The following is a 57671-nucleotide window of genomic DNA, read 5'->3' as shown; positions in this document are numbered from 1 at the left end:
CGAGACTACGCCGTGGAGACCTGCCAAAGTTCCTTGTTGTGAGCCTCGGAAGAAATTCATTTACTACTTTTCTTGATAAAAAACTTGGAATGTCTGGACTGGTTAGAGGAAGAGAGAGACCAGAGAGGCGGCAGTCAATTCCCCACCCCCTCCTGCGGACACCCCTCCGCAGGAGGGGACGATTACCGAGAAAGTTTTGAGTTAATGATAGCGCAGTTCAAATAGAATTTTAATTCAACTACTGTGAGATTGCCGCGCTTCCTTCCAGAAGTTAGCAAAGACGGTGTAAAGATCAGCTGGCGCGGATTTACAAACCGTGCCGGGACCCGAGTTCGGAACCTCGTAATTCTAACTTCTAAAATTTAACTTCTTATTTACTTGCAAACAACCTTACATCCTCCTCGCTTACTTCCTGTCCGCCGAGGATGATCAAACGTTCCACGACATTTCGCAGTTCCCGTATGTTTCCTGTCCAGTTGTATTCCTTGAGTAAATTCAAAGCACCTTCGGTAAAGGTCTTTTTAGGTACTCCCTGTTCTTCCGAAATCTTATCAGCAAAGAAATTCACCAGTAACGGAATATCCTCTTTTCTTTCGTTTAGCCCTGGAACCTGTATAAGGATTACGGCCAACCTGTGATAAAGGTCCTCCCGAAATTTATTCTCCTCGATTTCTTTTTTAAGATCTTTATTTGTTGCGGCAATTACACGTACATTGACTTTAATATCTTTATCACTTCCAACCCTTGAGATCTTGCTCTCCTGCAGTGCCCGCAGCACCTTGGCCTGAGCTGAGAGGCTCATATCCCCAACCTCATCAAGAAAAATAGTACCCCCATTGGCAGCTTCAAATTTCCCCGCCCTATCTTTGTTGGCCGAGGTAAAGGCTCCTTTTACATGCCCAAAAAGTTCACTTTCTATTAATTCTGAAGGGATTGCTGCACAGTTTACCTCGATCATAGGCCCGGCAGAACGGTCACTTTTTTGGTGCAACCAATGTGCTACCAGCTCTTTTCCGGTTCCGTTAGGACCTGTTATAAGCACCCTTGCATCTGTAGGCGCAACTTTTTCAATTATGTCTTTGATCTTTGTAATCGCTTCAGATTCCCCGATCATTTCGAAGTTCTTACCCACCTTTTTCTTAAGTCGGGTGTTTTCAACCATTAGTTCCTTGCGGTCGAGGGCGTTTCGAACAGTATTCAAAAGCCTGTTGAGATCTGGGGGTTTGGAGATATAATCAAAAGCCCCCATGCGCATAGTGTTTACTGCTGTATCGAGGTCGCCGTGGCCGGAGATCATCACGATCGGAATTTCCGGCTTGATCTTCTTTACTGCCTCCAGCACCTCTACTCCATCCATCTTCGGCATTTTGATATCGCACAGAATAAGATCGTATTCCTGATCCTTAATTTTTTCGATTCCCTCAAGTCCGTCGGCAGCTTCCTCCACCTCATAAGAAGAATTTTCTTCGGTAAGGATCTTAATAAGTACCCTTCTAATGGCTGCTTCGTCTTCGATCAACAGTATTTTTGGCATGCTTTTTAATTTTAAATTTTACCCCGCTTCGGCCATAAAAAATATTTTTTTTAGTTCCGAAACCTGATGTCATTCATAAATGTATGGCCGGTATACAGGTAATATACTAAGATTTTTAATTGTTTGACCGGTTGGCCTTGTAAAGTAACACAACCTCTTTTGGGAACCCTCTCAAAAAAATCTTAATATTTGAGCCACTTGTACAGATCCTTGTATCCAGGTTTTTTCCCATACATAAGGATCCCGACTCTGTAAATCTTAGCTGCTATCCATACCACTCCCGCTATAGTAAGAATGAGTATCCCAATTGAAAGCGCCAGCTCCCACCACGCCACTCCAAAAGGAATCCTCATGAGCATGACTATGGGTGATGTAAGTGGCACCATGGAGAACACGGTGGAAACCACCCCATGCGGATTTTCGATCACCGCAAAAAAGCCAACGTAGATGCCAAGCATAAGCGGAAGTATAACCGGAAGCATGAATTGCTGCGTATCGGTCTCATTATCAACAGCTGCGCCAATAGCCGCATAAATAGCGCTGTAAAGAAAGTATCCTCCAATAAAATAGATCAGGAAGCTCACAAGCAATAACAGCATAGGTAGTTTTGCTATATCAATTACGAGCTGCTGGAGTTCATTGTCGGATATCTGCTCCATCGCCTGCTGCTGTGGGCCATGGACCTCTCCTATATCAACACCGGCAATAATGGACACCAGGCTTAACATTACTCCTCCCAGGATCACCCAGATTATAAACTGGGTAATTCCGGCAAGGGAAGTGCCCAGTATTTTTCCAAGCATAAGATGAATGGGTTTTACCGAAGAAATTATGATCTCAATGATCCTGTTCGTTTTTTCCTCGATCACACTCCGCATCACCATATTTCCGTAGATGATTATGAACATCATCAAAAGGTAACCGGCTGCCCCGCCAAAGATCATCTTTACATAAGTAGACATCTTCGAGGTTTTTTCTCCCGAAAAGTTCTGGATCCCTATATCCACCTTTGTTTGGGAAGCTTCAATTAAATTCACGTCTATGCCACGGGCCAGCAGCTGCTGATTGGTAAGTTTGTCCCCTATTGTCTTCTCCACCTGAGAAAGAAACCCAAAAGCAGGGGCTTCCTTGGCGAAAAATTGAATATTAGGAATTGTATTGTTCTGAAATTTCGGAATGTACAGCAGCCCAAAATATTCCTGCTCTTTAACAATTGCCTTGGCTGCTTCAAGATCAATACTGGAAAGATCAATAAACCTGACATCTTCAGAATCATTAAAATCTCCTACGAACTGTTTGCTTTCATCATTGATGGCTACAACGCGCTGTTCGTTAGAATTTAGATTGACGAGATAAGCGATGAGCACGATCATCCCCACCAGGATGAGAGGGCTCAAAAATGTCATTACAACAAAGGCTTTATTTTTCACCCTTGCCAGGTATTCCCTCTTAATTATAAGCTTCAGGTTACGCATTGGTGGTCACGGTTTTAATGAAAATATCATTTACAGATGGGATCACCTCCACGAAATGGTTCACCTCTGCCCGGGAGGTTAGAAAAGTAAGCAGATCATTGGGAGAGGATTTTTCTCCTATCTGTATCTGTAGTTTCAGGTCGTCATTAATGCTCTTAAATTCGGTATCGGAAATACGGAATCTCTCCTCCAGTTCCTTCCGAAGACCTTCAGGATTCGCAGCCATCAATCCCACTTCATAGGTATTGGATTTGTAACGGCGTTTTATTTCATTCACTTCTCCATCGAGCAATTTGTTTCCGCGGTGGATCAAAGCCATATAATCACACATTTCTTCCACACTTTCCATACGGTGGGTAGAAAAAAGTATTGTCGCCCCTTCCTTCCGAAGTTGCAGGATCTCATCCTTGATAAGATTAGCATTGACCGGATCAAAACCGCTAAAAGGCTCATCAAAGATCAATAATTTAGGGCGGTGCAAAACGGTTACCACAAATTGCACTTTTTGAGCCATTCCCTTTGAAAGCTCCTGGATCTTTTTTCCCCACCAGTCCTCTATTTGCAGGCGCTCAAACCAGTATTTAAGCCTTTCTTTGGCTTCAGCTTTGGACAATCCTTTTAATTGTGCCAAATACAAAGCCTGCTCCCCTACTTTCATAGATTTATAAAGCCCCCGCTCTTCTGGCAGGTAACCTATATGCCTTATATCATCGGGTTGCAGAGCATGACCATCTAGCATTATTCCTCCTTTGTCGGGTAGGGTTATTTGGTTAATGATCCTTAAAAAGGTAGTTTTCCCGGCTCCATTAGGTCCCAAAAGACCAAAAATACTACCTCTTGGGATCTCCAGAGAGACATCATTAAGTGCAGTAAATTCACCAAATTGTTTTGAAACATTTTCTGCTACCAGGAGGTGATCCATAAAGGTTGTTTGTATAAAGATATAGTTTTAAAAAAAGCCATGACGGCATTGGGAAGAATTTAAGAATCCTGCAGGCTGTCAAAACCTTATTCCCTTAAAAGCAAAACCCACCCTTAATTACTTAAGGATGGGAAAAAAATTGCTATGAAAAAGAAAAATTTACCACTAACATGAATTAGTGATGCTCAAATATATGCAAAAATTTTTAACAAATAAAAATTATGTAAACATATCTTTAACTTTTTCAAAAAATGATTTATCCGATTTTTCCGGTTTCGGCTGGAAGTGTTCATCACTTGCCATACGCTCGAAGAAATCACGTTGTTCCCTGTTCAAAGTTTTTGGCGTCCATACATTTACGTGCACCAAAAGATCTCCCCTTCCGTAGCCATTAATGTTTGGAATACCTTTGCCACGAAGGCGCAAGATCTTACCAGACTGTACTCCTTCATCAATCTTTATACGCACCTTGCCGGATACGGTATCTATCTCTCTCGAGGTTCCTAATACAGCTTCAGAAAGGCTAATGTAAAGGTCATAGTGCAGGTTGTCTCCTTCCCGTTGCAGGACCGGATGTTCTTTTTCCTCTATAGCGACCAGCAGGTCCCCCGGAACTCCGTTACCGGGCGCTTCATTTCCTTTACCAGAAACTTTAAGCTGCATTCCTTCAACTACTCCCGCAGGAATTTTAATTGAAACGGTCTCCTCGTTCACTACTAGACCTTGTGCATCGGCATCGGCAGGACGTTGATCGATCATTTGTCCGCTTCCACCACAGGTGGTACATGGAGTGGCAGTTTGCATGCGTCCCAGTATGGTATTGGTCACCCTGGTCACCTGTCCTGTACCATTACAGGTTGAACAGGTTTTATAGGTCGTTCCCGGCGCCTGCACTTTGCGCTTAACTTTTATTTTCTTCTCTGTTCCATTGGCTATTTCTTCCAGGGTAAGAGCTACACGAATTCTCAGGTTACTACCTTTAACCCTGCGCTGGCCGCCGCCTCCAAAGCCGCCGCCAAAGCCCGAAAATCCTCCGCCGCCGCCAAAGGCACCGCCAAAAATATCTCCAAACTGGCTAAAAATATCATCCATGTTCATTCCGCCACCGCCGCCAAAGCCGCCATTCTCGAAAGCCTGGTGACCAAAACGGTCATATCTCGCCCGCTTGTCTTCATTGCTTAGAACTTCGTAAGCCTCGGCAGCCTTTTTAAACAGCTCTTCTGCCTTGGTGTCTCCCGGGTTCTTATCGGGGTGATATTCTATGGCCTTCTTGCGGTACGCCTTTTTGATTTCGGCTGTGGTCGCATTCTTGCTAATCCCTAATATTTCGTAATAATCCTGTTTCATGATATCTTTAAAATTCTCAAATTAAAAGTTACTTGCCGGTCACCACCTTTGGATAACGTATGATGCGGTCACCAAGTTTATAACCTCTCTCCACTACGTCAACAACCTTGCCTTTTAATTTGTCTTTTGGTGCAGGGATCTGTGTAATTGCTTCATGGATCTCGGGATCAAAGGTATCTCCTTCTTTTACCGTCATCTGCTCCAATCCCTTTGAACGCAATGTTTCCCTGAATTTATTGCTAATGAGCTCAACACCTTTCAACAATTCCTTGTCTTTAGCTTTATTGATCTCATTAATGGCGCGATCAAAATCATCAAGCACAGGCAACATTGCCACAATGACGTCCTGGCTGGCAGTTTTGAACATTTCTATTCGCTCCTTGCTGGTACGGCGTTTGTAATTTTCAAACTCGGCGAATAATCGCAGGAACTTATCCTTTTCCTTCTCCAGGTCGGCTTTAAGTTGCTCTTTTTCTGAAGTAGTCCCTTCCTGCGCAGTGTCCCCTTCGTTGTTCTCCTTACTTTCGGCTTCTTCTATTGCGTCATCAAGTATTTCCTCTACCTGATCTTTTATACTTTCTTCTTCTGAGTTATTCTCGTAGTTATGTTCTTTATCGCTCATGTGATACAAATTTTATTCTGTGAGACAGTTGGCAAAAGTACTGCCAAGAAAACTGAAATGCCAAAATGTCACGGGAAACTTTTAGTATTCTATTGGGAAAAAGTGAATGTTAAAATTTTAATTTTGCCAGCTTAATTAAACTTCAACAACAATGAAAAAAAGAGTATTAAATTTTGTACTGGTAGCAGGAATTACCTTTGGAAGCGTTGCCTGCAAAAACGATAAAGAAAATAAAGTTGAACCGGGAGAGGCCCAACAAGCTGCAGTTGCCGGTGAAGAGGCTATGACCTATGAGATTGATACAACTCAATCTACCATTGAATGGAGAGGAACCAAGCCTACTGGGGAACACCAGGGAACCATCAACATACAGGATGGAACTTTAATGGCTACGACGGAAGAGATCACCAGTGGCCGTGTTGTAATAGATATGAATTCTATTAACGTGACAGACGAAGGAATAGCCCCGGATGATAAAACAAGTCTGGAAAATCACCTTAAAGGAACTGTTGAAGGTAAAGAAACAGACTTCTTTAATGTAAACAAATTTCCAACTGCCACTTTCGAGATCACAGGAGTGACCGAAGAGAATGGACAGAAAATGTTACAGGGAAATCTTACTCTTAAAGAAGAGACTAAAAATATCCAGTTCCCGGTAAATTCAAATCTTGATGGAGAAACTATCACTCTTGAAAGTGAAACTTTCACTATTGACAGGACAGACTGGGGTGTGAATTATGGATCTAAATCTGTATTTGATAACCTGGGAGATAAATTCATTAGTGATGAAATGGAATTGACCATTAACGTTACCGCTAGAAGAGCTGAATAATTCTTCTCATCAAAAATGACAAAAACCCGGCTCTTTTTCAGCCGGGTTTTTTGTTCAATAAATCCTGGATTGCAGGTCTTAGGTTGACAAAATGAAAATCAAAACCTTCATCCTGAATTTTTCCGCTGCTCACCAATTGACTTCCCAGCACTACACTGGACATTTCTCCCATTGCAGCTTTCAATGCCAGCCCGGGAACTTTTGGAAGCCAGAGTTTTTTATCAAGCGCATATGCGACTTCTTTTGTGAGCTCCTCATTGGTTGCAGGATTGGGTGCTACGCCATTATAAATTCCGGTAAGCCCATTCGAAATAATATAAAGAAAGATCCGTGCGAGATCCCGAACATGTATCCAGGATTGCCATTGCTTCCCTGAGCCCAGAGATGCTCCCAAATTAAATTTGACCGGTTTCATGATCTGCGGCAATGCTCCGCCATCTGCCGAGAGTACGATCCCAATGCGTACTTTTGCAACCCGAAGCTTTAGATCTTCAAATTTGTCGGCGGCAGCTTCCCATTTTTCAGAGACTTCTCCCAGGAAATCATCTGCAATCAGATTATCATCTTCCTCATACATCTTACTCCTGGAGCTGGGATAGATCCCTATAGCACTGGCCGAGATCAATTGTCCTACCTCATGACTATTTTCCTTTAAAGTTTTGTACAGGAGATTTAAAGATTCTATCCGGCTATTAAGAATCTTTTTCTTGTTCGAATCTGTCCAGGGTTGAAAAACACTGGCACCTGCCAGGTTAATAATAGCGCCAACCCCTTCCAGACATTTCACATCAATCTCTCCCGAAGAAGGATTCCAGTAATACCCGCGGTAAGTTTCGCTTTTTTCAATCTTGCCTTTACTTGTGGTGAGGAAATTTACATTTATTCCCTGTGCATGACATTGCCGTGTAATTTCAGAACCTACTAGGCCGGTGGCTCCGGTGATGAGAATACGCATTTTTCTTTTTAATTTAATGGATATAAACGGGAGTACGAGCCGGTTTATCAAAGGTTTAACAAGGTCAAACTTTTGTCGCCCGCAGCATTTCCCGTTTTCCCGGTGGCCCGGGTAATCTCTCCACGACAAAGCCTGCAGCCTGCATCGCCCGTCTCACATCACCTTTGGCTGAATAGGTTACCAGAACTCCATTTTCCTTTAAAGTCCTGTACATATTTCTAAAGACTTCTTCGCTCCATAGTTCCGGTTGTACCCGGGGACCAAATGCATCAAAAAATATGAGGTCGAATTCTTCACTTTCTGAAATCTCACTAAAAAATTTCTTCTCCTTCTGAAGGCTGAACAATGGCGAAATATCATTCCATTTCTCCCAGTCGGTCCCATGTAATTTTTGAAAAACTTCTGAAGCATTATTTTCTGAAACAACTTCAGCATAATCCAAAGCCGAAAGTTCTTCCGCAGAAACCGGATAAGCTTCCACGCCGGTATAGTTCACTTTCACCTCATTCCTTTCAGCTTCAAAAAAGGTAAGAAGGGCATTTAGACCCGTACCAAATCCAATCTCAAGAATTGACAGCTGAGTAGGTTTATTTTTTTCAAGAAAATGATAAAATCCTGTTTTGATAAAAACATGCAACGCCTCCTGTAATGCACCATGTTTAGAATGATAGTGCTCATTCCACTCGGGAATAAAAATAGTGGCAGAACCGTCCCCGGTTTTGATAATTTCTCGTTTCAAAAGCTATTTTTTGATCTTCACGCCATCGGCCAGAAAGGAAAGGGTAACAGCTGGCGAAATAATGGAGCTGACCTCCTCTTCCGATTTTCCTGCATCCTGGGCATAATGCTTTTGATCTTCCACAGACATTTCGGTCACATATGCCTTACCTTCCAGAGTAACCTCCTTGTTTTCAATATCTTTAGGCACAAAAAAAGCATAGTCTTTAAATTTCACCATCACTTCGTTTCCGCCTTCCAGAGCGACTTTCATCCAGCAACCTTTGTTCTTACAAACAGAAGCAACCTCCCCTCTAAAAGTAACGTTTAAAGTGTCCCCCGGCTTCAGGTTTTGATAGCGCTCCTGCATGTGATGAGCAGAAAGAATATTAGAAACTTCAACTTCCTCTCCCACAGAAAAATAAGCGTCATTTTTACCCGAATTTATTTCCTGAGAAAAACCCGAAAAAGTTATCATTATGGAAGCAATCAGCAGTATAAACCTAATATTTTTCATTATGTTCCTGTTAAAGGTTTAAAAAAATCAAATTAAGATAAAATTAGTTAAATCCCACCTTTAGAAGCTGTATTAATTTAGGTAAATTTGCAACAAATATAAAAGCATGAAAAATTTACCTCTCGCAATCGATGTAGTTGAAGCAAAAACCTCAAAGATCGATTCGGTTGATTTTGACAATTTAGTATTCGGTAATGTCTTCACAGATCATATGATGGAATGTGATTATATCGATGGGCAATGGCAAAATCCTGTTATAAAACCTTATGGTCCCATTCAGTTAGATCCTTCAGCAAAAGTTTTCCATTACGGGCAGGCTATTTTTGAAGGTATGAAAGCTTTTAAAGATGACGAGGACCAGGTGTGGCTTTTTCGTCCTATGGCGAATATCGAGCGCTTTAATAAATCTTCGAAAAGACTTGCAATACCCGAATTTCCCGAAGATCTATTTCTAGAAGGTCTTGAAACACTTATCGACCTTGATCGTGACTGGGTGAAAAAAGGCTTTGGAACTTCACTTTACATACGTCCTTTTGTGATTGCTACAGAGACAGGAGTCTCGGCATCGCCTTCAAAAAAGTATAAATTCATGATCATTTGTTCTCCTGCCAAGGCTTATTACAGCGGCGAAGTGCGGGTGTTCTTTGCAGATAAGTTTAGTCGTGCTGCCGATGGTGGTGTGGGATATGCAAAAGCTGCCGGTAACTACGGTGCCCAATTCTATCCAACCAATCTGGCCAAGGAAGAAGGTTACCAGCAAATCGTCTGGACAGATGCCAATTCACATGAGTACCTGGAAGAAGCAGGAACCATGAATATCTTCTTTAGAGTTGGAGACAAACTTCTTACAGCCCCAACCAGCGACCGTATTCTGGACGGAGTAACACGTAAAAGCGTCCTTACCCTTGCCGAAGAATTTGGAATTGAAGCTGAAGTAAGGCGAATCAAAGTTTCCGAAATTGTTGAAGCTGCCGAAAAAGGAGAACTAAAAGAGATCTTTGGTTCGGGTACTGCTGCGACTATCAACCCCGTAAAAGGTTTTGGAAACAAAGGCAAAAAATACGAACTGCCACAACTTGAAGATTCCTACGCTTCCTTTTTCAAGAAGAAGTTAATGGAAATTCAATACAACAAAGCCGAAGATAAATTTGGCTGGAGATATCTTGTAAAAAAGAACTAATCAAATACCACCGGAATTCGAAGCATCCTGTCATGCTCCGGTTTTCCTGAAGCATTGGCGCGGCTAAAGATCAAATAGCCGCGCTTTTCTTTTGTATCAAATTCAAGCTGTCCCCGGAATGGCACCCAGTCTTTGGTCATCCACTCCCCTTGTGCTTCTATATATTTTTCTGCGAGTACTTTCCCACTTTCGGTTACCAGCCTCACAGGTGCAGTAGCCTCAAAGAACCAATAGCCTTTTGCCTCGCCTTTAATTTCCAGGGGAGAACTTACAGTTGCATTTTCCTGCGGCATTTCAACTTTTATAAGATCTCCTGTATCTTCACGTTCCCGGTTAGGATCTGTAAAATAAAAACTCTCTAAAATAGCATTTAGGGCGGCCTTTTTTTCTGCTGAAACATCCCCGTAAAACTTCATGGCATCGCCTTCCATGGGGTTGCATTGATCCATTGGGATCTCTTCACCCGTATTACTGCTGAAGCATTCAGCCCTAAAATCATCTACCTGGTAGAAAATGTAAATTCCGCCATACTCATTCCAGCCCGGTGGCGGGGAATGAAAGCTAAGGCCTGCTGCCCATGGCTGTCCGTTCTCCATCAAATAGACATAGGAATTCCGGCGATCAACATTAAAAGACAAAGGCAGATCTCCCTCCCAATCTTCAAGTGATTCTCGCGGGCCACCGGGACCATCAACTCCAAATCCTTTTGGTAAAACGGTGATATATGCCATGGAAGCATCATTGTGGATACCAAAAGGAGGCTGCTTCTCAATGCTGCTGTCGTAGAAATTTACAACAGGTGCTTCGCCGGGAAGTTCTCCTTCAAAAACCTCAAACCCCAGCGGAATTTCTGCTGAAAAATGCCATTTTTCAGAAGTGTATTCTGTCGTGCTTTCAACAGGCTTTGGCGCTGGCATGGCAGGTTCCTGGTCCTGCTGTTCCTTCTCTCCTGAATTTCGACAGGAAATAATAATTAAACCGAGTAGTAGAAAAATTAGTGCTCTCATACTAACAAGGTAGTAAAAATGAGCAACAAGAGTCAAGAGGTTGCGAGTTACGGGTTCTGCGTCAAGATTGTTGCAGGTTCCCGGGTTGCGGGTTGCCAGTTGCGTATTCTTTTGTCATCTCGACAGAGTAGTTAATTTCGCCAAAGAAAGTGCAACGAGAGATCTCCTTCAGTTCACATATAATTTGATGAAAATTAAAAGATCCCTCGCTCCGCAGAAGCTCCCCTAACAATGAACAATTTGCTTTTCAATCCTGGTGCTCGAATCCTAGAACTTAAGAATCTTTTGAAGGTCCGGCTGTGAGTAATCCGGGCCTTTTAGCACTTTCCCATCTTCGCGATAAACCGGTTTCCCGTCTTTGCCCAGTTTGCTCATATTGCTGCGCTGAATCTCTTCAAAGACTTCAGATATTTTATGTTGTAGCCCATGTTCCACTATGGTTCCACATAAAATGTAGAGCATATCTCCCAGCGCATCTGCCACCTCAACCAGGTCTCCGTTCTTTGCAGCCTCAAGGTATTCCTCATTCTCCTCTTTCATCAACTCATATCTTAAATGCACTTTTTCAGCCGCAAGAGCTGCCGTGGGCTGCTGTTGAATTCCCAGACCAAATGCTTTATGAAACTCCTGTACGGCGGCTAAGGCTTTTTCCATTCTAATACTTTAAATTCGCATAAATTTATAAAACTTAGGGCCCAATGGAAATGTTTAGCACAGGACAAATAATTTTTGCCGCATTATTTTTCGTGGCTTTTGTCGTAGTGATCTTCTTCAGCTATCGCAAGGACCTCAAACTCCACCGCAAGTACTATAAAGGAACACTCTACATCCTTTTTGGATTTATTGCTTTTATAGCGCTGTTATTCCTTCTAAAAACTTATTTAAAAGGATAGGCTTCAGCAAAAAAAAGCCGCCACTCTTTTCAGAATGGCGGCTTATAAATCTTCTTAATTAATTCTAGTTCTCCAGCGGAAGTACATCAAATTTCTCTGAGTAGTCCATCATTTGCTCCTCAAAAGATGTTGGTTGTACCACTTTAATTGCAGTGATCTCACCGTTAGCATCTGTTTCGGGCACAAGAACAGGGTTTACGAATCCGCTGTAAGGTGCAGATTTGAATTGTTTGTTTCTCTCAAGCACTTCCCTGTGAATATCCTGATCAACTTTAACTCCGTAGTTCTCTACAAGGTCTTTGGCTGCCTGGTAATCACCTTCAGATTTAATTCTCTGGGTCTCTTTAAGTAGATCCCCGAAAAGCCCACGCAAAGCAGCATAATCTGTAATATTAAAATAAGTTTTTCCGTCTCTGGTCACTTTTTCAATAATACCTTTTTCCTGGCCTTTTTCAAACACCCAGGCGCTAACCCACTGGCGGTTTCTCATGTGAGCTTCTTCAATGTTAGCTCCCGGTTCAAGTCTTATAAGCTGCGTCATCAAACCATTTCTGATATAACCGTCATAAGCTGCCTTACCCATTTTTTCATAATCGTCCACCAAACCAAGCTCTTCCAGTTTAGGATCCATCAAATAGTAAAGCCCCACAAGATCGGCACGGCCTTCTTCTAAAGTAGAAGCATAACTTTTCAAAGTTTCCTTTGTCTCTCCTACTCCAGGGTTAAGTTGACCAGAAGCGTGTCCCACAACTTCGTGAAGTGCGGTGTGAAGTTTATCGGCAAGTTCCCCATACTCTTCTTCAAGAGCTACTTCTTCCTCATCATGTGCAAATTCCTGAAGCCTTCCGGTACTACCCGCATTGTTATATGCTTCAATAATATTCCCCAGAGATACAGATTTACTTCCGTGCTCTTTTCTAATCCAGTTGGAGTTTGGCAGGTTCACACCAATCGGCGTAGCCGGTGAGGCATCTCCTGCTTCTCCTGCAACAATCACAGTTTTATAGGTTACTCCTACAACAGAATCTTTTTTGTGTTCCTCCATCAAAGGTGCATTGTCTTCAAACCACTGCACGTTTTCCTCCAGTACCTGCATCTTCTTGCTCATATCAAAATCCTTGATCTGCACGATAGTTTCGTAAGATCCTGTGTAACCCAGAGGGTCATTATAAACCTCAATAAAGCTGTTGATGTAATCAATGTTTCCATCGGTTGCCTCTACCCATGCAATATTGTAATCATCCCATGTCTCAAGGTCACCGGTCTTATAATAGTCAATTAAAATTCCAAGCGCATCTGCCTGTTGCTTATTTTCGGCAACACCTTGTGCCTTTTCAAGCCAGAATACAATCTTATCGATCGCCGGGCCATACATTCCACCGCTTTTGTAAACTTTTTCAACCAACTGTCCATTTTCTTTTACCAGCTTGGAGTTAATACCAAAAGCAAGAGGCCTGTTGGGGTTTGGAGATTTTTTATTAGCATAAAACCGCTCCACATCCTGTGCGGTAACGCCTTCCCCATAGAAATTCACTGCAGATCCTTCCACAAGACCTTTAGACTCATCCAGGTTTACTTTTTTGGCATCCACATCGTTAAAGATCACCTCGTAAGCTTCCCCGGTAAGCTCTGTTCCGGTTTCAGCCAATAATGTATCGAAATATTCTTTACTGAAAGCAGGCTTCAATTTATCCATAGAATAATGATGGTGGATACCGTTTGCAAACCATACTCGTTTTAAGTAAGTCTCAAAATTCTTCCAGTCTTCGGTAGTCTTGTCACCTTCATAAGTGGTGTAGATATTCTCAAGGGCTTCGCGAATCTTTAAATTGTGTTTGTAGTTTTGGTCCCAGATGATATCTCTACCGCTAAGACCGGCTTGTGTTAGGTAATATACAAGCTTCTGCTCTTTAAGACTAAGATCTTCCCAGCCTGGAATCTGGTACCTGAGTACTTTAATATCGGCAAATTCATCTACCTGATAATCAAAATCGTTAGTTTGTGCAACTTCTCCCACTTCTGCCGGATTCTCCCCTATGGAGTCGGCGCAGGAAATAAGGATCATTGACGCCAACAATGGCATCAAAAAGAATTTAATTTTCATTTTCTTAAAATTAATGGTGTATTAAATTAATTTGGGTGAGATCTTCCGCAGAAAAAATAACAGCAGGTCCTGGCGGGAGGGCTTCACCATTTGCTAACAAATGTAAGAATTAACAACTTCAAATTATTTATATTAGCCTAATTAATACAACAAACCTGCCAAGCAAGATGAAGATCCTTAAATACCTCCTGTTTTTACTGCTAATTGTTATCATTGCAGGATCTATTTATATAGCCACCAAAGATGGCACCTATAAAATCGAAAGTTCTAAAGTCATTAATGCACCTGCTCCCCTGCTCTTTAGGGAAGTGGCCGATCTTTCCAATTGGAAAACCTGGAATGCGTGGAGTAAAATAGAAGGAATGGACATGGACTTGACGGGGGAACCTACAGGTGCAAATGCAGCCATAAGCTGGCATGCAGATCAAATAAGGGACGGCAGGATCGTCACTACAGCTGTTATTCCATATTCCAGGCTGCAACAGGCCCTTACCATGCAAACCATAATTGGAGAAGCTGAAGGCGAAATCACCTGGACTTTTACCCCCGAAGATGGTGGTACCAGGGTAAATTGGACCCTGGAGGGCGAACAAAGTTTTAAAGAGAAGCTAGCCTTTACCATACAGGACCAGGATCTAGGCGAAGTTTTCTTACCCATTTTTGAGGAAAGCCTTACCAATCTCGAGCAAAACGTGATACAGAAAATGGAAGCATATTCTATTAACGTAGATGGTGTGACCGAACATGGAGGCGGTTATTATATGTATACTACAACAGCCTCCAGGCTGGGAGAAGTGAATATGCGTGCGGCAGACATGATCAAACAGGTTAGGCTTTATATGAAACAGAACAACATTTCCATAAGCGGCCAACCTCTTATTATTTATAATCAACGGGATGATCGCAACGGCACTACCATTTTTTCTACCGGAGTACCAACACCCAGCCAGGTGATTACGCCGGCTGGCAGCGAGGTTCTTAACGGGTATCTTGAACCTCAAAAAGTGGTTAAGACAACTTTAAACGGACATCATAAAAATGCTGCGGAAGCATGGGAAAGCACCTATAGATATATAGAAGAGAACGGGCTTATTGTAGATCCTAACGGGCAACCTTTTGAACTTCTTATTACAGATCCTGCCGAAATCGATAATCCCGCTCTTTGGGTAACCGAAATTTACATTCCGGTAGAATGATGAAACAGGTTTTACTTGTTTTTATAGGTGGTGGTCTTGGCAGTGCCTTGCGTTTCCTCATCTCGAAGAACCTCAATCAGGTTTCTTCGATTCCCCTGGGAACACTGCTGGTGAATTTCTCCGGAAGTTTATTGATAGGCTTAATTTTAGGATTAGGCCTAAAACAGGAAATGCTTTCTCCCAACACTACTTTACTCCTCGCTACCGGATTTTGCGGGGGATTCACTACTTTTTCGGCTTTCAGCTTTGAAAATCAGGCGCTGTTGAAAGCAGGAGATTATGTCAACTTCGGGATCTACTCGGCCGGAAGTATTTTTTTGGGGATCGCTGCAGTTCTTATAGGAATGTGGCTTTCAAGAATTTTTTAAATTGGAAATTTATTTGGCTCCTAAAAATGCCACACAAGCACAAACTTATTTCACCTGCTGTGCAAAACCTGCCCGGCAAAAGTCAGAAAAATAAGGAGCTTCAAAAATGTCATTTTTGAGCTCCCTCTGAGGCATCGTAAAATTTTGATTTTCCAAGGTGATTTTCAATTATCTGGTTATATTCCGGCGTTAATCTCAAACCCAGCGTTCCTTCTATATTATAGAGATTTGCCATGTCCTTGTAACCGTGCTTGAGCATTTCTTCAAGATAAAAATAGGCCGTTTGAAAATCATTGTCTTGCGCACTTAAAGAAATAATTTTTCGGTAGGCATCAAAGGCCTGGGGATCAAAGATTGTTTGGATCATATTTGCCACCAGCTTGCTCTCCAGAGGAGTACGCCTCTCTTCCATGTCCTGTCGCTTGAGCCGTACATATTCACTAATAAAATCCTGAAGTCTCTTCGCCATTTTGCTTTCAGCATTACTCTTTTGCGCCAAAGAGTCCAGTTGATTTTTTTGGTAATTCCACCAGCCCAGGTTTTCAAAATTAGCTGTGCGAATATCCTCTTCCAAATAATAGATGAAATCGTCTATAAGCCTTGTCTCCTTTTGTGTGACGGCAGTTTGTTCCCGTTTCTGCTGGGAATAGTTACGGGAACGGGAAAGTTGGTTCTGTTTATTTCTTATTTCGGCTGTGCTTATAAATCCTTCATATTTTTCTTCCATGATCTCCAGAAGCGCATTGGCATTCATAAGTTGATTTAGACTCATCAATTTATTTGACCGGGCAAGATCCTGCCGGTATAACTGTTCCACCAATTGTGGATCTACAGGACGAAATTTTTTCCGCATGGCTTCCAGGGTAAGTGATCCAACTGCACTGTTGATTATTTCGGGTTGGGGCCAGTCTTCATCTCCCGAATAGGTATAGATCTGGGTAGGAAACCTGAGGCGGGAAAGGGTATTAGCGGTATTCTGCATTCCCGAGGTGGAGAATTGTTCATCTCCAACGATCCCGATAAAGGCAAAATTCTTTTTATCATCTAACAAGTTGAAGTTAACCCAGTGATCTCCCACTGCGATTACGCCAAGAATATTATCAAAGATAAGCGGCACAGTACTCGCCACCCTTCCCCCGGTCATCGATCCCACACTGGAGATTTGGGTGGAATCAATAGGGAGAATTCCTGCCACGTGTTGTATTAGCCTTGCAGATGTAAGGACATTTTGTTCCAGATCTTTTTGACGACTAATATTATTAGAAGCGACTATTATATAACCCTGCTCCTCGGCAGTGGACTGGAAAAGATGGGCAGCAGCCTTCCCACGTCCTTCTCCGTCAAGAACGAAAAGCACCGGCCAGAGTTTTCCATTTTGATATGTTGTGGGAAGATATAAGGCATAGCTTTCATCCAGAGTGTCTGACACTTTCAGGTCATCCACCACTATTCCCTTTTTAACTACTAACTCCTGCGCAGAAAGCTGAAGACCCAGGAATAAAAAAAAGATTATTTTTTTCATGGAATTAAGTTAGTGAATTTTCTAAAATCCAATGTAGAATTTCGATTTAGGGTATAAAAAAAGCCTTACATAAATGTAAGGCTCAGGAATATAAATATCAAAAATTGAGACTAAGCTTGTCTCACGTTTACTGCATTTACACCTTTTCTACCTTCTTCAAGGTCGAAAGTTACTTCGTCATCCTGTCTGATCTCATCAACAAGACCATTAGCATGTACGAAATACTCATCATTTGATTCTTCGTCTTTAATAAATCCGTAACCTTTTGATTCGTTAAAGAACTTAACTGTACCTTTATTCATTATATAAAATTAAATTGAATGCAAATATACAATTAAAGGATGGATAACCAACTAAAAGTCAATTTATTATTTTCTTATTCCATAAAGGCAATGTGAATCCCCTGTATCAACATATTAACTCCAATAATGGCAATAATTAATCCCATTATTTTCTCCACTACCACGATCTTATTTGCTCCTATGTACCTCACCAAATATTCACTTGAAAGAAAAGCAAGGTGGTTGAGCCACATTACCAGTGCAAACATGACCAATATAATTCCCAGCTGTAGATAAGTAGCCGTAGTGGTAAAGTTCATGGCGGTTACTATGGTTCCGGGACCGGCAAGAATAGGAATACCCAGTGGTGAAATGGAAATCTCTTCATTAAAGTTCACTTCCTTCTGGTTATCAATACTTGAAACCTGCGCCCTTATCATTTCAAAGCCTACAAAGAAAACAAGGATTCCTCCTGTGATCTTAAAGGCAGGGATGGTCAATCCAAAAAAATCAAAAATATACTTCCCCAGAATAATAAAACCTGAAACAATAATAAAGGCTGTAAAAGTGGCTTTTTTGGAGATATTTTTCCTGGTAGGGCGATCGGCTTGCCGGGTGAGGCTTAAAAATATAGGCACGTTCCCAACCGGGTTATTGATCGCAATAAACCCCGTAAAAACTGCAATGGCAAATACCCAGATCCCTTCCATTTATTTTTTTTGCTTCTACTAATTATAAGGGGTAAAAGTATTTAAAATAAACAACCTGTAAAAGTGCACCGGATCCTTTCTATAAAGCCTGAGCTTTCAGCTAAGTTTTGAGACTTCTTTAACGAAGGTGAAGGCGCAATTTTTGTACATTTTGGCCTCAGGAACTACTGGATCAATGAAGACTTATAACGAAAAAAGAGATTTCAGCAAAACCAAAGAACCCAGGGATGTTCCCTCGGGTAAGAAGAATGAAAAACCCATTTTCGTAATACAGAAGCACGACGCAACAAACCTTCATTACGATTTTCGGCTGGAGATCGACAACACCCTCAAATCCTGGTCTGTTCCTAAAGGCCCAAGCACAGATCCTTCAGTAAAAAGGATGGCTATCCCCACAGAAGATCACCCTTTGAGCTATGCCGATTTTGAGGGGGTTATTCCGCAGGGCGAGTATGGCGGGGGTACGGTAATGATTTGGGATACCGGCACCATTGAGAGCAATAAAAAAGATGAAGACGGCAATATAATTTCCCTAGAAGATAGCTTTAAAGCAGGAAGTGTAGAAGTAACCCTGCATGGCAAAAAACTCACCGGCGGCTATAACCTTGTGGAAATGAAAGGAGGAAAAATGAAAGGTAACTGGCTGCTCATGAAGCAAGACGACGGGGAAGCCGATGCCCGCCGCAATCCTGTAAGCACTCAGGCAAAAAGTGTAGTTTCAGGAAGGACCTTGAAGCAAATTGAAAAGGAAGAATCTTGAAAAAGAATAATAAATGCAGATAGCCGGAGTTGAGATCTCACATCCCGAAAAAGTACTTTTCCCAGAGAAAGAGATCACTAAAGGTGATATGATTTCCTATTATGAGAGGATCGCGCCGTTGATGTTACCATTTCTCAAAGACCGGCCGCTCACCTTGCACCGTTTTCCGGGTGGAATTACCGAAAGTGGTTTTTATCAAAAAAACGCTTCAGATTATTTCCCCTCTTTTATTAAAACAATTAAAATAGAAACAGAGGAAGGAACAAATACCCAGGTTTTATGCAATGACAGGAAAAGTCTTGTTTATCTGGCAAACCAGGGAACCGTGGCTTTTCACATATGGCTAAGCAAAAAAGATAAGTTGCGCCAGCCGGACAGGGTGGTGTTCGATCTTGATCCATCTGACGATGATTTTGAAAAGATAAAAGAAGGAGCGAAAATTATGAGGTTTCTCCTGAAGAGCAAAGAAATTGATCCTTCTCTTATGACCAGCGGAAAAAGCGGCTTACATTTATATTATAATATAAGACGGGGGAAAGACTTTGATAAGGTTAAGGCACTAACCCGAGATATTGCTGAAGAAGCAGAGAAAAAAGAACCCGGATTATTCACGACCCAATTAAGAAAAGACAAGCGCGAAGGAAAGATTTTCGTTGATTACCTGCGGAATTCTTATGCTCAAACTGCAGTTTGTCCTTATTCATTAAGGGCTACCGAAGAGGCAGGAGTTGCCACTCCAATTGAATGGGAAGAACTCTCAAGGATCAAAAGCGCATCTCAATATCATATTGAAAATATATTTAGAAGGACAGCACAGTTAAACCGAAATAATGAAGAATAAAATGAAAGAAATCACCCCCGAAGAGGCTAAACAAGCACTTAATGAACAGGCAGAAAAAGTTGAGCGAAAAGACCTGGAAAAAGTATTGGCCAAAGAGCAAAAAATTGAAGACAAATTTCGAAATAATGATTCCATGAGTGGGTATCTGGCTAAGGCAAAAAGTATGTTTGGGCTTATTCGCGACTACTGGAACGGCAATTACAGGCAGGTGCCCTGGAAGACAATAGCTGCTGTGGCAGGAGCCTTACTTTATGTGCTCATGCCATTTGATCTTATTCCCGATTTTATTCCCGTGGCCGGCTTTTTAGATGATGCAGGCGTTATTGCTGCCTGCCTTACACTGGTAAGCGATGATCTGGTAGATTATGAGAAGTGGAAACTCCACCAGGATAATGTAGTCAACAACAACGAAGAGGACTCACTTATATAACTCCTGTAAATGAATAAGAACAAACTGGAGCGCATGCCTTTATACCAAAAGGCCATGGAGATCCTGGAGATCGTTGTACGAATTAAACAACTGGTTCCCGAAGATAACGAATTCACCACCGCGGTTGCCCATAACATGTATGCCGATGCCCTACAACTTGCACCTAAAATAGCGGGAGCAGAAGGCGTTGACCTCTACGACATAAAAATGGAAAATGCCGCAATAATCCGGAAGTGTGCCCGCGAGATCTATGTAGGCTGCAACGGGTTCATCATGGAAGGATTTAAAGAAGTGGAATACCTGGAAATGTTACGGGCAGAAGTCGAGGAATTTCGGGTGCTTTTTGCCGAATGGGTACAAACCTTTGATCAATGGAACTACATCATTGACCGCTGGGGATTATTTAATCCGCCCGGGGTTAATTATGATGATGTCGATCCCGATGACAATATTCCATTTGATAATCCTTTTGATGAGGAAGATTAAACCGGAAATCTCGGATTAAATAAAGATTTAGATATAAAGTGCTTCGGAAAAAGGAGTCTCAAAATGCCATTTTTGAGACTCCTTCCTGTTTTTGGCTCTTGGATAACCGCATTTAAACCCTGCTAAACGGGAATATAAAAACCTCACAAGTTTTGAACACTTGTGAGGTTTAAAGGTGAAACCCTTTCAGGGGTTTAAAACCCTGAAAGGGTTAATGATTTAGTCATCGCTATCCGTCATCGGGATAAGCGATTCGCACGGCTTTCACAAAACAATGAAAATTCTGTTTTAAATAGATCCCGATATCGCTACCGCTCATCCGGATAAGCAGCCTGCACCTTTTTCTCTGCCCTTCGCTTGAGAAAAAGGGCGATCTGCTTTTACCACACAAACGAAATTCCGGTTTAAAGAGATCCGATATCGCTACCGCTCATCGGGATAAGCGATTCGCACGGCTTTCACAACACAAACGAAATTCCGTTTTAAATAGATCCCGATCTCGCTACCGCTCATCGGGATAAGCAGCCTGCACCTTTTTCTCTGCCCTTCGGTTGAGAAAAAGGGCGACCTGCTTACATATTTCTTCTATACTGTCCTCCTACTTCAAACAAAGCTGTAGTGATCTGGCCAAGGGAGCAAACTTTGGTCGCTTCCATAAGGACTTCAAAAATGTTTTCATTTTGAATAGCTGCCTGTTTCACCTTTTCCAGCGTTTCATGCTCCAGTTCTTTTTTGGCTTCATGAAGGTCCTTCAAAGTATTTATCTGTGCCTGTTTCTCCTCTTCTGTGGCCCTTATAACTTCGCCGGGAGTCACTGTTGGGGATCCTGTAGAACTAAGGAATGTGTTTACCCCGATTATGGGAAATTCCCCGTTGTGCTTCAGAGTTTCATAATAAAGACTTTCTTCCTGGATCTTACTGCGTTGATACATGGTTTCCATGGCTCCCAAGACACCCCCTCTTTCGGTAATTCGGTCGAATTCCAAAAGAACGGCTTCTTCCACAAGATCTGTGAGTTCTTCAATAATAAAGGCACCCTGAATTGGGTTTTCATTCTTGGTCAATCCTAATTCCTTATTGATGATCAACTGTATGGCCATAGCCCTTCTTACTGAAGCTTCTGTTGGCGTAGTGATGGCCTCATCATAAGCATTTGTATGCAATGAATTACAATTGTCATAGATCGCATAAAGTGCCTGAAGTGTTGTCCTGATATCGTTAAAGTCGATCTCCTGCGCATGAAGGGATCTTCCTGAAGTCTGGATGTGGTACTTCAGCATTTGCGCCCTTGGGTTCGCTCCGTATTTATGCTTTAAGGCTTTAGCCCAGATCTTCCTGGCAACTCTTCCAATAACCGCATATTCCGGATCAATTCCATTAGAAAAGAAGAAAGAAAGGTTAGGTCCGAATTTATTGATGTCCATTCCCCTGCTCAGGTAATATTCTACATATGTGAATCCATTAGCAAGGGTGAGAGCGAGCTGGGTAACAGGATTAGCTCCGGCTTCGGCAATGTGATAGCCAGAAATGGAAACCGAATAAAAATTCCGCACATTCTCCTCGATAAAATATTCCTGCACGTCTCCCATTAACCTCAATGCAAATTCTGTAGAAAAAATACAGGTGTTTTGTGCCTGATCTTCCTTAAGAATATCCGCCTGCACAGTTCCCCGAACCTGACTTAAAGTCCTCTTTTTAATATCGGCATAAACATCTGCAGGCAAAACCTGGTCTCCGGTCACACCAAGCAACATTAATCCGAGGCCGTCATTTCCTTCCGGCAGTTCACCTCTGTATTTTGGCTGCCCCATTCCTTTTTCGGAATAGAGTTTATCGATCTTCTTCTGCACCTCTTTTTCCAGGCCGTTCTCTTTGATGTATTTCTCACATTGCTGGTCGATAGCAGCATTCATGAAAAATCCGAGCAGCATTGGAGCAGGACCGTTAATGGTCATACTCACCGAAGTCATAGGATCTGCAAGATCAAACCCCGAATATAATTTTTTGGCATCGTCAAGACAGCAAATAGAAACTCCTGCGTTCCCAATCTTTCCGTAGATATCTGGTCGGTGGTCGGGGTCATTTCCATATAAGGTCACCGAATCGAATGCCGTGGAAAGCCTTTTTGCCGGTAAGCCCATACTTACGTAATGGAAACGACGGTTGGTTCTCTCCGGAGAGCCTTCTCCCGCGAACATTCTTGTTGGATCTTCTCCCTGCCTTTTAAAAGGATAAAGTCCCGCAGTATACGGGAATTCTCCCGGCACATTTTCCTGAAGGCACCAGCGCAAAATGTCTCCCCATGCTTCATATTTTGGAAGTGCTACTTTAGGGATCTGTGTATGTGAAAGAGATTCGGTGTGGGTTTCGATTTTTATTTCCTTATCACGAACCTTAAAGCTGTAGACAGGCTGCTTGTATTTATTGACTTTTTCGTCCCACCCGGTAATTACTTCCCAGTTATATGGATCGAGGTCCATTTTTACTTTATCGAATTCTTTCTTTAAAAGTTCGGTAAGTTCTTTATTTTCTGAAGTTGTGGCATTATTAAGATCATCTTCATCAAGTCCATACTGGTTCAATCCCAGCTTTACTCCCGTAACAGATTCTATTGTTTTAAAAATGCCGTAAAGTTTTTGAGCCACCTCGGCCTGGGAAGCTGCTTTCTCGTCATAAGAGCGATTATTTTCAGAAATTTCTGAAAGATACCTCGTTCTGTTTGGCGGGATCACAAAAATCTTTTCGCTCATCTCTTTTGAGATGTTGAATGTAGAGTTGAAATGACCTCCTGCTTTTTCATCGATCATATCCATGATCTGTTTATAGAGGGTATTCATCCCCGGATCATTGAATTGGGAAGCAATAGTTCCAAAAACAGGAAGGTTATCCACATTCTCGTGCCATAATCCATGATTGCGTTGATATTGTTTCTTCACGTCCCGAAGGGCGTCCAATGCCCCACGCTTGTCAAATTTGTTGATCGCAACCAGATCGGCAAAGTCCAGCATGTCAATTTTTTCCAGCTGAGTGGCAGCACCAAATTCAGGGGTCATTACATAAAGTGAAACATCAGAATGTTCCAGGATTTCGGTATCCGATTGCCCAATTCCTGAAGTTTCCAATACAATAAGATCATAATTCGCGGCTTTTAATACCTCAATAGCTTCAGCAACATATTTTGATAAAGCAAGGTTTGACTGGCGGGTTGCCAAAGATCTCATATAAACCCGTGAGTTATTAATGGAATTCATCCTGATGCGATCTCCTAAAAGGGCACCTCCGGTCTTCCTTTTTGAAGGGTCAACAGAAATAATTCCAATGGTCTTTTCCGGAAAATCCATCAAATAACGACGAACAAGCTCGTCAACCAGGGATGATTTTCCAGCACCACCTGTTCCGGTGATTCCAAGGACCGGAATATCTCTTTCTTTATTTTCTGAATGTATTTTCTCAAGGGTGTCTTTTGCTATTTCAGGAAAGTTTTCTGCAGCCGAAATTACCCTGGCAATTGCACCCGCAGTTTTGTTTTCCAGCTCCTTTATCTCTCCGTTAAGGCTATCACCCAGCGGATAATCTGCTTGCTTTACAAGATCGTTGATCATTCCCTGCAGACCTAGTTCGCGACCGTCATCGGGAGAATAGATCCTTGTAATGCCGTAATCTTCAAGTTCCCTGATCTCCTCGGGCAGGATCACTCCGCCGCCGCCGCCGAAGATCTTGATGTGTTCTGCACCTTTTTCTTTAAGAAGGTCATACATATATTTAAAATACTCGGTATGCCCACCCTGGTACGAAGTCATTGCAATCGCATTCGCATCTTCCTGTATTGCACAATTCACAACCTCTTCCACACTACGGTCATGTCCCAGGTGGATCACCTCCACTCCGGTAGACTGTATGATGCGTCTCATGATATTTATTGCGGCATCGTGCCCGTCAAAAAGGGAAGCTGCGGTTACTATTCTTACTTTGTTCTTGGGTTTATAAGGAGCTTGTTGTTCCATTTTTTCGAAAACGTTTTAGGGCGTGCAATTTACGAATTTAGAAACGAAGTTGCCATTTTGAAGTAGATAATAAACTCACAAGGCTAATTCCTGAATATTACTAAAAAAAGGGAACAGCAGGATAACTTTTGTTTATGACTTTAATCCCCGGCTAATAAGTAACTTTGACAAAAACAGAATTATGAAGAAATTTTTCCTCCTCCTTATCATGGCTCCATTACTTACAGGTTGTGCAGAATTACAACAAATAGCCGATTCCCTGCCCCAGGAAGGTACCGGCGTCACCAATACCGAAGTTGCCGCAGGTCTACGCCAGGCGCTGGATTTTGGAATTGAAAAACAGGTGACCAAACTTGCACAGGAGGATGGATTTTTCAGCAATGAACTTGTGCGTATTAATCTTCCGCCGGAATTGCAAAAGGTGGACAGGACCCTTCGGGACCTGGGAATGAGCTCCCTGGCAGATGAAGGTTTAAAAGTGCTGAACCGTGCCGCCGAAGATGCCGTAAAAGAAGCGACTCCCATTTTTGTAGACGCGGTAAAACAGATCACCTTTACCGATGCCCGCAATATTCTTTTAGGAGACGACACCGCCGCTACCTCCTACCTCGTTCAAAAAACTACAGATCCACTTTACACCCGGTTCAACCCGGTCATCACCAATTCCCTTGACCGCGTAGGAGCCACACAAATATGGACCAACATCATCAACCGGTACAATGCTCTGCCTCTCACTAACGACGTCAACCCCGATCTTGCCGACTACGTGACACAGGAGGCTCTCGACGGAGTATACACTATGATAGCTGTAGAAGAAAAAGAAATCAGGAACAATTTCGCCTCCAGAACAACCAATCTATTACAGAGAGTGTTTGCTTTACAGGACTGATGGCAAGGTTTAAAGTTTTTAAGGTTCATGAAGTTTGGAGTCCGAATTGGGTTGGCGCTTTTCATATTGCTAACCTGGAATTTTATCTATTGAACCAAAATTGTAAAAAAAGAAACCGGCTTCCTTAATTTTAGGAAGCCGGTTTCTTTTTAGGATTAAATTTATCTACAACTATTCAGTAACTGCACGATAAGCATTAACTCTTCCTGTACCAAAATAAAGAGTTTGCCCGTTGCCAGCTACATGATCAGCTGTTTTGATCATTTGCTTTTCAACTTCAAAAGGATCCATAGAACCTCCGTTCTTAGCAATAATAAGTGCCGCTACACCAGAGGCATGCGGCGCTGCCATACTTGTCCCTGCATTGTAATTAAAGGCATTTTCCCCACTTGCAACACTCCAAATCATGTCCAATGAAGATACATCCCAGTCTCCACCCGGTGCAGCAAAATCTATTAAAGATCTTCCATAGGTAGTATAGTGAGTAGGCACATCAAAATTGGTATATGGATTGGAATAGGGATGCCATCCTTCAGGAGCTGTAGCGGAAATTGAGATTACGTTATTAAATCCCGCTGGAAATTTCAAATAAGATCTATTCCCATCAAAATTAATAGGATCATTTCCCGCTGAAGCAATAATAGTAGACCCCTGTCCGTGAGCAAAGTCAATAGCCTGTTGTAGAATATTAATTAAAGCCTGAATATCATTAGCAGGAATGTTTAGTTTTTTGCCGTTAGCATCTATGACATAACCTCCATTTTTGTTAAAGGTAGTACCCAAACTCATGTTAATAACATCGGCTCCATTTTGACCTGCATGTATTATTCCATAGTAGATGGAACTCATTGAACCAGTGCCATCAACCTCCTTAAGAACTTTTACTGCAGCTATTTCTGCCTCATAGGCAACTCCTATCACTCCAAAATCATTTTTATTTGCAGCTATAGTCCCTGCAACATGGGTCCCGTGGTTGGCAAAACGCCCAGGACTGGTCCAGTACGGCTCGCCCGGAACGAAGGAAGCAGAAAGGTCCTTATTCAGGTTTTGAGAAAATTCCACATTATCTCTATCTATCCCGGAATCAAGAATAAAAACTCTTGCACCTTTACCCGTAAAACCAGCATTCCATGCTTCTGGTGCTTCAATTGCCTCCATACCCCACAAACGAATATATGATGTCTCAGTAGAACCCGGGCTAGGGGTCAAGGCTTCCGAGGAAACTTCCATCGAAGTCACCTCCTGGTTTTGTGCTGAAGGTATCCATGCTATCTCGTAGTCGGGAATAACTGCAACTACCTCCTTACTTTTCATGGTATTTTTTGCAAAATCAAGATCTTTACTGCTAACCAGAGCTATACCTAATTCAGGAATACTTGAAATCACCTCCCCATTTATTACCGAAGGACTTTCTGCAGATTCATTTACTCCATTAGTTTCCGTAATTACCATATAATTGGTAAAAGGCGCATCTTCTAATTGAATATTAGCAGTTTCCTCCTCGTTCACAACCTCTTCCTTTTGGCAGGAGGTAAAAACCAGACCCATTGCAAGAGCCGACAACATGATTTTTGAAAAGTTTAATTTTTTCGTCATAATTATTAAATAAATGGTTAATGTTTTAGAAAGGAACAAGATATAGATGTAATCCTTTACAAACCACATATTTAACGTTTAGGGCTACGAATTAAAGAATCGTGTAAAAAATAAATCTTTGATGAAATATCAATAGAAAAATCCACCTAATTTCAGAATAACTTAAAAATTTAAGAATGCTATATTAGCAAATTTGCAGCCGACACCAAAACAAACAAAATTAAAATACTAAAAATCAGCAAGATGATGCAATTTATTCACTGTTCTGTCTCACCTCTTACCAGGTTGATATAGAAACTTTAAATGTTCAGGAAATCTCACCACTGACTTCTTTACTTCGGCTACTAATTAGGTATTTAAAAATTTCCCTCTAGAAGTTGCAAACCTTTCTTTTAGCACATTCTTACTCCAATTTATAGGGTTATGAACAGTCGAAAAACTCCGGGAACAATGGTAGAACCTCAAATATGTGATGCTAAAAGTTGAGTTTTTAACAAGAGAAGCCGGTATAAAACCCACTTTTACCAAAATGTTAACTTTAGGTTAGCACATGTTCGAAATTGTGAAAGATATCTTTGTGGTAATAAGAAAAACCCTATGTTTCGATTATTTGAACCAAGATCTACGCTGGAGCGCCTACAGGAAAAATATACTTTCCTAATGCGCAGGTCGTTTGAACTCGCCTTAGTGGACAAATCCCGCAGCGATTTGCTCAATGAAAAGGCCTGCAAAATCCTAAAGGAGATCCGTCGCATGGAAAAGAATCAGGAAAGGACTGCCTGAAGTTTTCTGAAGTAAGCAAAAGCTGAAATCAGACGCGACCCGTACCAGCTAAAATATTCTCCGTCCACAATGTGGACCCGGTCCATCTTCACCTCTTTTTTAAACGCATCTCTAACTTTCAATTTAAAGGGAAAAGGTTCTGTCGAAAGAAGCACCAGCTCTACATTTTGCTGTTCTAACTGTTCCAACTCAATTTCAGGATAACGGGAATCTTTCTCGGAAAAGGCATTTTTAAAGCGGTTAAGTTCGAGGAGATGATCTATAAAAGTGTCTTTTCCTGCCACCATCCACGGATTTTTCCAGATAAAATAAGCCACCTTACGTTCCGGAACCTTTTCCATTTCCTTCTGAAATTCGTTCTTCAAGAATGCTATTTTCTCTGATATTTCTGAAGCTTTCTCAGTTACCCCGAAAATTTCCCCGTACTGCAGAATAAGCTCAAGGGAATCCTCAATAGTCATAACATTGGAAACATGGACAGGAGCTATCTTTTCAAGCTCAGTTACCATTTCTTCGGTATTTTCTTCTTTGTTGCAGAGTATAATATCTGGTGCAAGGGCTTTGATACGGTCGTAATGTACCTGTTTGGTGCCTCCTACCACCTTTTTTTCCTTTCGAAGGTCTTCCGGATGTACACAGAATTTAGTTACCCCCACGATCTTTTTTCGAAGTCCCAGATCCACCAATAGCTCTGTCTGGCTTGGCACCAGACTCACGATTCGCCGTAGAAGATCCTTCAGCTCAAGTTTGCGATTTAGTTGATCGTAAAAAACTTTCATAGATCGGGGAATTTATGAGGTGCCAAAAATGACATTTTTGACAGCCTTTTCAGAAGTAATTCCGGTTACAGGTAACCGGCCATTTCCTGCTGTAATTTTCCGGCTTCGGCAGCAGCGGCTTCAGCAAAATCTTCAGCATTGGAGGCATAAATTACGGCCCGGGAAGCATTAATAAGCAAGCCCACATTGCGACTCATTCCATATTCACAAACCTCTTTTAAACTTCCCCCCTGCGCTCCCACTCCCGGCACTAAAAGGAAATTTTCGGGAATGATTTTTCTAATTTCACGCAGATATTCTGCCTTGGTCGCACCTACCACATACATCAAATTTTGACCGTTGGTCCAGTTTCTGGAGGTTTTGATCACCTTTTTATACAGCTCCTCTCCTTCCACAGTTTGCGTCTGAAAATCATAGGCGCCTGCGTTAGAAGTTAAGGCCAGGAGAATGGTATGTTTGTTCTGGTAAGCCAGAAAGGGTTCTATTGAATCTTTTCCCATATACGGGGCCACCGTAACCGAATCAAAATTTAGATCCTCAAAAAAGGCTTTTGCATACATGCCCGAGGTGTTGCCAATATCTCCCCTTTTTGCATCGGCAATGGTGAAAAGGTCCGGGAAATTTTCATTCAGGTAATTGATCGTTTTCTCAAGAGCTTTCCAACCCTTAAGTCCATGTGCCTCGTAAAAAGCGAGATTAGGCTTATAAGCTACAGCCAAATGTTGAGTGGCATCAATGATCGCCTTATTAAAAGCGAAAATTGGATCTTCCTCATTCAGAAGAAATTCCGGGATCTTATTGAGATCTACATCAAGACCTATACACAAAAAGGAATTTTTAAGGCGTATTTGCTCAGTTAACTGGGAAGTGGTCATGGGCTGGAAATAAAAAAGCTGCCGGGGTGCGGCAGCTTTAGTGGTTTTATTATTTAAAAAACGTCTGAATTCTCTTTCAGTTTCTCTGTGTTTTCTACAAGTTGTAACTCATCTAGGATCTTCTGGATATCTCCGTTGATAATGTTCCCAAGGTCATAAAGCGTAAGGCCTATACGGTGATCTGTCACCCTGCCCTGAGCATAATTATAAGTTCGAATCTTGGCACTCCTGTCCCCACTGGAAACCATAGAGTTCCTTTTGGCTGCATCTGCTTCCATCTTTTTTGCAAGTTCCTGCTCATAAAGCCTGGATCTCAAAACTCGGAAAGCCTTTTCTTTGTTCTTGTGCTGGGATTTTTGATCCTGGCACTGCGCCACCAATCCTGTAGGGGTATGCGTCAATCGCACCGCCGAGTAAGTTGTGTTTACCGACTGTCCTCCCGGTCCCGAAGAACAGAAGTAATCAATACGCACATCCTTAGGGTCGATCTCCACGTCAAATTCTTCAGCTTCGGGCAATACCATCACTGTAGCCGCCGAAGTATGCACGCGCCCCTGAGTTTCGGTTTGTGGTACACGTTGCACCCGGTGCACTCCCGCTTCAAATTTTAAAGTTCCGTAGACATCTTCCCCGGTGACGTCAAAAATTATTTCTTTGAATCCGCCGCTGGTTCCTTCGCTAAAATCTACAATATTATGTTTCCAGCCTCTACTCTCAATATATTTGGTGTACATACGGTAAAGGTCTCCTGCAAAAATACTGGCTTCATCTCCACCGGTACCTGCACGAATCTCCATCACGACATTTTTGGCGTCTTCAGGATCCTTTGGCACCAGCATCATTCTTATCTTCTCCTCCATCCCCGGAATCTGCTCTTTGGCCTCTTCCAGTTGCATCTTGGCCATATCGATCATTTCGGGATCGCTGCCATCGGCAATGATCTCTTCAGCTTCCTTTCTATTGTTGATTAGGCTCATGTATTCTTCACGAACCTCCATCAATTTTTTCAAATCCTTGTACTCCTTGTTCAGCTCTATATAGCGCTTTTGATCGGCGATCACATCGGGTTGAATGATAAGATCATTCACCTCGTCAAAACGCTGCTTTACAATATTTAATTTCTCGATCATAACATCTCCTTAAAAGGCCAAATTTACAATAAATCCGTCGGATTTCTTAAAAGGATTTCTGAAGGCATAAAAAATCTTATGCAGGAATAGGATTGGTTTTCAAAATTGTTTCCCGCAGATTTCGCAGATCACCGCAGATAATATATTATCTTAATTCTTCATGGACGAAAATGAAATTTCATATAAGATTCGAGGTCCTATTTTTAAGGTATTTAATTCCTTTGGGCCGGGTTTATTAGAATCTGTTTATGTCGCAGCTCTCGCGTCGGAATTGAGAAAAGAAGGGCTTAGTGTAAGAAAAGAAGTGGCTGTACCTGTAATTTTCAATAATGAAAAATTGGAGGTGGGGTTTCGAATGGACCTTCTTATACAAGAGAAGGTTTTGATTGAAGTGAAATCTATAGAGGCAATTGCTCCGGTTCATCATAAACAGACTCTTACATATTTAAAACTAACCGGATTAAAACTGGGAATTCTCGTGAATTTCAATGTAGACAACATTATTGAAGGAATTCCTAGAAAGATTAATGAACTTTAGATCTGTGAAAATCAGCGTGATCTGCGGGAAATTTAATGATCATTTTTCTATGTACATGAAAATGTCTTTTTTTACTCCTTATCACCATGCAAAGCCGGTGCTATTTTTTAATCCAATTTTAAAATTTATTGAAGTGGAAGATTCTCTTAAAATTGGCCTCGGCGGAGGTTGTCACTGGTGTACCGAAGCCATTTTTCAATCGGTAGATGGTGTAGTGAAGGTCGAGCAGGGTTATATTGCTTCAGAAGCTCCTGCAGAAGAATTCTCTGAAGCAGTCATTGTTCATTACCTTCCAAAAAGGGTAAAAATGGAGCGGCTTCTGGAGATTCACCTACACACGCATAATTCCACTTTCAATCATTCCTTCAGGAAAAAATACCGAAGTGCGATTTATTATTTCTCTACGGAAGATAAATTTTCAGCAAAAGCAATACTGGACAAGTTGCAGAAGGAGTTTGAAAAGAAACTTGTAACAGAAATTCTGTCCTTCCGGAAATTTAAGGCTTCAAGAGAACAGATACAGGATTATTACAGAAAAAATCCAGATGCTCCATTTTGTAAGCGATATATTGAGCCAAAGCTGGAAAGGCTAAAGGAAAGAAAATGGTGAAAATCCGGACTTTTGTTAGAACCCAAACAGTTTAATAACCAATTAATTAAATCACATTTGAAGCTCTAAATATTGCTGTCACCTGAAATAAAGGGAGTGATTTTTTATGGCATAAAAACACTGGAGAAGTAACACCTTCATTGGGTTTTGCAGACTCATCTATGAACCTGGACTTTGTATAATTAATTCCATTGTAATTATACCAATTCTTACCATACCTCCTAACCAGTTTTAAAACATAACGTAATTTACCACATTCATAGGATTTAGAATCATCTGATAAAATAAGGGGTGACAAGCCAAGGTTTAAATATTGCAAGCCTTCCATTTTAAATTTTTTAATGGCTTCAACAATTATTGCATAGTAAATGCCTTGCTTAAAACTAGGACTTGACCTTGATATATCTGGAATATATCCAACACAACTTCCATTTTCAAAAATTGGATCAAATATTATATATGCAATAAGATCTCCTTCTGAATCGTATGCGCAAAATGTTCTTGTACCTTTTTCAAAATATGGATGTATGCGGACAAGAAAATTTAGTTCCTTCTTACTAACCCGTCTTGTATTTAGCCACTTAGAGGATATTGCCTCAAAATCATTTTCATGAGGATTCTCTATAATTTTGATATTCTTTTTGGCTGCCTGGTTGTAAGAAGTTCGAATAACTTGTTTTCTCTTTCCACTTATTTCCCATTCCTGAATATTAATCAATCTTTCATTGCCAATCTGTGTAGAAAAATAACCAAATTCAAAATGAAGTAGTTCTGCAAATTCTTTAGAAGCCTGCACAAACGAAACTCGATTATACTTCCTTAAAAAATCCCGAATTAAAATTATCCTGGATTCCTTCTCAGGAAGTTTAAATAAAGGATCAGATAAAACAAAGTAACATCCGTATTTCTTGATAAAGGAAATCAAGCCATACTCATGTTGGAAATATTGCATTTGAGGCTGAAGAATTGAATAATGCATACAACTACCCTCACTGTATGGTTTAATGTAATTTTTAAAAACATGGGAAGCTGTCATTTCCATTTAAAAAGATCTTTAGCAATTAATTACAAATATTCGCGTAAAAGACTAAATCAACAATACTCAAAAGACCCATATTCAGATTTAATGGTCAGCTTTTTCTCTTCTGAAGCCTCTACTCTTCCAACGATTTTCGCATCCACATTAAAGGATTTGGAAATGGAGATGATATCCTCTGCAATATTTTCATCAATATACAATTCCATTCTATGCCCCATGTTGAACACCTGGTACATTTCCTTCCAATCGGTTTTGCTTTGCTCCTGTATCAATTTGAACAAAGGTGGAACCGCGAAAAGATTGTCTTTGATCACGTGCACCCCGTCCACAAAATGGAGCACCTTGGTTTGTGCCCCGCCGCTGCAATGAACCATCCCAGAAATGTCGTTTTTAGAATATTTTTCCAGGACCTTCTTAATGACGGGAGCATAAGTGCGGGTTGGCGAAAGCACAAGCTTCCCGGCATCCAGCGGACTTTCTTCTATAGCATCAGTAAGGTTTTTGGAGCCGCTGTACACTAAATCTTCAGGTACTGCAGGATCAAAACTTTCAGGGTATTTTTTAGCGAGACTTTTTCCGAAGACATCATGACGCGCAGAAGTAAGTCCGTTACTGCCCATGCCGCCGTTGTATTCTTTTTCATAGCTCGCCTGTCCAAAGGAGGCAAGTCCAACGATTACATTTCCGGGTTTGATGTTGGCATTATCGATCACTTCGCTGCGCTTCATTCTTGCAGTTACAGTGGAATCGACGATAATCGTACGAACGAGGTCACCCACATCGGCCGTTTCACCGCCTGTGGAATGGATATTAATTCCGAAGCCTTTTAAATCCTCCAGCAGTTCTTCGGTACCGTTGATGATAGCGGAAATTACTTCTCCCGGCACCAGATTTTTGTTGCGGCCAATTGTGGAAGAAAGCATGATGTTATCCACTGCACCCACGCAAAGAAGGTCATCAATATTCATAATTAGTGCGTCCTGCGCGATGCCTTTCCAAACGCTAAGGTCACCAGTCTCTTTCCAGTACATGTAAGCCAGGGAAGATTTTGTACCGGCACCATCGGCATGCATAATGAGACAGTAGTCTTCGTCCCCGGTAAGATGATCGGGGACAATTTTACAGAAGGCCTTTGGAAATAAGCCTTTGTCGACATTCTTTATGGCGTTGTGAACATCTTCCTTTCCGGCTGAAACTCCGCGACCGGCATATCTTTTACTTATTTCCTGGTTCATGTAGATCGATTTTGCGGGTCAAAGATAATTAGTTTAAGATTTTTGACCTTCAGTTTCTTTAAATATAAAAGCCACTCCAAAAAGAAGTGGCTTTAAGATGACATTTTTAAAAGGAATTATCTGGTAAAGAGTAATTCACGATATTTGGTCAATGGCCAGATCTCGTCATCGATCAACAACTCCAGCTTGTCGCAGTTGTAGCGAATTATATTGAAAAATGGTTTAACCTCATTGCAGTATGCAAATGCTTTTTCTTCGGCATCTTCAAGTTTATTAGCCTTTTTACGTGCCTCGATCATATCTGTAATTCCCGAATTGATCTTTTCAATATGCTCGGAAATTTCTTTAATGATCTCCAGTTGTTCCCTGGAATGGGTCTGGAAACCATCACCAAAGATATCTTTTAGTCCGCGTACGTTTTTGATCAAGATATTTTGATATCGAATCGCAGTAGGGATAACGTGGTTGCGGGCGATATCCCCAAGAATACGGCTCTCGATTTGAACTCTCATGATGTATTCTTCCAGCTCGATCTCGTGGCGTGCCTCAACCTCCACCTTGTTCATAACCCCAAGTTCATTGTACATCTCAATGGTCTTTTGGCTTACAAGAGCCTTAAGTGCTTCGGGAGTATTACGATTATTACTTAGTCCACGTTTTTCGGCTTCTTTTTCCCATTCTTCAGAATAACCATCTCCTTCAAAACGTATGTTTTTGGAATCTTTAATGTATTCTCTCAAGACATTGAAGATGGCATCATCCTTCTTCATTTTCTTGCCTTTGATAAGACTGTCAACCTCTTTTTTGAAATCCTTAAGTTGCTTGGCAACAATTGAGTTCAAAGCGGTCATAGGCTCGGCACAGTTTGCCGTGGATCCTACAGCACGGAATTCAAATTTATTCCCGGTAAAGGCAAAAGAGGAAGTCCTGTTCCTGTCGGTGTTGTCCAGCAGAATTTCTGGGATTTTTCCGACTACGTTTAACTTAAGTTCGGTCTTTTCTGCCGGAGAAAGTTTCCCGTCAGTCACTTTTTCCAGTTCATCAAGAACTTCAGTTAGCTGGGAACCTATAAAGGTAGAAATGATGGCCGGCGGAGCTTCGTTGGCACCAAGCCTAAAATCGTTTGAAGCACTGGCAATGGTTGCTCTCAACAATTCTTCGTTGTCATGGACGGCCTTTATGGTATTGATGAAAAATGTCAAAAACTGAAGGTTCTTCATTGGCGTAGAACCAGGACCAAGAAGGTTTACTCCGGTATCTGTACTCAAAGACCAGTTGTTGTGTTTCCCGCTTCCATTAATTCCTGCAAAAGGTTTTTCATGAAACAACACTACAAAATTGTGACGTTCGGCCACTCTTGACATGATATCCATAAGCAGGGAATTGTGATCCACTGCCAGGTTAGCCTCTTCAAAAATTGGGGCGAGCTCAAACTGGTTTGGAGCCACCTCGTTATGTCTTGTTTTTACAGGAATTCCCAGCAGCATACACTCCTTTTCCAGGTCTCTCATGTAAGCGAGAACCCGTGAAGGAATAGAGCCAAAATAGTGATCATCCAATTGCTGACCTTTAGCCGGGGAATGTCCTAAAAGAGTTCTTCCTGCAAGTTGGATATCGGGTCTTGAAGCAGCCAAAGCGGAGTCGATGAGGAAATATTCCTGCTCCCAACCAAGGGTTGCCTGTACCTTATTTACATTCTTATCAAAATATTTTGCTACATCTGTAGCTGCCTGGTCAACTGCCTGTAATGCTCTTAACAATGGTGTCTTATAATCCAGCGCATCTCCTGTATAGGAAACAAAAACACTGGGAATACATAATGTAGTTCCGTAAATAAAAGCGGGGGATGTAGGATCCCAAGCGGTATAACCGCGTGCTTCGAAAGTATTTCTTATCCCACCGTGTGGAAAACTTGAAGCATCGGGTTCCTGTTGTACAAGTTGACCTCCGCCAAATTTTTCAATTGCGAGTCCGTCCCCAATAGTTTCAAAGAACGCATCATGCTTTTCGGCAGTGGTTCCGGTTAAAGGTTGAAACCAGTGGGTGTAGTGAGTAGCGCCCTTAGAGATCGCCCACTCTTTCATTCCGGTAGAGATATGATCGGCGATAGTACGATCGATCTTCTTTCCGGTGGCATTGGCTTCCAATACGCTCTGGTAGGCTTCCTTTGTAAGGAACTGTCGCATTACACTTTCTGTAAAGACATTGCGGCCGAACAATTCTGAACGCCTTTCCTTTTCTTCAACCTCAACAGGTTTACGGTTCAGGGTTTCCTTGAGTGCCTGGAATCTTAATGTTGCCATGAGTAATTTTGTTTTTTATGGGTTAACGGCAACAAATATATTTTATTTTTAGACACACCCCCTAAAATTTTGGGGTATGTTTATAATAATTTTTGTTTTTCTTATGATAACCCCCTATTTAATTCAAGAATGCAAGACTCACAAATGCGGCATATCCCGCAACCAGGAAAAAACCTTTCCAGCGATTCATGGAATATCTCTTCGGAAGAAAGGCAAGCGGAATTAAGATAAAGGCTATTCCAATCATCCAGAAAATGTCACTGGTAAGTATAGCTTCAGAACTTACTGCGATAGGCTGAATGATCGCAGTAATTCCCAACACCGATGCAATATTGAAAATATTGGAGCCTATTAAATTTCCAAGAGAAATGGCTTTTTCATGCTTCATAGCGGCAATGACAGATGCTGCAAGCTCGGGCACACTCGTACCTATTGCGATCATAGTTACCGAGATCACCCTTTCACTCACTCCTAAAGCCGATGCAAGGTCTACAGCACCCGACACCAAAAATTCTGAACCAAAGTAGAGCGCCGCACCACCAATAATCAACCAGAGTATTGTCTTAAAGTTGGATGCTACCTGTAGATCTGGATCCACCTCATCGGGTTGTAATTCTGGTTTAATACGGGCCCGCCGAATTAAGATAAAGAGGTACAAAACAATTCCTATCAATAAAAATATGCCTTCGGGTCGGGAAAGAATTTTTTCGGTTGAGAGAAAATAAAAGAGTGCCAGGGAAAAGAGCATCATGATAGGCCAGTTAAACCTGTAGAATTCGCGGTCAATAGCCAATGGGGAGATCATAGCGGTTATCCCCAGAACAAGACCAATATTGGCAATATTAGAACCAATTACATTACCCAAAGAAATATCTGAAAATCCATCTAAGGCCGCTTGCAAACTAACCAGCAGCTCGGGTGCCGAGGTGGCAAAAGAGACCACGGTAAGCCCAATTACCATACGGGAAAGCTTTAATTTTAAAGAAATCGCAACAGATGATCTTACAAGGAATTCCCCTCCCACTACTAACAGGATGAAACCAAGGATAATATAAAATACGCTCATTAATTTTTTTTGCGAAGATAACAGATTCTCATTGAATGGATGAAGTCCGGCTTTTTTGGAGGATCAATAAATAATTCAAGGGGTAAATGATATGAGGATCTTTTGATACTCTTGAGAAATAGAATTTGATTTGACCTTTTTGGAAGAATTCCTTCAGGAAAAGGGCCACCTTTTCCTATAGACTTCAAAAAGAGAAAATTCAGAACTTATCTTTATATTTGATGGAAACCACCTTTTATGAAAAAGAACCTTTTTAGAGTTCTGGCCAAAGTGAACAAGAAAGTGCTCCCAAATTATTCCAAACGGCAATTGGATCTGGCTAAAGCCACTAAATTTCAGAAAGCTATCATAGGATGGAAGATTTGGGTGACTAAGAATTCTTTGTAAATAAACAAATTACAAGCACCAAATTCCAAATAGCATAATTTCACTTCAGTTCATCGGTAATAAACTGAAAAGGCTTCATAGACCCTTTGACCAGTCACCAATTCACCATTAACTAATAACTAATAAGCGACACTACTTTATAAGAACTGATTTTTTCCTTTCCGTTTAGGAAGGACAGGTCCATAAGGAAATTACACTGCACGATTTCACCTCCAAGCTTTTCAACCAGTTTACATGCTGCAGCTGCAGTTCCTCCGGTTGCCAAAACATCATCGTGTACCAGCACTTTTTCCCCTTGTTGAATTGCATCACTGTGAATTTCCAGAATATCTTCTCCATATTCCAGGGAATAACTTTCTCGATGGGTGTCAAACGGCAGTTTTCCGGGTTTTCTTATGGGGACGAAGCCTGCATTCAATTCCTGTGCTAAAAGTGTTGCAAAAAAGAAGCCCCGGGATTCAATCCCCACCACTTTATCAATGTTATGACCTTCCAAAAAAGACAAAAAAGCATCCAGTGTATTTCGGGTGGCAACAGGATCTTCGAGGAGAGGAGTAATATCCTTATAGACGATCCCTTGTTTCGGAAAATCTTTTATGTCACGAATGTAGTCTTCAATTTTGAACATGTATAGGGTTTATTTGCGAAGTTAATAAGAAAATCAGTGTTCCGGAAGCCTATCTTCCACTACTTCTTTAGTAAAAAACCAACAAAGATTTATTACTCATTTAACTGGTATAAACTGTTATGGAGTATACATTTATAAAAAAACAATTAAAACCAGAAAAATGAAAAATTTAAAAGACCTATTTGAACATCAATTAAAGGATTTGTACAGCGCCGAGAATCAACTGGTGGAAGCTCTTCCTAAAATGCAGAAGCACGCTACAGACGATAAACTGAAAAAAGCTTTTGAAAATCATCTCAAAGAAACTAAAGGGCATGTAAAGCGTCTTGAGGAGATCACAGAAAAGCTTGGCATAAAACCAACCGGCGAAAAATGCAAGGCCATGGAAGGTCTGGTAAAGGAGGCAGAGTCTTTTCTTAAAGAGGATACCGAAAAAGATGTACGCGATGCAGGTCTAATCGCAGAAGCCCAGCGGGTGGAGCATTATGAGATCTCAGGTTATGGTACAGCTGTGCGTTATGCAAAAGAACTGGGCCACGATGACATTGCCGATAAACTTCAAAAAACGCTGGATGAAGAATATAAAGCCGATAATCTTCTTACAGATATGGCCGAAGACCGCTTAAACAAAAAGGCTAAATCCTAACTGTTTAAATAATTTATTTTCAAGAGGCTGTCTTAAAAATTTATTCTAAACGTTGTTCAGATTTGCTTCAGGAACTTACGTTAAAAATTTACTTTAAGACAGCCTCTTTTTGCTAAAAAATAAGGGACAAAAAAGAAAAATTTATGAAACTTTTTGTCAGGTTTTTCTTCAAATGCCAAATAAGAGTTAAGCCTCCTTTTTTAACGAAAACGTTTGAGTAAATTCCTTAATTTAATGTCTCCTAATAAGAACAAAAATTAATGTAAGAATGTCATGAGTAATGAGGCGGTAAGAGAACTAACATTGCGACAACTTCTGGAAGATAATTTCAAAAGTTCAAAACGGTTACGCAAATTTACAGAGGCTTTGGAAGAGGCTTCTCTAAAATCTTATTTTCAAAAACTGGCTTCCCGCCGCTCTCAGTTCGCAATAGAAATAAGTGAAGAAATTTACTTTTTCAGTGGAAAAAAACCTTTTATCCCTTCTGTTTCTTACCCGAGAAAAATGGAAAGTAATTGCCAGGAAAATAAGATGAAATGCATTAAAAAAGCATTAAAAGCAAATAAAAATAGTCTGCTAAAATACCAGGAAGCACTTTGCCGAATTCATGACGGCTCATGCCGTGAAGTTCTAATTAGGCACAAAGCATATATTGAAAATTGCATCTTTGAACTTAAATCCCTCAAAACACTGCTTAGATATGTGGTGCCAAAAGAAGAAGAATTAGACGAGATTCGCAGTAATTCATAAAAACCTGCTTTTTATTATAATATCTGCCATAATAAAAGCACCCTTAGCCCCGGCGAGGGTGCTTTTGCTTTTACCCCTTTCCCGGGGATTTTTTATATTGCCGGTTCAATTCCAACTCTTATATATGACCAACAAGTATTTTCTCTTCATTCTGGCTTTTTTAAGCCTTCAGGTTATCCACGCCCAAACATCAGATCTAACGGTAGAAAAAATAATGCAGGATCCTTCCTGGATGGGAACATTTCCTTCGAACATTACGTGGGGACCTAATAATGATTACATTTACTTTGACTATAATCCCGACAAAAATCCTTCAGACTCACTATACAGGGTGAGCATTGAAAACCCGAAGCAAATAAAAAAAGTTTCATGGCAGGAGGAGAATAAGCTACTCCCAAGTTCGGGCGATTTCAATAAAGCACGAAACATGAAGGTCTATACCCGCGATGGAGACCTTTATCTTTATAAGCTCGAGAAGCAGGAAGAGCAAAAACTCCTTGAGCTGAATGGTAGTATTTCAAATCCGCAATTTTTAAATGACGAAACCCGCCTTAGCTTTATTCTGGCCGACAATGCATTTGTTTTTGATCTCGAGTCGGGTGGTATAAAAAAACTGACCAATATAAATTCAGGCACAAAAGAAGAAAAGAAAGAAAAAGAACTTTCTGCACAAGAGCAATGGCTACAGGATGAAAATCTTGAACTCCTCGAAGAAGTCAGGAAACGCCATGAAAATAAGAAATCACAAAAAACTTATCGTGATCTTACTGCCGGGCCTAAACCATTTACATTTTACACCGGCGGTAAACAGGTAAGAAATTTAACGGTATCACCAACCGGAAATTACGTCACTTTCCAGTTGATCTCCAGCACAGATGCAAAGGATACTGGTGTTCCGGATTACACCGACCTCTCGGGTTTTACCGTGAACCTGCCTGCACGGAGCAAAGTAGGCGGCGGGCAGACTACAATGGAAGCTATGATCTATAATCTTGAAAAAGATACGGTTTACCAGGTAAGGACCGAAAATTTACCCGGCATCAAAGATCTACCCGATTATGTTCAGGACTATCCCGAAAAGGTATGGGCAGAGGAAGTGCGGGAGGTATATTCCTATGGCCCGTGGTTTTCCAATGACGGAAAGAAAGCGGTTATGGTAATTCGTTCCCAGGACAATAAGGATCGTTGGATTGCAAGGCTGGATCTTGAAACAGGGGAATTAAAATCCCTGGACAGACAAAGGGACGAAGCTTGGATCGCAGGTCCCGGAATCGGCTATTCCTGGAGTGGAGGCGATATTGGCTGGTTAAATGACAATGAGAACATTTACTTCCAAAGCGAAGAGAGCGGCTATTCCCATCTTTATCTTCTTAATGTTAACTCCGGAAAAAAGAAACAGCTGACAAAAGGGGATTTTGAAGTGTTTGATCCAAAACTTTCGAATGATGGAAAAACTTTTTATTTAACGACCTCAAAAGTTCATTCGGGCGAGAGGCACTTTTACAAAATGCCTGTGCGCGGCGGCAAGATGCAGCAGCTCACCAGCCTCACCGGAAATAATGAGGTAAACCTATCGCCCAATGAAAAATACATGGCTATAAGATATTCCTACTCCAATAAGCCCTGGGAGCTTTACGTGAAGGAAACTTCGGCAGAGGCTCAGGCAAAGCAGGTAACATCGGGCCAGTCTCCGGAATTTAAGAATTACAACTGGCGTGATCCTCAACTTGTGAAATTTAAAGCTGAAGATGGTGCAATGGTACCGGCCAGGTTATATAAACCTACGCAGGAGGCGAAAAATGGTGCTGCCGTAGTCTTTGTTCACGGGGCAGGTTATCTTCAGAATGTGCACAAATGGTGGTCAAGTTATTTTAGGGAATATATGTTTCACAACCTGCTCACAGATCTCGGTTACACGGTACTCGATATTGATTACCGCGGAAGTGCGGGCTACGGCAGGGACTGGCGCACCGGTATCTACAGGCATATGGGCGGCAAAGACCTCAGCGACCAGGTGGACGGGGTAAAATATCTTATAGCTGAACATGGTGTAGACCCCGAAAAAGTAGGGATTTATGGCGGCAGTTATGGTGGCTTCATCACCCTGATGGCTATGTTTACTGAAGCCGAATCATTTGAATCTGGCGCAGCCTTACGTTCGGTTACAGATTGGGCCCACTACAACCATGGCTACACCTCAAACATACTTAACGAACCGGTCAATGACCCACTAGCCTACAGGCGCTCCTCCCCTATTTATTTTGCTGAAGGTTTAGAAGGGAATCTTTTGATCGCGCACGGAATGATCGATATCAACGTCCATTTCCAGGATGTGGTGAGGCTGGCTCAAAGGCTGATAGAACTGGAGAAAGACAATTGGGAAATGGCAGTATATCCTGTAGAAGATCACGGTTTCACACAGCCCAGTAGCTGGACCGATGAGTATAAAAGGATACTGAAGTTATTCAATGAAACCTTAATTGATTAAACTCCTGAAAAATGACAAGAAACCGGACCCTTTTGGGCCGGTTTTTCTTATTCCGGAGCTCTGGTGACTTTTAAAAACCGAGTATTTTCCCTAACTTTATTTCCCTAATCCAAACCAACATGAAAAAGATCCTTGTAGCGATCAACATTGAGAAAAATGCCGGTCGTTTATTAGCCAAAGCCGAAGAATTAGCACAAGCCTTTGGATCCAAGATATGGATCCTTCACGTTAGCGAACCCGATCCAGATGACTTCCTGGGTCTGGAAGCCGGCCCTCAATTTGCACAAGACAAAAGGGTAGAAAAACGTAAAATAGAAGGTGCCCTTGTTAAACGTTTAGCGGAAGATCTCCGACAAAAAAACATTGAAGCCGAAGCTGTTCAATTAGAAGGATCTACAGCAAAAATGATTAAAAAGGAAGTTCAAAAGATCAATGCAGATATTGTGATTGCAGGCCACCATAAAAAGAATTTCTTCTATCAAATGTTCGTAGGCAGTTTAGAACAGGATCTTATTGATGATCTAGGTATTCCAGTACTCTTGGTACCTGTAAAACACTGATTGGGAAGTAATTTATTAAAATAAAAAATATGCTTATCCTTCATTACCCCAATTAATGAAGGAATATTCTTACATAAATCTTCATTTTGTCAGTTAAAGGGGATAATTTTGTCGCCTAAAGGGCTAACATGGTAATTTTCAATAGCTCCAGACATTATTTTTTGATTATATTTGTTGTGCCTTTAACAAAAAAATAAGCCCAAAGGCAGGTTTTATTTTTCATATCCCCTACAATGAGAGAAAACTGCTGGAAAGACATTTTTGAAGCTATTCCATTTGCGTGCCTGGTGTTAAAACTCGAAGATTCCGGAGCGTTCACAGTTGTTGAAGTAAACCCGGCCTATCTTGAGTTAACCGGCACTACAAGAGAAGAGCTTATAAACAAAAACAGCAAAGAAGCTTTTCCTCCCAATCCCGATCTTCAAGAATACGGTCATGATCATTTCAATCTCGCACTGGAGAAAGTAATCCAGACCGGAAAAAAAGCCGAAGCCAAAGATCTTCGCTATGATATTAAAAACAAGAGGACGGGAAAGTTTGAAGAACGCTATTTCACCTCTCAAAATGTACCGGTAAAAAATGAAGGGGGAAAAGTAGAGGCTATTCTCCATACTACCCAGGATGTCACTCTGGAAAACAAACGTAAAAAACGCGATCGGGAAATTGAGGAAGAACTCAATGCCAACAGGCAACAATTCAAAAATTTTATCAGGGAAAATCCGGATGGTCTTTACAGGCTCGACCTGGAAGGTAATTTTTTGCATGCCAACGACAGCCTCGTAAAGTTAGCAGAACTTCCTTTCGAAGAATTAATAAACTCCAATTTCCTACCATTTTGCGCCCCTTATCACAAGCAACTCATCCTGGATCATTTTAACAAAGCAGTGGGTGGTCAAATCACTTCCTTTGAAGCTGATTTTAATTCGGCCGCAGGAAACACGGTTGTACTTAAGATTCTTTTAATGCCAATGTTCCTCGAGGGAAAGGTTGTGGAGGTTCACGGTATTGCCAAGGATGTTACCCAGCTCAAGCAGAGTGAAAAAGTAATTATAGAAAAAAGTCGTTTCCTGGAGGTCAACGCTGCATTTGTAAGTTCGCTCCTCGAGAATGAGATCAATAATGAAGTTCTTCATGAAACTTTTGGTGTCATAGCCGAAACCGTTGAAGCAGACAGAATGTATTATTTTGGTGCCGATACCCATCCCGAAACAGGAGAAATCCTCATTAGTCAGAAAGTGGAATGGTGCAGTGAAAGAGCTTTTCCGCAGATCGACAACCAGGAGATGCAGAATATGCCAATAAAAAAAGTTGAGGAGATCACAGCGCCCTTAATTAAAAACCTTCCCTTTACTGCTACCTTAGAAGAACTGTCTCCCGGCACCTTAAAAGACATTTTCCAGGAACAGCATATTAAGTCCATGTTATTACTTCCAATTTTTGTGGAGGAAAATCTTTCAGGATTTGTTGGTTTCGACGACTGTTCTGTTCAGCGTATCTGGAAAGAAGAAGAAATTAGTTTTCTCAAAAGCCTTACCCAAAACCTTACCAATGCTTTCGAGAAAAATGCGGCTTTGAAAAAAGTTAAGAAAAGAGAGGAAGAACTTAAACTTAGTGAGCAGAAATTCAGATCCATGGTCCAGGAAGGGTCAGATCTTATCGGGATTTTGGATATTGATGGTTATTACTCCTTTGTAAGCGAAAATTATAAATCCATCCTGGGATTTGATCCAAAAGAACTTATAGGAAAGAATGCCTACCATTTTATCCATTGTGATGACTGGGAAAGGGTTAAAGAACAATTTTACCAGCTTAAGGACAAAAAGCAGGTAAGGATCTCTCCTTTCAGGTTTAAAAATAAAAAGGGAGAATATCGCTGGGTCCAAACCACGGCCACCAATCTAATGAATGATTCGGCGGTTAAAGGTATTGTTGCCAATTCCAGGGATATCACTACGGTTATTGAACAGGCACGTGAAATAGAACATATTAATGAAAGGTACCAACTGGCAGCAACTGCCACCCAGGATCTAATTTATGATTGGGATCTTACCAGCAACGACGTTACCCGTTTTCACAGGGGCCCTCGTGAGTTGTTCGGTTATCCTGCAGATGTTGTTAATAAGAGAGATTTCTGGAAAATTAATATACATCCCGAAGATAAGCCTGTAGAAAAAAAGAAACTGGCCGATATAATTTCGAATCCTAATGAAGATTTTATAAAGACAGAATACCGCTTTAGAAAGGCCGATGGCACTTATGCCAGGGTAGTGGACCGTGGATATATCCTGCGGGACCACACCGGCAAAGCCCTAAGGCTTATTGGGGCCACTAGTGATATTTCAGAAATTACAGCAAAAAGAGAGGCTTTAAGGATCGCTAATAAGCGCTTTAAAATGGCCATGAAAGCAACCAATGAAATGATTTGGGACTGGGATATTGCTACAGATTCGGTGACGCGTAGCAAAGGTTATAAAAAGATCTTTGGGTATGACACCAATGAAGCCACCTCGGTTCATTCTTTCTGGCTCACCAAAGTGCCCGATGAGGACAGAGAAAAAGTTCAACGCTCCCTTGCCTGCGCCATAGCAGATCCTGAAGTCGATAAATGGAAGCTGGAATATCGTATCGTAAAAGCCGATGGAAAGATTGCCCACATTACCGATCGCGGATATATTCTGAGAGACCAGAACAAAAAGGCGACCAGGATGATAGGTGCTGTGCTGGACGTCACCAATTCGAGAAAATTACTTCGGAAAATACAGAGTCAAAACAAGGTTTTAAAGGAGATCGCCTGGGAGCAGTCTCATGTAGTGAGGGCTCCCTTGGCACGAATAAAAGGCCTTCTTCACCTGCTGGATGAAGAGGTTTTTGAAGATATGTCACAAGAAGAGATCCTGTTTCACATAAAAGATTCGGCAAATGAGCTGGACAGCATCATTCGAAGTATTGTAGAAAAAACTGAAAAGATTAATGTTGAAGTCAGGTAATGCAGGCCGGTTAGAAGTATTGGTAGTAGATGATGACAAGGTGGTTACCCTTTTGCACAAGAACAGCCTGAAGTCCTCTCGTATTGAACATCTACCGGTGTTGTGCTATAACGGAAAGGAGGCCCTGGATTATCTTCAGAAAAATGACAGGCCCGACAAGCATTTTCTCATTTTACTCGATCTCAATATGCCCGTTCTCGACGGCTGGAAATTCCTGAATAAATTAAAGAAAAATCCGCCGCAGGCCCAGGTGTATGTTATCGTAGTGACCTCTTCCATAAATCAACAGGATTATCTCAAAGCTCAAACGTATGACCAGGTCATTCACTTTTGTCGCAAACCCCTAAGCCCGGAATGCATATTGAAAATTAAAAAGCTGGAGCCGGTGCGACAGTTCTTTTTAAGAGGAGTTGAAGAAACAAAGGAAACTGAAAAATAGGTTCCAAAAATGCCATTTTTAGGGGGTGAAATTCTGCGGAAATTTCTACCTTGAAAATAAAAATGAAGCAGGTAAATACTGCCTTTGCCGGCTATGGTTCCGGTGGAAGCATCTACAATGCCCCTATTCTATCCAGTGTTGAAGGATTTAATGTAACTAAAGTCCTCACCTCCAGCCCCAAAAACATCAAGGCCGCCAAAAAAGATTTTCCGCAGGTAAAAGTGGTGAAAGAATATTCAGCAATTATTGAAGATCCAGATATTGATCTTGTTGTCCTGGTTTTACCTAACCACCTGCATTATACCTTTGCAAAACAGGCTCTTGAAGCGAATAAAAATGTAATGGCAGAAAAACCCTTTACACCACATTCAAGAGAGGCCAATGACCTTATAAAGCTGGCTCATCAAAAAAAATTGGTTCTTGGTGTAAATCACAACCGCCGGTGGGACAGTGATTTCCAGACCGTAAAAAAGATCGTCAAAAATGGCCTTTTAGGAAAGGTAGTGGAATATGAGGCCCACTTCGACCGGTTTAGAAATGAAGTTAAACCCGGCTGGAAAGAGAAAAAAGAAAATCCCGGCAGCGGAATTCTCTACGACCTGGGCAGTCACCTCATCGACCAGGCGCTAAACCTGTTTGGCAACCCAAAAGAAGTTTTTGCCGATATAAGGACACAGCGGGAAGGTGCGACAGTACCCGATGCTTTTGAACTCCTGCTCTTTTACCCTAACCTCAAGGTCACCTTAAAGGCAGGAATGCTGGTCAAAGATAAAGGACCTACATTCCAGGTTTTTGGGACCAAAGGGAGCTTTGTAAAGTTTGGCGCAGATGTACAGGAAGAAGCTCTTAAAGAGGGAAAAAGACCAATAGACACTTCGGAATGGGGAGTGGAGCCCAAGAATATCTGGGGAAAACTGAAAACCGTACAAGAAGAAAATTTAATCGAGAGTGAACGCGGAAACTACACGGTAATTTACCAGAATCTTTATAATGCGATCACGGCAGGTGAAGCCTTAGCGGTTAAACCAGAACAGGCCCGTGATGTCATAAGGATCATAGAGGCTGCGCAACAGAGCCAGGATGAACGAAGAGTGATTACTTTTGGTTAACAGGATTAGAAGAAGCCTTCAGGTTTAAGAAGTATCTTTTTGCTTCCTTCAGCACTCTGGGTGCCATAATAAGAGTCGCAGTCATGGTTGGAATTGCCATTAAAGCGAAAAATCCGTCAATGAGATTGATCATTAAGCTTAGAGAAGTTGTCGCCCCCAGAAGTATACTCAGGATATAAAAATAATTGTAATAATGCTTGTTCTTAGCTCCAATTAGGAAAGAAAGACATTTGCTTCCGTAGTAAGAATAGGAGAACAAAGAGGAAATACTAAAGATGGCGATGCACACCAACAGCAGGTAATTTCCATAGACCGGGATTGAGTCATTAAAAGCAGCAGCGGTTAAACTCACCCCATTAACGTCATGCGTTTGCCACACCCCCGTCACAAGGATAGCCATTCCCGTTAAGGAACAAACGATAAGAGTGTCAATGGCCGGTCCCAGCATAGCCACTAGACCTTCCCTTACAGGCTCGGCAGTTTTGGCGGCCCCGTGAGCCATGGGAGCAGTCCCTATTCCCGCCTCATTAGAGAAAGCGCCACGGCGTATACCCAGAATAATGAGTCCGCCCAACATACCTCCTAAAAATGGCTCTCCGGCGTAATTTTCTGCAGCAAAAGCATCTGTAAAAATGAGTCCGAAATAATATGGCACCTGATCAAAATTCACAATAAGTATTATGAGCACAGATACAAAATAAAGCGCAACCATAACCGGTACCATTTTGGACACCGTACTACTTATGCGGGCCAGTCCTCCATAGATCACCACTGCCGTAATTATCGCCAGAATGATCCCAATGATCAAATTGGAAGTAAAAGTCACCTCCACCCCATTGGGACTTAAGAGGATATAATTGATGGCCTGGGTAAGTTGATTTACATTAAACACCGGCAGGGCTCCTACCAGACCGGCAACACTAAAAAAGGCTGCCATGATCCACCATTTCTTTCCAAGACCTTCGGTAATGAAATACATGGGACCACCCTGCAGTTTTCCTTCAGAATCTTTTCCACGGTACATGACCGCCAGGGTATTGGTGAAAAATTTTGTTGCCATCCCAATAACGGCACTTATCCACAACCAGAACATCGCACCGGGACCTCCAATAGCAATCGCCACTGCAACCCCGGCAATATTTCCCATTCCTATGGTAGACGACAAAGCAGTAGAAAGTGCTTTAAAGTGATTGATCTCCCCGGGATCATTGGGGTCATCATATTTTCCCCGCAGCACTTCAATAGAATGCCGTAGATATCGAAAAGGGAGAAATCTGGAAAGTATAAGGAGATATAATCCACCTCCGGTAAGTAAAATTAAAAGCGGAAGGCCCCAAACGAAGGAGGCGAATTCAGCTACAAACTCATCTAGTTTAGCCATAAAGCAAATATAGTACTTGCAAGGTTCTATGCAAGGTGAGGAAGCAGCAAGTAACGTCCATTTTCTAATTCTCAGAAGAAAAATTGCAGGATAAACGAGTTATTACCCTCACAAAAGAGGATAAAAATTTCACACCGGTATAAGTATAAACGGGGCAAAGAGGAAAAATAAATTATTTAAGCTAAAAATGTTTTCGTTTTTTATAAAATCGCCTATATTTGCACCCGCAAAAAGGCCTCGTGGCGCAACTGAATAGCGCATCTGATTACGGCTCAGAAGGTTACAGGTTTGAATCCTGTCGAGGTCACAGAGTAAATCCGCAATACACTGATAACAAAGTGATTGCGGATTTTTTTATGCTTTTGTACCGCCCGATGTGTGGCCGTGTTATTCGTATAGAGGTAAAATAATATTCCAGGTCCTTGGTGTTACTAAATTAACTATTGGCTATATAAGACAAAAGAATTTGCTGCTATCCCTATACTAATTTCGGTTATAAAGCATACAAGAAGCTAAATACATAGCTCAAAACGAAATTTATATTGTATCTAATTTTTTGTTGCAGTTAGTTAGACTGGGGAGTGGCTTCTAAAAAAATATTTACCTTTTAAAAAAATTGAAAAAACCTTACTATTGAACTTCAGGAATTGGGCTTTTTCTAAACCAAGATAAAATTAAAATTAATAAAAGGTACTTTTCATCAGTTTCAAAGGCCTCCGCAGGAGCTTTAATGTCCCACCATTTTTTAACATTTTTGAATCTTTTCATGAAATCCCTTTCAATCCCATTTAGGCTATTATAATTCGCCGAGGTTAGAATATTGTACTGACGGTTTGCTAAGTCTTCATTATAATCGACAATATCATCCAATAAGCCAATAAGTTCACCAAAAGAAAAAAGCCATTTAAAGTATTCCATAGTTGGTGGCTTTTTCAGGCAGAGCAAGCCAGGCAAGGCCATGACAAGAAATGGATATACAGACTTTTTTTTCCAGATCTCCAAATCAATATTTCTGTTGGTACTTTGAGTGTTATTCTCGGCGATATACATTTCCCATATTTTATTCTTTAATAGTTTTATTACATTTTCATTATGTTGATATGAATTCTGATGAATGTGAACAAAATAGTTTTTTAAAATTGGCCCTAACAAACCTTTCTTACTAAAAAAGGCAATCTCCTTTTCTTGGTGAATAAATTGTCTTAAATACTTTTCATTAAGAATTCTATTTCTGGAGCATCCTTCATCCAGCATTATATCATAAATCGTGACCAATAAATTTGCTTTACTACCTAAGGTATTAGTAAAGGCTCTTTGTTCTACATTTAAAGGTAAGAAGGCCGTTATATAAGAAGTCATGGTGTGGCCATATCCAAGAATTCTAAATGTTTGGTCTAAAAAATTGTCTTTCAATCCCTTTTGGAGAATTCTGTTTAATACTTTTTTCTTTATGGAGTTTGATAATTTTTTATATTCTTCAGCGCCTTTATCGATAACTAATTTTCTACAGCGGAAGTAAATACTTTGGTCAATAATTGTTTCCTGGTATTCTTTCAGAATTTTATTTATCAGCGAGTTTTGTAGATCAGTCAGATCACTTTTTTTGTACATATTCAATATATTTTTGAATAGCAAGTATTGCAGTGGCAGTTGTAAAAAGCCTTTTTTCATCCAGGCGAATACTCCTTCCTCCCAACAATTCATAGCTCCAAGTGATATTCTCTTCTGGGTTTACCATCCAGGGAGGGGGAATTCTCAATTCAGCACTTGATGGCCAGGAACCGTCAGGATTTTGCTCTCGGATTAATCTATTCATCAAGAGATCAGCACAATCTATTAAATCTATTGCCAATGCAATTCTTAAAAATAAACTAAGGTTGAAGGCGGATATTTGATCGGAAACAATTTGATTTTTCAACCAATTCTTTGTTCTATCTAATTGTTTCTGTATGGGAAGTAATTTCTGAATTTTAAGGGCCTCAATAGCGAAGCATGTTGCATATTCAGGTCCATTCCACCAGTAACTATTCCAAGTTCCATCTTCATTTTGAGAGTTTCGTAAATAATTTACATTTTGAAAATTTAATTCTAATAAATTAAGACTCATAATACTTGCCGAAACACAATTATGAGATGAACACCATCCTAAAAATGAAGTAGCCGACAGTTTAGTGAAGATCCGGATAGGTATTGATGATTTAAAAGTTTTATACCCTCCGTCAGAGGTATTATGTTTTTTCAAAAATCTCTTTGTATAAAGTCTACTAAGAAGAGAAATATTACCCGGGCAGGTAATTCTTAAGAGTGCCAGGGCCCAGGCTGTACTATCGGCATCTGCAGGCACTTTTCTGCTATATCCCCATGTACCAAAAAACCTATTATTTTTTACCAGATATCGACTTGCTTTTTTAGCGCTTATATCACCAAAATTAGAAATTTGGGAAATGTGGTAACCGATATAAGCGGTTACCCATTCTGTACTATATCCTGCTAAGGTGTAGAAATCTTCCCAATGACCGTCTTTGTATTGCCGGTCGCATATAAATTGGAAGGCTTTCTTCTGGCTCTTAAGACCATCCCCCACCACTTGCTCCCGTATTGATCCAATTTGAATCCTGAAAACAGAGCGAACCTTTGATAATTTCCGAATCTCCCCATCCGCCTCCTTCAGTTGTTTTTCCCCATACTCTACCATCAGTCCTATTCCAAATTACGAACTTGCCTACCCTCTCATTCTCATTATCTTGGAAAGCATCTGTTTCACTGATAAACTTTGGCCAATCACCACTTGTTGGAAGTGTAGCTCCATTTCCATTAAAACATGCATGTTCAACTGCCTCAGAATCCAGTTCCGTCCCGCCACATACATGGACAAGTTCATGTAGTAAAAGAGCTCCAATCCTGTTAATATTTGTTACGCATAGCCAAATTTTGTTCCCTCTTCTTCTACCATCCAAACCTGATAAATCCGAACAATCACAGTCAATCTCTACTTCTTCCCATTTTTCTCTTAGGCATGCTCTTAAGCCTGGGAAACAGTCGAGACAAGAAGAACTGATGAAATTATTAAAGGCGTTGGTAATTCGGTTACGCTGCGTAAGGTTGCAATTTTCTACTTCTGTTCCTCCTCCATCCCAGCCACCTCCTACTGTACTTTTAGTCCATCTAGGCATATCTTTTAATTTTGATTTTTAAATTTCCATGCAATCCAAACTCCACCTCCGAAGTCGGATTTAGATGGACTATGAACTGTTCCCATCATTGCTAAAGTAGCATGGCTTCCTGCATCACTTAATTCGGCTTGGTATTTTAAACCTTCCTTTAATTTTCCAATTTCCAGTTCTAATGAAAGTTTATTATCTCTTAACTGTCCAGAGACTTGACCTTTGATTGTATGCGAATCATGTAATCCTTGTGGAACCTGGATTTCAAATTCTCCCTTAACCACTTCACCTTCCGATTCTAATTTAAAAGATACAAGGCATGAATATCCTCGCACGTCTAAATATTTACCTTCCCATTGGCCGGTAATGAGCTGTTGCTTTTCAGTTGTCATAGATTTAAATTTATGTTAATACGTACGTTATTTTATAACATTTAAAAGTGAGAGTAAAGGGTAGGGGATGCTCTCTGGGGTAAAAATTATTAATTGAGGTGCTTTAAGAAAATAGCTTATCCATTTAATGATCTATATATTATAAATAGAACTTGTGATAAATGAATTTTACTACTAAATTAACTAATGGGTAGGGCCAATATTTAGTGCAGTAAAAGCTCTGATTTAGCTTCTCTTAATAAATTTAAATATTTATTTATCTGATAACCAAATTTTTATGAAAAATTTAAAGAAAAAATAAGTTAGCATGAATCAAGGAGTTCTCAATAAACTTATTAGGTATAAGTATCTCAAAATTTTTTAGGAGTTTTTAATATAAAATAAAAGTTCATTTATTTCCAAATCCTCAAAATATAATCCGCAATATCCCATCCTTCCTGTTTCTCGTCGGCAGAAAATTTCTTCTCTACCAGGTCAGAAATTAATTACTGGATATTGGTCGGCAGATCAGCAACCTTTTCGTTCCACGCTTCGTGTCATCCTGCATCAGGGAAAAGAATTACTTTTCTATTGGCAATTGGCTCAAGAATGTCTCTTTTCAAGTCAAGTTCTTAGGCGACTCGTAGCCTCCAAAGGAATTCCGGAAATTGAAAGGATTGAATTAATTCGTTGGTTGCCAAGGAAAACTATTCCCACCAATGTGCCGATAATTTTCAGGATTTAAATCATCAAAATTGGCGGGCATATCTATAGGCATCGTCGAATAAGCACGAGCTACAAATTTAAATTCTCTCCTATTCTTATGATCTGGGGATGACCAAGCAAATCTTACAGTTTTATTTTCAAATCCATTGATATGTGTTCTCTTGCTTCCAATAAAATCCATTTCTTGGACAGTATCAGGATTATTTGTATTAGAAATTTCAGATGAGAAATTCTCTCTTTGTGATTTTATTATTATATCCCCTTCTTTAATTTTTTCGGTTTCCAAAGAATGAAACAAAAAAGCAGTTTCATTTCGAGCTCCAAGTCCTTCTTCAAATTTTAATGGCATTTTTCCGTATTGGTTACCGCGTCTCTGGTCGCTATATGAATTGGTAAGTAGGTCCACTTTTACGTTAGATTGAATGGCACCTTGTTCCACTGTCCCTGCTATAGCCTTGCCACGTCCAGTAATAGTAAAGATATCTTTAATACGAAATCTGAACATCCCTGACTCCTGATCCTCCTCGGGTGCTTCCACCAGCATAGGGAACTGACTCAAAATTTCTTGAAATTTATCTATGTGATCATTGTTTAGATCCAAAAGGAGAATTATTTGATCTTGTTCACTCCAGCCTTCCTTAATCGTATGTAGGCGGGCTTTATTTAATACTAAAACATCTTTAATTCGTGCAAAGAAATTTTCTTCTTTGCCCAGCAGTTTTATTCGATCTCCAATACTAATTGTTCCGTGAAGTAATCTTCCCGTTACAAAAGGTGGACCTCCGCTGCCCCCACCTAAATTTAACAGACCGCCAGAATGAACAAGAAATTTTACCCTATGGTCTTGATATTTTGGGCTACAAAAGAAATCAATATTGACATTAGGAACATGAAGATCACCCATATTTTTCAGCTGGACTTCAATCGAATATTCTGTACTTGCCGATATATAATTCAGAACATCTCCAGATGAAGAAAATAGCCTAATACCTATATTGGGAACTACTAAATAAGACTTGGCCTGAAATTCAGAGACATCTCCCTTGAAATATTTTTCATCTAAAGCTACGTCTTCACTTCTTTTTTCTTCACTTGTTTGGTAGTTTAAGAAATGTCTATAATTATGTTTAATTTCCTTATTTAATTCGGAAATTTCGTCGTTTAAATTCTTCAGAAAAAATTTCATGCCAAGAGAGTTTAAGTGTTGAACTTAAGGTTAACGGGTTCTTTAATGTTGTCATTAACGCATCCAGATGCTTCCCAACATGGATATCCAATCCCTCTATCTGCATCTAAATTTATATTCGGAATTGTTTCTCCTTTGTTGTACAAATCATACAAAGCTCCTGTTAACTCTACTGCGTTTCCCATAAGTTCACCTTTTGTAATGGAGTTGTGGTTGTTGAAATCAGTAATAGGAGCTATATTCCTAATAAATGGTAGAGAAATCCCTAGATCCTGATCAATGTAATAAGTGTGTGGCTCCTGTGAATAACTGACAGGACTTGGCGTTGTAGCTTCCTGCTCAATATTTAGAGGTGAGGGATAAACAAGATGGGACTCCTGTGGAGCAACACGCCAAATTCCTTCACCTACATCCATTTTTTTAAGGGGAAAGCCCCAGTTGTTGTTTAGGATGTTTCCCCTGATGTCTCGCGTCTGAGGGTTTAGCATATGTTGTACGCGCAAATCATTTAAATATCTCGGGCTCGGAAAGGCTAGTCCGTTTAGTGATACGGATAATCGAAAATAATCGTATATGCTATACAAAGCTTGATAAATCTGATTCAATATCCAATGCGTGGAATGTGTGGAAATAGTCGCAATGGAGTCCTCAATTGCCTCAATGGCTGCCGCTGCTGCTGCCGCTGCTGCTTTTATTACCCTTTCCAGTTTTTTAAACAGATTAACCAGACTATCCCAGCTAAAAGTTGATCCATTACTCGAAAATAAATCTTCGACTGCATCATCAAATTCGCTAAGAGCATTATTAAATCTGTTTTTAAAATCTTCCCACACTCCGCGCAAATCTTCACTTAAAGGTGGTAGATCAGGCAGTGAATCTGGTAAAATAGCCTCACTAGTACTACTTTTAAACCAACTGTACCATAGGCGGTAAGCAGCATCAACCTCTGCTGGCTCCATTCCACCTCCGAAAAGATGCTCCCCATTCTGTTTATATACTTCTTTCGTTGCCTCTGAGAAAAGGTTGGCTAGATCCTCTGGTAATCCTACATCGGTAATCCCCGGTGTTAAACTATCAATAATTGAATCGACTTCATTAATACGCTCACCAGAAAATATATCATAAACAGCTTCAGTAAATTTATATTTATCATGAAGTTCGCTGGTATTAAAGTCCAAATTGTCAAATTTTAAAAATGCTGAAACATCCTGAAATTTTTCAACTACACTATGTCTTTGGGAGTGAGTGCGATAGGGGCCTCTAACTATGTTGTTTACATAAGGATGACCTACCGCGTCAGCTGCAAAGTGTGAGAGGTAACCTATTGCGTACGAATGTAAAGCAGGATTATCTCTGCTATTTTCAAGTAAGTATTGCGAAAATTGACCTGATTTATTGTAATGTAGGATGTCAAACCACCACCAATTTTCTTTGGCTTCACAATTTTGGAGGGGACTTTTTAAAAAGCCGTATATGTCTATGTTGCTAGTAACCAGATCTTCTATTCCTTGGTTGACTATTCCCGTCATCAGCTCTAAGATTGCTTTTACGTCTTCAAGTAGTTGCTTTATTGCAGATAGCAAGGGAGAGTTACGTACTTCCTCAAGTAACCTCTCTCCAAGTTGATCTTTTAGTTCCTTAATCCTTATTAAAATGGGGAAACTCTCTTCTACTTTGGCCTCTAATGATTTTTGTATTTCTGCGAAACGTATCATTTTTCTTACCGGCAATAAATTGCCTTGGGGCCAGTCTTTAATGTTAAAAAACAGAAAATCAGGCCCTAAGGTTCCAAAATTGAGATGAGTTCTATTTTCGTCCATTTGATTCCTGATGTTCTGGGAAAATAAAAACTTTTCCCGGCGTGGTCCCTCTCCGTAATCAATAATGAAAGGATACTGTTCTCTTAATTTTTTACCTACGATGTAATGTACTGCTGGTCCCGGCATAAATTTGAAATTAAAAATTCGACATAGATATCGCCAGAAGGAGAATCCAGCAAATCTTTTAATAAAGGGGGGTGATTTCGTTAATATCCTCGGATGAGGCTGCTCAGTTTTACTCTAGAGAAGTAAATTATATTTTATAAATATGGAAAATATAATTGACAGCAAAGTTTAAAGAAGTGTTAAAATGTGTTATTCAATGAGTTACGATTTTATGGAACTTAATAGAAATTTTTTTCATGACCATAATTATCGTCCTAAGTCAAGTCTTTTCCTCCCCAAATCCTCAATATATAATCCGCAATATCCCATCCCTCTTGTTTCTCCTCAGAAGTAGCTTTTTTCTCCACAAGGTCAGAAATTAGGTACTGGATATTCTTCGGCAGATCACCAACTTTTTCGTTCCAGGTATTGTAACAGCCGGCATCAGGAAAAAGGATCACCTTTCTATTTGCTAAAGGTTTAAGCATTGAAGCTTTCAGATTCATAAGTCCGCCAGTAGCCATCCAGATAAATTCAGGAAAAGCAATGGAGGCGATTATAGCTGTCTTCTCACTTTCCACCAGGGCAATTGCCTTCTGCTTATCTAAATTCAGCAGGTGAAGCCCAAAAAGACATTGTTTAAGGTTATAGTCTGGTAGCTTTAGAACCGAATGAGCCCAATTTACCTTTTGTTTCTTTCCGTTATACTTGTTGTAAAGCATCATTTTTCCTGTGCGGACTATGTTCTGTTCATCAATCTGCCAGAAAACTGTTGTTCCTTTCCATTTTTTAGAAGTACCTATTCTATATTTTTCTCTGACATCTATTAAAGCATCCTTACCAATTACCGCCTCAAGAAAGACAAGAAAATTATTGGCAGATGATCCTTCGAGACTTTTTAGGTATAGCTCTTCTTCAATAAAAGATGGAGGCAACGATTTGCTTTTAGCTTGAAATGCAACTTGTCGTAAGACTGCTGGATTTATTGTAGTGTTCTGGTGTGAATGATCAATTGCGAAAGACGTCTGACTTTGAAAAAAATCTTTAGGCTTTAAGTGATAGCCGCATTTTTGCTCCCTATTACATTTGCCTACATTTTCAGAAATGTACTCCTTCTTTTCCAGATCAATATAACGAGTGAAGCTATGTTTCTTTCCACAGGAAGGGCATTGAAACCTGTTCTTTTGGGAGATATATGGTTCTAAAGTAAATCGATATTGGGGCATAAAAAGGTTTTAAATGACCTGCATCAGGAACACCTTCTACACGGTTAGTGTAGAAGGTGTATAAAATGTTACTCTTCAGAAACTTTTTTTTCTGCAAAAACTACCCATCCGGTGTTTTTGCGATCTGTATCAAAACCCCCGTTTTCGAGACG

54 protein-coding genes and 1 tRNA gene (1 of these 55 cut by a window edge) are annotated in these 57671 nt (G+C 40.8%); 22 read left to right on the top strand and 33 right to left on the bottom strand.

Translation table 11 applies throughout. The features are described 5' to 3' along the window. Positions 1-370: 370 nt before the first annotated feature. From LA313_RS00845 to grpE, 5 genes are all read right to left on the bottom strand, one after another. Positions 371-1534, bottom strand: a complete 1164-nt coding sequence (locus LA313_RS00845; protein ID WP_228912713.1) for a sigma-54-dependent transcriptional regulator — start codon at positions 1532-1534, stop codon at positions 371-373. Positions 1535-1716: 182 nt separating this feature from the next. After that, complete coding sequence (locus LA313_RS00840; RefSeq protein ID WP_228912712.1) at positions 1717-3009, bottom strand: ABC transporter permease; 1293 nt, start codon at positions 3007-3009, stop codon at positions 1717-1719. Next, entirely contained in the window at positions 3002-3931 is a 930-nt protein-coding gene (locus LA313_RS00835) for an ABC transporter ATP-binding protein (RefSeq protein ID WP_228912711.1), read from the bottom strand. The genes LA313_RS00840 and LA313_RS00835 overlap by 8 nt, the downstream gene beginning before the upstream one ends. Positions 3932-4150: 219 nt before the next feature. Next, complete coding sequence (dnaJ, locus tag LA313_RS00830; RefSeq protein WP_228912710.1) at positions 4151-5278, bottom strand: molecular chaperone DnaJ; 1128 nt, start codon at positions 5276-5278, stop codon at positions 4151-4153. Positions 5279-5306: 28 nt separating this feature from the next. After that, positions 5307-5900 (bottom strand): nucleotide exchange factor GrpE, encoded by a 594-nt coding sequence (gene grpE / locus LA313_RS00825; protein WP_228912709.1) that lies wholly within the window; start codon positions 5898-5900, stop codon positions 5307-5309. Positions 5901-6051: 151 nt separating this feature from the next. Between grpE and LA313_RS00820 the strand changes: the two genes are divergently transcribed. Beyond that, positions 6052-6732 (top strand): YceI family protein, encoded by a 681-nt coding sequence (locus LA313_RS00820; RefSeq protein ID WP_228912708.1) that lies wholly within the window; start codon positions 6052-6054, stop codon positions 6730-6732. A gap of 37 nt (positions 6733-6769) precedes the next feature. On the opposite strand, the gene LA313_RS00815 is transcribed toward LA313_RS00820, so the two are convergent. From LA313_RS00815 to LA313_RS00805, 3 genes are all read right to left on the bottom strand, one after another. Further along, positions 6770-7687, bottom strand: a complete 918-nt coding sequence (locus LA313_RS00815) for a TIGR01777 family oxidoreductase (protein WP_228912707.1) — start codon at positions 7685-7687, stop codon at positions 6770-6772. A gap of 64 nt (positions 7688-7751) precedes the next feature. Further along, the gene (mnmD, locus tag LA313_RS00810) at positions 7752-8426 is read right to left on the bottom strand and encodes a tRNA (5-methylaminomethyl-2-thiouridine)(34)-methyltransferase MnmD (RefSeq protein ID WP_228912706.1); all 675 of its coding nucleotides are present in this window, start codon (positions 8424-8426) and stop codon (positions 7752-7754) included. Positions 8427-8429: 3 nt separating this feature from the next. Further along, positions 8430-8921 (bottom strand): DUF4920 domain-containing protein, encoded by a 492-nt coding sequence (locus LA313_RS00805; RefSeq protein ID WP_228912705.1) that lies wholly within the window; start codon positions 8919-8921, stop codon positions 8430-8432. A gap of 106 nt (positions 8922-9027) precedes the next feature. Here LA313_RS00805 and LA313_RS00800 point away from each other — a divergent pair, with 106 nt between their 5' ends. Next, positions 9028-10101 (top strand): branched-chain amino acid aminotransferase, encoded by a 1074-nt coding sequence (locus tag LA313_RS00800; RefSeq protein ID WP_228912704.1) that lies wholly within the window; start codon positions 9028-9030, stop codon positions 10099-10101. Here the strand turns inward: LA313_RS00800 and LA313_RS00795 are convergent. After that, entirely contained in the window at positions 10098-11108 is a 1011-nt protein-coding gene (locus LA313_RS00795; protein WP_228912703.1) for a Gmad2 immunoglobulin-like domain-containing protein, read from the bottom strand. The two genes, LA313_RS00800 and LA313_RS00795, sit on opposite strands and share 4 nt — an antisense overlap. Positions 11109-11375: 267 nt before the next feature. After that, positions 11376-11762 carry a nucleoside triphosphate pyrophosphohydrolase family protein gene (locus tag LA313_RS00790; protein ID WP_228912702.1) on the bottom strand — a complete coding sequence of 129 codons (387 nt, stop codon included), beginning with the start codon at positions 11760-11762 and terminating at the stop codon, positions 11376-11378. A 50-nt stretch (positions 11763-11812) separates the two neighbouring features. Between LA313_RS00790 and LA313_RS00785 the strand changes: the two genes are divergently transcribed. After that, positions 11813-12001 carry a hypothetical protein gene (locus LA313_RS00785; protein ID WP_228912891.1) on the top strand — a complete coding sequence of 63 codons (189 nt, stop codon included), beginning with the start codon at positions 11813-11815 and terminating at the stop codon, positions 11999-12001. 64 nt (positions 12002-12065) lie between these two features. On the opposite strand, the gene LA313_RS00780 is transcribed toward LA313_RS00785, so the two are convergent. Then, on the bottom strand, positions 12066-14105 hold the full coding sequence (locus LA313_RS00780) for a dipeptidyl peptidase 3 (protein ID WP_228912701.1): 2040 nt from the start codon (positions 14103-14105) through the stop codon (positions 12066-12068). Positions 14106-14272: 167 nt separating this feature from the next. On the opposite strand from LA313_RS00780, the gene LA313_RS00775 reads away from it, so the two are divergent. Beyond that, positions 14273-15301, top strand: a complete 1029-nt coding sequence (locus LA313_RS00775) for an SRPBCC family protein (protein WP_228912700.1) — start codon at positions 14273-14275, stop codon at positions 15299-15301. Beyond that, a complete protein-coding gene (gene crcB / locus LA313_RS00770; protein WP_333473537.1) occupies positions 15298-15669 on the top strand; it encodes a fluoride efflux transporter CrcB in 372 nt (123 codons plus the stop codon). Before LA313_RS00775 ends, crcB begins: the two co-directional genes overlap by 4 nt. Positions 15670-15778: 109 nt before the next feature. Here crcB and LA313_RS00765 read toward each other — a convergent pair whose 3' ends face one another. From LA313_RS00765 to LA313_RS00755, 3 genes are all read right to left on the bottom strand, one after another. After that, complete coding sequence (locus LA313_RS00765) at positions 15779-17191, bottom strand: hypothetical protein (protein WP_228912699.1); 1413 nt, start codon at positions 17189-17191, stop codon at positions 15779-15781. A gap of 110 nt (positions 17192-17301) precedes the next feature. Continuing rightward, complete coding sequence (locus LA313_RS00760; RefSeq protein WP_029035283.1) at positions 17302-17493, bottom strand: cold-shock protein; 192 nt, start codon at positions 17491-17493, stop codon at positions 17302-17304. Between the two features lie 74 nt (positions 17494-17567). Further along, the gene (locus LA313_RS00755; protein ID WP_228912698.1) at positions 17568-18182 is read right to left on the bottom strand and encodes a MarC family protein; all 615 of its coding nucleotides are present in this window, start codon (positions 18180-18182) and stop codon (positions 17568-17570) included. Positions 18183-18357: 175 nt separating this feature from the next. Between LA313_RS00755 and LA313_RS00750 the strand changes: the two genes are divergently transcribed. From LA313_RS00750 to LA313_RS00735, 4 genes are read left to right on the top strand one after another with little or no spacing between them, the layout of a single operon-like run. Continuing rightward, positions 18358-18942 (top strand): DNA polymerase ligase N-terminal domain-containing protein, encoded by a 585-nt coding sequence (locus LA313_RS00750; protein ID WP_228912697.1) that lies wholly within the window; start codon positions 18358-18360, stop codon positions 18940-18942. 13 nt (positions 18943-18955) lie between these two features. Then, positions 18956-19783 carry a non-homologous end-joining DNA ligase gene (ligD, locus tag LA313_RS00745; protein ID WP_228912696.1) on the top strand — a complete coding sequence of 276 codons (828 nt, stop codon included), beginning with the start codon at positions 18956-18958 and terminating at the stop codon, positions 19781-19783. Continuing rightward, a complete protein-coding gene (locus tag LA313_RS00740; protein WP_228912695.1) occupies positions 19773-20213 on the top strand; it encodes a YkvA family protein in 441 nt (146 codons plus the stop codon). Before ligD ends, LA313_RS00740 begins: the two co-directional genes overlap by 11 nt. A 9-nt stretch (positions 20214-20222) precedes the next feature. After that, on the top strand, positions 20223-20699 hold the full coding sequence (locus tag LA313_RS00735; protein WP_228912694.1) for a hypothetical protein: 477 nt from the start codon (positions 20223-20225) through the stop codon (positions 20697-20699). A gap of 572 nt (positions 20700-21271) precedes the next feature. On the opposite strand, the gene LA313_RS00730 is transcribed toward LA313_RS00735, so the two are convergent. Then, positions 21272-24703 (bottom strand): methylmalonyl-CoA mutase family protein, encoded by a 3432-nt coding sequence (locus LA313_RS00730; RefSeq protein WP_228912693.1) that lies wholly within the window; start codon positions 24701-24703, stop codon positions 21272-21274. A gap of 181 nt (positions 24704-24884) precedes the next feature. Here LA313_RS00730 and LA313_RS00725 point away from each other — a divergent pair, with 181 nt between their 5' ends. Then, positions 24885-25592, top strand: a complete 708-nt coding sequence (locus tag LA313_RS00725; protein WP_228912692.1) for a DUF4197 domain-containing protein — start codon at positions 24885-24887, stop codon at positions 25590-25592. Between the two features lie 171 nt (positions 25593-25763). Here LA313_RS00725 and LA313_RS00720 read toward each other — a convergent pair whose 3' ends face one another. Next, complete coding sequence (locus tag LA313_RS00720) at positions 25764-27188, bottom strand: S8 family peptidase (protein WP_228912691.1); 1425 nt, start codon at positions 27186-27188, stop codon at positions 25764-25766. Positions 27189-27785: 597 nt separating this feature from the next. Here LA313_RS00720 and LA313_RS00715 point away from each other — a divergent pair. Next, entirely contained in the window at positions 27786-27971 is a 186-nt protein-coding gene (locus tag LA313_RS00715; RefSeq protein WP_228912690.1) for a Lacal_2735 family protein, read from the top strand. Here LA313_RS00715 and LA313_RS00710 read toward each other — a convergent pair. From LA313_RS00710 to prfA, 3 genes are all read right to left on the bottom strand, one after another. Continuing rightward, positions 27953-28750 carry an ABC transporter substrate-binding protein gene (locus LA313_RS00710; protein WP_228912689.1) on the bottom strand — a complete coding sequence of 266 codons (798 nt, stop codon included), beginning with the start codon at positions 28748-28750 and terminating at the stop codon, positions 27953-27955. The two genes, LA313_RS00715 and LA313_RS00710, sit on opposite strands and share 19 nt — an antisense overlap. A 65-nt stretch (positions 28751-28815) precedes the next feature. Further along, positions 28816-29625, bottom strand: a complete 810-nt coding sequence (pyrF, locus tag LA313_RS00705) for an orotidine-5'-phosphate decarboxylase (RefSeq protein WP_228912688.1) — start codon at positions 29623-29625, stop codon at positions 28816-28818. A 53-nt stretch (positions 29626-29678) separates the two neighbouring features. Beyond that, complete coding sequence (gene prfA / locus LA313_RS00700) at positions 29679-30755, bottom strand: peptide chain release factor 1 (RefSeq protein WP_228912687.1); 1077 nt, start codon at positions 30753-30755, stop codon at positions 29679-29681. A 160-nt stretch (positions 30756-30915) separates the two neighbouring features. Here prfA and LA313_RS00695 point away from each other — a divergent pair, with 160 nt between their 5' ends. Further along, entirely contained in the window at positions 30916-31293 is a 378-nt protein-coding gene (locus LA313_RS00695) for a GxxExxY protein (protein ID WP_228912686.1), read from the top strand. Further along, entirely contained in the window at positions 31283-31903 is a 621-nt protein-coding gene (locus tag LA313_RS00690) for a peptide-methionine (S)-S-oxide reductase (protein ID WP_228912685.1), read from the top strand. Before LA313_RS00695 ends, LA313_RS00690 begins: the two co-directional genes overlap by 11 nt. A gap of 46 nt (positions 31904-31949) precedes the next feature. Here the strand turns inward: LA313_RS00690 and LA313_RS00685 are convergent, their stop codons facing one another. The 4 genes from LA313_RS00685 to LA313_RS00670 form a co-directional block, all read right to left on the bottom strand. After that, on the bottom strand, positions 31950-32945 hold the full coding sequence (locus tag LA313_RS00685) for a DUF2156 domain-containing protein (protein WP_228912684.1): 996 nt from the start codon (positions 32943-32945) through the stop codon (positions 31950-31952). 50 nt (positions 32946-32995) lie between these two features. Beyond that, positions 32996-34177: an AIR synthase related protein gene (locus LA313_RS00680; RefSeq protein WP_228912683.1), complete on the bottom strand. Its 1182-nt coding sequence runs from the start codon at positions 34175-34177 to the stop codon at positions 32996-32998. A gap of 116 nt (positions 34178-34293) precedes the next feature. Then, entirely contained in the window at positions 34294-36480 is a 2187-nt protein-coding gene (locus tag LA313_RS00675) for a glutamine synthetase III family protein (RefSeq protein WP_228912682.1), read from the bottom strand. 118 nt (positions 36481-36598) lie between these two features. Next, positions 36599-37546 (bottom strand): calcium/sodium antiporter, encoded by a 948-nt coding sequence (locus LA313_RS00670; protein ID WP_228912681.1) that lies wholly within the window; start codon positions 37544-37546, stop codon positions 36599-36601. Positions 37547-37783: 237 nt separating this feature from the next. Here LA313_RS00670 and LA313_RS00665 point away from each other — a divergent pair, with 237 nt between their 5' ends. Next, on the top strand, positions 37784-37933 hold the full coding sequence (locus LA313_RS00665; RefSeq protein ID WP_228912680.1) for an SsrA-binding protein: 150 nt from the start codon (positions 37784-37786) through the stop codon (positions 37931-37933). Positions 37934-38045: 112 nt separating this feature from the next. Here the strand turns inward: LA313_RS00665 and LA313_RS00660 are convergent, their stop codons facing one another. Then, positions 38046-38561 (bottom strand): adenine phosphoribosyltransferase, encoded by a 516-nt coding sequence (locus LA313_RS00660; protein WP_228912679.1) that lies wholly within the window; start codon positions 38559-38561, stop codon positions 38046-38048. Positions 38562-38721: 160 nt separating this feature from the next. On the opposite strand from LA313_RS00660, the gene LA313_RS00655 reads away from it, so the two are divergent. From LA313_RS00655 to LA313_RS00625, 7 genes are all read left to right on the top strand, one after another. After that, the gene (locus tag LA313_RS00655; protein ID WP_228912678.1) at positions 38722-39207 is read left to right on the top strand and encodes a YciE/YciF ferroxidase family protein; all 486 of its coding nucleotides are present in this window, start codon (positions 38722-38724) and stop codon (positions 39205-39207) included. Between the two features lie 273 nt (positions 39208-39480). Further along, positions 39481-39957: a hypothetical protein gene (locus LA313_RS00650; protein ID WP_228912677.1), complete on the top strand. Its 477-nt coding sequence runs from the start codon at positions 39481-39483 to the stop codon at positions 39955-39957. A gap of 124 nt (positions 39958-40081) precedes the next feature. Further along, positions 40082-42445 carry a S9 family peptidase gene (locus tag LA313_RS00645; RefSeq protein WP_228912676.1) on the top strand — a complete coding sequence of 788 codons (2364 nt, stop codon included), beginning with the start codon at positions 40082-40084 and terminating at the stop codon, positions 42443-42445. Between the two features lie 119 nt (positions 42446-42564). Beyond that, positions 42565-43005, top strand: a complete 441-nt coding sequence (locus LA313_RS00640; protein ID WP_228912675.1) for a universal stress protein — start codon at positions 42565-42567, stop codon at positions 43003-43005. 233 nt (positions 43006-43238) lie between these two features. After that, entirely contained in the window at positions 43239-45992 is a 2754-nt protein-coding gene (locus LA313_RS00635; protein ID WP_228912674.1) for a PAS domain S-box protein, read from the top strand. Next, entirely contained in the window at positions 45976-46431 is a 456-nt protein-coding gene (locus LA313_RS00630; protein ID WP_228912673.1) for a response regulator, read from the top strand. The genes LA313_RS00635 and LA313_RS00630 overlap by 17 nt, the downstream gene beginning before the upstream one ends. Positions 46432-46493: 62 nt before the next feature. Next, positions 46494-47540: a Gfo/Idh/MocA family oxidoreductase gene (locus LA313_RS00625; protein WP_228912672.1), complete on the top strand. Its 1047-nt coding sequence runs from the start codon at positions 46494-46496 to the stop codon at positions 47538-47540. Here the strand turns inward: LA313_RS00625 and LA313_RS00620 are convergent. Then, entirely contained in the window at positions 47527-48921 is a 1395-nt protein-coding gene (locus tag LA313_RS00620) for an alanine/glycine:cation symporter family protein (RefSeq protein ID WP_228912671.1), read from the bottom strand. The genes LA313_RS00625 and LA313_RS00620 overlap by 14 nt on opposite strands. Positions 48922-49154: 233 nt before the next feature. Between LA313_RS00620 and LA313_RS00615 the strand changes: the two genes are divergently transcribed. Beyond that, a tRNA-Arg gene (locus LA313_RS00615) sits at positions 49155-49228 on the top strand. Between the two features lie 323 nt (positions 49229-49551). Here the strand turns inward: LA313_RS00615 and LA313_RS00610 are convergent. From LA313_RS00610 to LA313_RS00575, 8 genes are all read right to left on the bottom strand, one after another. Continuing rightward, positions 49552-50532 carry a hypothetical protein gene (locus tag LA313_RS00610; protein ID WP_228912670.1) on the bottom strand — a complete coding sequence of 327 codons (981 nt, stop codon included), beginning with the start codon at positions 50530-50532 and terminating at the stop codon, positions 49552-49554. Next, entirely contained in the window at positions 50516-51508 is a 993-nt protein-coding gene (locus tag LA313_RS16395) for a prenyltransferase/squalene oxidase repeat-containing protein (RefSeq protein ID WP_228912669.1), read from the bottom strand. Before LA313_RS16395 ends, LA313_RS00610 begins: the two co-directional genes overlap by 17 nt. Continuing rightward, on the bottom strand, positions 51489-52094 hold the full coding sequence (locus LA313_RS00600) for a hypothetical protein (protein ID WP_228912668.1): 606 nt from the start codon (positions 52092-52094) through the stop codon (positions 51489-51491). Before LA313_RS00600 ends, LA313_RS16395 begins: the two co-directional genes overlap by 20 nt. Before the next feature lie 5 nt (positions 52095-52099). Further along, positions 52100-52477, bottom strand: a complete 378-nt coding sequence (locus LA313_RS00595; RefSeq protein WP_228912667.1) for a hypothetical protein — start codon at positions 52475-52477, stop codon at positions 52100-52102. A gap of 661 nt (positions 52478-53138) precedes the next feature. Continuing rightward, complete coding sequence (locus LA313_RS00590) at positions 53139-54368, bottom strand: hypothetical protein (RefSeq protein ID WP_228912666.1); 1230 nt, start codon at positions 54366-54368, stop codon at positions 53139-53141. 11 nt (positions 54369-54379) lie between these two features. Further along, positions 54380-56314 (bottom strand): zinc dependent phospholipase C family protein, encoded by a 1935-nt coding sequence (locus tag LA313_RS00585; protein ID WP_228912665.1) that lies wholly within the window; start codon positions 56312-56314, stop codon positions 54380-54382. 254 nt (positions 56315-56568) lie between these two features. After that, complete coding sequence (locus tag LA313_RS00580) at positions 56569-57519, bottom strand: DUF6371 domain-containing protein (RefSeq protein WP_228912664.1); 951 nt, start codon at positions 57517-57519, stop codon at positions 56569-56571. A 68-nt stretch (positions 57520-57587) separates the two neighbouring features. Further along, positions 57588-57671, bottom strand: partial view of a DNA primase family protein gene (locus LA313_RS00575; protein ID WP_228912663.1) — the final stretch only. The gene runs 1602 nt beyond the window's last position; 84 of the gene's 1686 nt are visible here — the last part of the coding sequence; its start codon lies beyond the right edge, outside the window; its stop codon occupies positions 57588-57590.

This window comes from Salinimicrobium sediminilitoris, assembly GCF_020866905.1.
GTDB classification, from domain to species: domain Bacteria; phylum Bacteroidota; class Bacteroidia; order Flavobacteriales; family Flavobacteriaceae; genus Salinimicrobium; species Salinimicrobium sediminilitoris.
This window is presented reverse-complemented; position numbering and strand designations above follow the sequence as displayed.

Coding starts and splice junctions, on each gene's coding strand:
- LA313_RS00845 (WP_228912713.1), bottom strand. CDS start 1,534: ATGCCAAAAATACTGTTGATCGAAGACGAAGCAGCCATTAGAAGGGTA.
- LA313_RS00840 (WP_228912712.1), bottom strand. CDS start 3,009: ATGCGTAACCTGAAGCTTATAATTAAGAGGGAATACCTGGCAAGGGTG.
- LA313_RS00835 (WP_228912711.1), bottom strand. CDS start 3,931: ATGGATCACCTCCTGGTAGCAGAAAATGTTTCAAAACAATTTGGTGAA.
- dnaJ (WP_228912710.1), bottom strand. CDS start 5,278: ATGAAACAGGATTATTACGAAATATTAGGGATTAGCAAGAATGCGACC.
- grpE (WP_228912709.1), bottom strand. CDS start 5,900: ATGAGCGATAAAGAACATAACTACGAGAATAACTCAGAAGAAGAAAGT.
- LA313_RS00820 (WP_228912708.1), top strand. CDS start 6,052: ATGAAAAAAAGAGTATTAAATTTTGTACTGGTAGCAGGAATTACCTTT.
- LA313_RS00815 (WP_228912707.1), bottom strand. CDS start 7,687: ATGCGTATTCTCATCACCGGAGCCACCGGCCTAGTAGGTTCTGAAATT.
- LA313_RS00805 (WP_228912705.1), bottom strand. CDS start 8,921: ATGAAAAATATTAGGTTTATACTGCTGATTGCTTCCATAATGATAACT.
- LA313_RS00800 (WP_228912704.1), top strand. CDS start 9,028: ATGAAAAATTTACCTCTCGCAATCGATGTAGTTGAAGCAAAAACCTCA.
- LA313_RS00795 (WP_228912703.1), bottom strand. CDS start 11,108: ATGAGAGCACTAATTTTTCTACTACTCGGTTTAATTATTATTTCCTGT.
- LA313_RS00790 (WP_228912702.1), bottom strand. CDS start 11,762: ATGGAAAAAGCCTTAGCCGCCGTACAGGAGTTTCATAAAGCATTTGGT.
- LA313_RS00785 (WP_228912891.1), top strand. CDS start 11,813: ATGTTTAGCACAGGACAAATAATTTTTGCCGCATTATTTTTCGTGGCT.
- LA313_RS00780 (WP_228912701.1), bottom strand. CDS start 14,105: ATGAAAATTAAATTCTTTTTGATGCCATTGTTGGCGTCAATGATCCTT.
- LA313_RS00775 (WP_228912700.1), top strand. CDS start 14,273: ATGAAGATCCTTAAATACCTCCTGTTTTTACTGCTAATTGTTATCATT.
- crcB (WP_333473537.1), top strand. CDS start 15,298: ATGATGAAACAGGTTTTACTTGTTTTTATAGGTGGTGGTCTTGGCAGT.
- LA313_RS00765 (WP_228912699.1), bottom strand. CDS start 17,191: ATGAAAAAAATAATCTTTTTTTTATTCCTGGGTCTTCAGCTTTCTGCG.
- LA313_RS00760 (WP_029035283.1), bottom strand. CDS start 17,493: ATGAATAAAGGTACAGTTAAGTTCTTTAACGAATCAAAAGGTTACGGA.
- LA313_RS00755 (WP_228912698.1), bottom strand. CDS start 18,182: ATGGAAGGGATCTGGGTATTTGCCATTGCAGTTTTTACGGGGTTTATT.
- LA313_RS00750 (WP_228912697.1), top strand. CDS start 18,358: ATGAAGACTTATAACGAAAAAAGAGATTTCAGCAAAACCAAAGAACCC.
- ligD (WP_228912696.1), top strand. CDS start 18,956: ATGCAGATAGCCGGAGTTGAGATCTCACATCCCGAAAAAGTACTTTTC.
- LA313_RS00740 (WP_228912695.1), top strand. CDS start 19,773: ATGAAGAATAAAATGAAAGAAATCACCCCCGAAGAGGCTAAACAAGCA.
- LA313_RS00735 (WP_228912694.1), top strand. CDS start 20,223: ATGAATAAGAACAAACTGGAGCGCATGCCTTTATACCAAAAGGCCATG.
- LA313_RS00730 (WP_228912693.1), bottom strand. CDS start 24,703: ATGGAACAACAAGCTCCTTATAAACCCAAGAACAAAGTAAGAATAGTA.
- LA313_RS00725 (WP_228912692.1), top strand. CDS start 24,885: ATGAAGAAATTTTTCCTCCTCCTTATCATGGCTCCATTACTTACAGGT.
- LA313_RS00720 (WP_228912691.1), bottom strand. CDS start 27,188: ATGACGAAAAAATTAAACTTTTCAAAAATCATGTTGTCGGCTCTTGCA.
- LA313_RS00715 (WP_228912690.1), top strand. CDS start 27,786: ATGTTTCGATTATTTGAACCAAGATCTACGCTGGAGCGCCTACAGGAA.
- LA313_RS00710 (WP_228912689.1), bottom strand. CDS start 28,750: ATGAAAGTTTTTTACGATCAACTAAATCGCAAACTTGAGCTGAAGGAT.
- pyrF (WP_228912688.1), bottom strand. CDS start 29,625: ATGACCACTTCCCAGTTAACTGAGCAAATACGCCTTAAAAATTCCTTT.
- prfA (WP_228912687.1), bottom strand. CDS start 30,755: ATGATCGAGAAATTAAATATTGTAAAGCAGCGTTTTGACGAGGTGAAT.
- LA313_RS00695 (WP_228912686.1), top strand. CDS start 30,916: ATGGACGAAAATGAAATTTCATATAAGATTCGAGGTCCTATTTTTAAG.
- LA313_RS00690 (WP_228912685.1), top strand. CDS start 31,283: ATGAACTTTAGATCTGTGAAAATCAGCGTGATCTGCGGGAAATTTAAT.
- LA313_RS00685 (WP_228912684.1), bottom strand. CDS start 32,945: ATGGAAATGACAGCTTCCCATGTTTTTAAAAATTACATTAAACCATAC.
- LA313_RS00680 (WP_228912683.1), bottom strand. CDS start 34,177: ATGAACCAGGAAATAAGTAAAAGATATGCCGGTCGCGGAGTTTCAGCC.
- LA313_RS00675 (WP_228912682.1), bottom strand. CDS start 36,480: ATGGCAACATTAAGATTCCAGGCACTCAAGGAAACCCTGAACCGTAAA.
- LA313_RS00670 (WP_228912681.1), bottom strand. CDS start 37,546: ATGAGCGTATTTTATATTATCCTTGGTTTCATCCTGTTAGTAGTGGGA.
- LA313_RS00665 (WP_228912680.1), top strand. CDS start 37,784: ATGAAAAAGAACCTTTTTAGAGTTCTGGCCAAAGTGAACAAGAAAGTG.
- LA313_RS00660 (WP_228912679.1), bottom strand. CDS start 38,561: ATGTTCAAAATTGAAGACTACATTCGTGACATAAAAGATTTTCCGAAA.
- LA313_RS00655 (WP_228912678.1), top strand. CDS start 38,722: ATGAAAAATTTAAAAGACCTATTTGAACATCAATTAAAGGATTTGTAC.
- LA313_RS00650 (WP_228912677.1), top strand. CDS start 39,481: ATGAGTAATGAGGCGGTAAGAGAACTAACATTGCGACAACTTCTGGAA.
- LA313_RS00645 (WP_228912676.1), top strand. CDS start 40,082: ATGACCAACAAGTATTTTCTCTTCATTCTGGCTTTTTTAAGCCTTCAG.
- LA313_RS00640 (WP_228912675.1), top strand. CDS start 42,565: ATGAAAAAGATCCTTGTAGCGATCAACATTGAGAAAAATGCCGGTCGT.
- LA313_RS00635 (WP_228912674.1), top strand. CDS start 43,239: ATGAGAGAAAACTGCTGGAAAGACATTTTTGAAGCTATTCCATTTGCG.
- LA313_RS00630 (WP_228912673.1), top strand. CDS start 45,976: ATGTTGAAGTCAGGTAATGCAGGCCGGTTAGAAGTATTGGTAGTAGAT.
- LA313_RS00625 (WP_228912672.1), top strand. CDS start 46,494: ATGAAGCAGGTAAATACTGCCTTTGCCGGCTATGGTTCCGGTGGAAGC.
- LA313_RS00620 (WP_228912671.1), bottom strand. CDS start 48,921: ATGGCTAAACTAGATGAGTTTGTAGCTGAATTCGCCTCCTTCGTTTGG.
- LA313_RS00610 (WP_228912670.1), bottom strand. CDS start 50,532: ATGTACAAAAAAAGTGATCTGACTGATCTACAAAACTCGCTGATAAAT.
- LA313_RS00600 (WP_228912668.1), bottom strand. CDS start 52,094: ATGCCTAGATGGACTAAAAGTACAGTAGGAGGTGGCTGGGATGGAGGA.
- LA313_RS00595 (WP_228912667.1), bottom strand. CDS start 52,477: ATGACAACTGAAAAGCAACAGCTCATTACCGGCCAATGGGAAGGTAAA.
- LA313_RS00590 (WP_228912666.1), bottom strand. CDS start 54,368: ATGAAATTTTTTCTGAAGAATTTAAACGACGAAATTTCCGAATTAAAT.
- LA313_RS00585 (WP_228912665.1), bottom strand. CDS start 56,314: ATGCCGGGACCAGCAGTACATTACATCGTAGGTAAAAAATTAAGAGAA.
- LA313_RS00580 (WP_228912664.1), bottom strand. CDS start 57,519: ATGCCCCAATATCGATTTACTTTAGAACCATATATCTCCCAAAAGAAC.